The sequence below is a fragment of the Streptomyces cinereoruber genome (assembly GCF_009299385.1).
Classification (GTDB): domain Bacteria; phylum Actinomycetota; class Actinomycetes; order Streptomycetales; family Streptomycetaceae; genus Streptomyces; species Streptomyces bikiniensis.
Genome location: NZ_CP023693.1, coordinates 5,909,563 through 5,965,386 on the forward strand (window position 1 = coordinate 5,909,563; position 55,824 = coordinate 5,965,386).

General features: G+C 73.2%; 53 protein-coding genes and 1 pseudogene (2 of these 54 cut by a window edge). 28 read left to right on the top strand and 26 right to left on the bottom strand.

Annotated features, from left to right (window positions below):
• A protein-coding gene (locus CP977_RS26625; RefSeq protein ID WP_152370933.1) for a DUF4349 domain-containing protein crosses the window boundary here: on the bottom strand, positions 1-504 show its 5' end (the start). It extends 543 nt beyond the left edge of the window; 504 of the gene's 1,047 nt are visible here — the first part of the coding sequence; the start codon lies at positions 502-504; its stop codon lies off the left edge, out of view.
• Between the two features lie 138 nt (positions 505-642).
• On the opposite strand from CP977_RS26625, the gene hemG reads away from it, so the two are divergent.
• Both hemG and hemQ read left to right on the top strand, forming a co-directional pair.
• Positions 643-2,139, top strand: a complete 1,497-nt coding sequence (gene hemG, locus CP977_RS26630; protein WP_152370934.1) for a protoporphyrinogen oxidase — start codon at positions 643-645, stop codon at positions 2,137-2,139.
• Positions 2,140-2,156: 17 nt separating this feature from the next.
• Positions 2,157-2,870: a hydrogen peroxide-dependent heme synthase gene (gene hemQ, locus CP977_RS26635; protein WP_062751707.1), complete on the top strand. Its 714-nt coding sequence runs from the start codon at positions 2,157-2,159 to the stop codon at positions 2,868-2,870.
• 223 nt (positions 2,871-3,093) lie between these two features.
• Here hemQ and CP977_RS26640 read toward each other — a convergent pair whose 3' ends face one another.
• The 3 genes from CP977_RS26640 to CP977_RS26650 form a co-directional block, all read right to left on the bottom strand.
• Positions 3,094-4,164, bottom strand: coding sequence for a TIGR04222 domain-containing membrane protein (locus CP977_RS26640; protein WP_183953356.1), 1,071 nt, complete (start codon positions 4,162-4,164; stop codon positions 3,094-3,096).
• On the bottom strand, positions 4,161-5,597 hold the full coding sequence (locus CP977_RS26645; RefSeq protein WP_152370935.1) for an MbnB/TglH/ChrH family RiPP precursor modification enzyme: 1,437 nt from the start codon (positions 5,595-5,597) through the stop codon (positions 4,161-4,163). Before CP977_RS26645 ends, CP977_RS26640 begins: the two co-directional genes overlap by 4 nt.
• Positions 5,598-5,720: 123 nt before the next feature.
• On the bottom strand, positions 5,721-6,404 hold the full coding sequence (locus tag CP977_RS26650; protein WP_062751704.1) for a peptidyl-tRNA hydrolase: 684 nt from the start codon (positions 6,402-6,404) through the stop codon (positions 5,721-5,723).
• 144 nt (positions 6,405-6,548) lie between these two features.
• On the opposite strand from CP977_RS26650, the gene CP977_RS26655 reads away from it, so the two are divergent.
• From CP977_RS26655 to CP977_RS26665, 3 genes are read left to right on the top strand one after another with little or no spacing between them, the layout of a single operon-like run.
• On the top strand, positions 6,549-7,418 hold the full coding sequence (locus CP977_RS26655; protein ID WP_152371644.1) for an ABC transporter ATP-binding protein: 870 nt from the start codon (positions 6,549-6,551) through the stop codon (positions 7,416-7,418).
• Positions 7,415-8,065, top strand: a complete 651-nt coding sequence (locus CP977_RS26660) for an ABC transporter (RefSeq protein WP_152370936.1) — start codon at positions 7,415-7,417, stop codon at positions 8,063-8,065. Before CP977_RS26655 ends, CP977_RS26660 begins: the two co-directional genes overlap by 4 nt.
• Before the next feature lie 25 nt (positions 8,066-8,090).
• On the top strand, positions 8,091-8,306 hold the full coding sequence (locus CP977_RS26665; RefSeq protein ID WP_062751702.1) for a hypothetical protein: 216 nt from the start codon (positions 8,091-8,093) through the stop codon (positions 8,304-8,306).
• Positions 8,307-8,312: 6 nt separating this feature from the next.
• Here CP977_RS26665 and CP977_RS26670 read toward each other — a convergent pair whose 3' ends face one another.
• Together CP977_RS26670 and CP977_RS26675 are read right to left on the bottom strand one after the other, a co-directional pair.
• Positions 8,313-9,179, bottom strand: coding sequence for a polysaccharide deacetylase family protein (locus CP977_RS26670; protein WP_062751701.1), 867 nt, complete (start codon positions 9,177-9,179; stop codon positions 8,313-8,315).
• 58 nt (positions 9,180-9,237) lie between these two features.
• Positions 9,238-9,435 (bottom strand): hypothetical protein, encoded by a 198-nt coding sequence (locus tag CP977_RS26675; protein WP_152370937.1) that lies wholly within the window; start codon positions 9,433-9,435, stop codon positions 9,238-9,240.
• Between the two features lie 112 nt (positions 9,436-9,547).
• Here CP977_RS26675 and CP977_RS26680 point away from each other — a divergent pair, with 112 nt between their 5' ends.
• Positions 9,548-11,092, top strand: coding sequence for a helix-turn-helix domain-containing protein (locus CP977_RS26680; protein WP_152370938.1), 1,545 nt, complete (start codon positions 9,548-9,550; stop codon positions 11,090-11,092).
• Here the strand turns inward: CP977_RS26680 and CP977_RS26685 are convergent.
• The 4 genes from CP977_RS26685 to zapE form a co-directional block, all read right to left on the bottom strand.
• A complete protein-coding gene (locus tag CP977_RS26685) occupies positions 11,078-12,007 on the bottom strand; it encodes a polyphosphate kinase 2 family protein (RefSeq protein WP_109184262.1) in 930 nt (309 codons plus the stop codon). The genes CP977_RS26680 and CP977_RS26685 overlap by 15 nt on opposite strands.
• Positions 12,008-12,086: 79 nt before the next feature.
• On the bottom strand, positions 12,087-13,478 hold the full coding sequence (locus CP977_RS26690) for an alkaline phosphatase PhoX (protein ID WP_152370939.1): 1,392 nt from the start codon (positions 13,476-13,478) through the stop codon (positions 12,087-12,089).
• Positions 13,479-13,673: 195 nt separating this feature from the next.
• Positions 13,674-14,099 (bottom strand): OsmC family protein, encoded by a 426-nt coding sequence (locus CP977_RS26695; RefSeq protein ID WP_062751696.1) that lies wholly within the window; start codon positions 14,097-14,099, stop codon positions 13,674-13,676.
• A gap of 38 nt (positions 14,100-14,137) precedes the next feature.
• Positions 14,138-15,223: a cell division protein ZapE gene (zapE, locus tag CP977_RS26700; RefSeq protein WP_109184263.1), complete on the bottom strand. Its 1,086-nt coding sequence runs from the start codon at positions 15,221-15,223 to the stop codon at positions 14,138-14,140.
• A 36-nt stretch (positions 15,224-15,259) separates the two neighbouring features.
• Between zapE and CP977_RS26705 the strand changes: the two genes are divergently transcribed.
• From CP977_RS26705 to msrB, 4 genes are all read left to right on the top strand, one after another.
• Positions 15,260-16,090 (top strand): pyrimidine reductase family protein, encoded by an 831-nt coding sequence (locus CP977_RS26705; protein WP_152370940.1) that lies wholly within the window; start codon positions 15,260-15,262, stop codon positions 16,088-16,090.
• Positions 16,091-16,195: 105 nt separating this feature from the next.
• Positions 16,196-16,666, top strand: coding sequence for an indole-3-glycerol phosphate synthase (locus tag CP977_RS26710; RefSeq protein WP_079130980.1), 471 nt, complete (start codon positions 16,196-16,198; stop codon positions 16,664-16,666).
• A 154-nt stretch (positions 16,667-16,820) separates the two neighbouring features.
• Positions 16,821-18,212, top strand: a complete 1,392-nt coding sequence (murC, locus tag CP977_RS26715) for a UDP-N-acetylmuramate--L-alanine ligase (RefSeq protein WP_152370941.1) — start codon at positions 16,821-16,823, stop codon at positions 18,210-18,212.
• 38 nt (positions 18,213-18,250) lie between these two features.
• A complete protein-coding gene (msrB, locus tag CP977_RS26720; protein ID WP_062751691.1) occupies positions 18,251-18,658 on the top strand; it encodes a peptide-methionine (R)-S-oxide reductase MsrB in 408 nt (135 codons plus the stop codon).
• Between the two features lie 302 nt (positions 18,659-18,960).
• Here msrB and CP977_RS34935 read toward each other — a convergent pair whose 3' ends face one another.
• Positions 18,961-19,533, bottom strand: a complete 573-nt coding sequence (locus CP977_RS34935; RefSeq protein ID WP_229991689.1) for a hypothetical protein — start codon at positions 19,531-19,533, stop codon at positions 18,961-18,963.
• 227 nt (positions 19,534-19,760) lie between these two features.
• On the opposite strand from CP977_RS34935, the gene CP977_RS26730 reads away from it, so the two are divergent.
• Positions 19,761-21,425, top strand: coding sequence for a phospholipase A2 (locus tag CP977_RS26730; protein ID WP_062751690.1), 1,665 nt, complete (start codon positions 19,761-19,763; stop codon positions 21,423-21,425).
• A gap of 198 nt (positions 21,426-21,623) precedes the next feature.
• Positions 21,624-24,416, top strand: coding sequence for a S8 family serine peptidase (locus CP977_RS26735; protein WP_152370942.1), 2,793 nt, complete (start codon positions 21,624-21,626; stop codon positions 24,414-24,416).
• Here CP977_RS26735 and CP977_RS26740 read toward each other — a convergent pair.
• Positions 24,413-24,844, bottom strand: coding sequence for a winged helix-turn-helix transcriptional regulator (locus CP977_RS26740; protein ID WP_079130979.1), 432 nt, complete (start codon positions 24,842-24,844; stop codon positions 24,413-24,415). The two genes, CP977_RS26735 and CP977_RS26740, sit on opposite strands and share 4 nt — an antisense overlap.
• 124 nt (positions 24,845-24,968) lie before the next feature.
• Between CP977_RS26740 and CP977_RS26745 the strand changes: the two genes are divergently transcribed.
• Positions 24,969-25,886 (top strand): NAD(P)-dependent oxidoreductase, encoded by a 918-nt coding sequence (locus CP977_RS26745; RefSeq protein WP_152370943.1) that lies wholly within the window; start codon positions 24,969-24,971, stop codon positions 25,884-25,886.
• Between the two features lie 40 nt (positions 25,887-25,926).
• Positions 25,927-26,160 (top strand): hypothetical protein, encoded by a 234-nt coding sequence (locus tag CP977_RS26750; protein ID WP_079130977.1) that lies wholly within the window; start codon positions 25,927-25,929, stop codon positions 26,158-26,160.
• Positions 26,161-26,414: 254 nt separating this feature from the next.
• Here the strand turns inward: CP977_RS26750 and CP977_RS26760 are convergent, their stop codons facing one another.
• The 3 genes and pseudogenes from CP977_RS26760 to CP977_RS26770 form a co-directional block, all read right to left on the bottom strand.
• Positions 26,415-27,014, bottom strand: coding sequence for a DUF6058 family natural product biosynthesis protein (locus CP977_RS26760; RefSeq protein WP_062751688.1), 600 nt, complete (start codon positions 27,012-27,014; stop codon positions 26,415-26,417).
• 218 nt (positions 27,015-27,232) lie between these two features.
• Positions 27,233-27,415 (bottom strand): annotated as a pseudogene (locus tag CP977_RS26765) (IS5/IS1182 family transposase); the annotation flags it as partial.
• Positions 27,416-27,513: 98 nt separating this feature from the next.
• The gene (locus CP977_RS26770; RefSeq protein ID WP_229991690.1) at positions 27,514-27,750 is read right to left on the bottom strand and encodes a hypothetical protein; all 237 of its coding nucleotides are present in this window, start codon (positions 27,748-27,750) and stop codon (positions 27,514-27,516) included.
• Positions 27,751-28,059: 309 nt separating this feature from the next.
• Here CP977_RS26770 and CP977_RS26775 point away from each other — a divergent pair, with 309 nt between their 5' ends.
• Positions 28,060-28,659: a hypothetical protein gene (locus tag CP977_RS26775; protein WP_229991691.1), complete on the top strand. Its 600-nt coding sequence runs from the start codon at positions 28,060-28,062 to the stop codon at positions 28,657-28,659.
• Positions 28,660-28,675: 16 nt separating this feature from the next.
• Here CP977_RS26775 and CP977_RS26780 read toward each other — a convergent pair whose 3' ends face one another.
• From CP977_RS26780 to CP977_RS26790, 3 genes are read right to left on the bottom strand one after another with little or no spacing between them, the layout of a single operon-like run.
• Positions 28,676-29,461, bottom strand: coding sequence for an SDR family NAD(P)-dependent oxidoreductase (locus CP977_RS26780; RefSeq protein WP_152370944.1), 786 nt, complete (start codon positions 29,459-29,461; stop codon positions 28,676-28,678).
• An 11-nt stretch (positions 29,462-29,472) separates the two neighbouring features.
• Complete coding sequence (locus CP977_RS26785; protein WP_152370945.1) at positions 29,473-29,712, bottom strand: DUF397 domain-containing protein; 240 nt, start codon at positions 29,710-29,712, stop codon at positions 29,473-29,475.
• Between the two features lie 8 nt (positions 29,713-29,720).
• Positions 29,721-30,554: a helix-turn-helix domain-containing protein gene (locus CP977_RS26790; RefSeq protein WP_229991692.1), complete on the bottom strand. Its 834-nt coding sequence runs from the start codon at positions 30,552-30,554 to the stop codon at positions 29,721-29,723.
• Between the two features lie 151 nt (positions 30,555-30,705).
• Here CP977_RS26790 and CP977_RS26795 point away from each other — a divergent pair, with 151 nt between their 5' ends.
• Complete coding sequence (locus tag CP977_RS26795) at positions 30,706-31,173, top strand: ATP-binding protein (protein ID WP_062751684.1); 468 nt, start codon at positions 30,706-30,708, stop codon at positions 31,171-31,173.
• On the opposite strand, the gene fusA is transcribed toward CP977_RS26795, so the two are convergent.
• From fusA to CP977_RS26810, 3 genes are all read right to left on the bottom strand, one after another.
• Positions 31,133-33,148 (bottom strand): elongation factor G, encoded by a 2,016-nt coding sequence (gene fusA / locus CP977_RS26800; protein ID WP_152370946.1) that lies wholly within the window; start codon positions 33,146-33,148, stop codon positions 31,133-31,135. The two genes, CP977_RS26795 and fusA, sit on opposite strands and share 41 nt — an antisense overlap.
• Before the next feature lie 361 nt (positions 33,149-33,509).
• The gene (locus CP977_RS26805; protein ID WP_152370947.1) at positions 33,510-34,889 is read right to left on the bottom strand and encodes an outer membrane protein assembly factor BamB family protein; all 1,380 of its coding nucleotides are present in this window, start codon (positions 34,887-34,889) and stop codon (positions 33,510-33,512) included.
• A gap of 77 nt (positions 34,890-34,966) precedes the next feature.
• Positions 34,967-35,407: a VOC family protein gene (locus CP977_RS26810; protein ID WP_062751681.1), complete on the bottom strand. Its 441-nt coding sequence runs from the start codon at positions 35,405-35,407 to the stop codon at positions 34,967-34,969.
• A 314-nt stretch (positions 35,408-35,721) separates the two neighbouring features.
• On the opposite strand from CP977_RS26810, the gene CP977_RS26815 reads away from it, so the two are divergent.
• The 5 genes from CP977_RS26815 to CP977_RS26835 all read left to right on the top strand — a co-directional run bounded on the left by CP977_RS26815 (position 35,722) and on the right by CP977_RS26835 (position 40,582).
• Positions 35,722-36,951 (top strand): hypothetical protein, encoded by a 1,230-nt coding sequence (locus tag CP977_RS26815; protein ID WP_152370948.1) that lies wholly within the window; start codon positions 35,722-35,724, stop codon positions 36,949-36,951.
• Complete coding sequence (locus tag CP977_RS26820) at positions 36,935-37,705, top strand: alpha-ketoglutarate-dependent dioxygenase AlkB family protein (RefSeq protein WP_152370949.1); 771 nt, start codon at positions 36,935-36,937, stop codon at positions 37,703-37,705. The genes CP977_RS26815 and CP977_RS26820 overlap by 17 nt, the downstream gene beginning before the upstream one ends.
• 46 nt (positions 37,706-37,751) lie before the next feature.
• Complete coding sequence (locus CP977_RS26825; protein WP_062751678.1) at positions 37,752-38,276, top strand: tetratricopeptide repeat protein; 525 nt, start codon at positions 37,752-37,754, stop codon at positions 38,274-38,276.
• A 110-nt stretch (positions 38,277-38,386) separates the two neighbouring features.
• Positions 38,387-39,346 (top strand): DUF1444 domain-containing protein, encoded by a 960-nt coding sequence (locus CP977_RS26830; RefSeq protein WP_062751677.1) that lies wholly within the window; start codon positions 38,387-38,389, stop codon positions 39,344-39,346.
• 75 nt (positions 39,347-39,421) lie between these two features.
• Complete coding sequence (locus tag CP977_RS26835; protein ID WP_109184274.1) at positions 39,422-40,582, top strand: aminopeptidase P family protein; 1,161 nt, start codon at positions 39,422-39,424, stop codon at positions 40,580-40,582.
• Positions 40,583-40,597: 15 nt separating this feature from the next.
• Here the strand turns inward: CP977_RS26835 and treZ are convergent, their stop codons facing one another.
• Positions 40,598-42,349: a malto-oligosyltrehalose trehalohydrolase gene (treZ, locus tag CP977_RS26840; protein ID WP_152370950.1), complete on the bottom strand. Its 1,752-nt coding sequence runs from the start codon at positions 42,347-42,349 to the stop codon at positions 40,598-40,600.
• A 187-nt stretch (positions 42,350-42,536) separates the two neighbouring features.
• Between treZ and CP977_RS26845 the strand changes: the two genes are divergently transcribed.
• The 3 genes from CP977_RS26845 to CP977_RS26855 all read left to right on the top strand — a co-directional run bounded on the left by CP977_RS26845 (position 42,537) and on the right by CP977_RS26855 (position 45,045).
• Positions 42,537-43,085 (top strand): DUF1707 and FHA domain-containing protein, encoded by a 549-nt coding sequence (locus tag CP977_RS26845; protein WP_062751674.1) that lies wholly within the window; start codon positions 42,537-42,539, stop codon positions 43,083-43,085.
• A gap of 160 nt (positions 43,086-43,245) precedes the next feature.
• A complete protein-coding gene (locus CP977_RS26850; RefSeq protein ID WP_229991693.1) occupies positions 43,246-44,466 on the top strand; it encodes a cytochrome P450 in 1,221 nt (406 codons plus the stop codon).
• Positions 44,467-44,550: 84 nt separating this feature from the next.
• Entirely contained in the window at positions 44,551-45,045 is a 495-nt protein-coding gene (locus tag CP977_RS26855; RefSeq protein WP_152370951.1) for a hypothetical protein, read from the top strand.
• Between the two features lie 49 nt (positions 45,046-45,094).
• Here CP977_RS26855 and treY read toward each other — a convergent pair whose 3' ends face one another.
• Together treY and glgX are read right to left on the bottom strand one after the other, a co-directional pair.
• A complete protein-coding gene (gene treY / locus CP977_RS26860) occupies positions 45,095-47,467 on the bottom strand; it encodes a malto-oligosyltrehalose synthase (protein ID WP_062751672.1) in 2,373 nt (790 codons plus the stop codon).
• A gap of 152 nt (positions 47,468-47,619) precedes the next feature.
• Positions 47,620-49,743 carry a glycogen debranching protein GlgX gene (gene glgX, locus CP977_RS26865; protein ID WP_062751671.1) on the bottom strand — a complete coding sequence of 708 codons (2,124 nt, stop codon included), beginning with the start codon at positions 49,741-49,743 and terminating at the stop codon, positions 47,620-47,622.
• A 587-nt stretch (positions 49,744-50,330) separates the two neighbouring features.
• Here glgX and CP977_RS26870 point away from each other — a divergent pair.
• Together CP977_RS26870 and CP977_RS26875 are read left to right on the top strand one after the other, a co-directional pair.
• Positions 50,331-51,545 carry an SAV2148 family HEPN domain-containing protein gene (locus CP977_RS26870; RefSeq protein WP_062756788.1) on the top strand — a complete coding sequence of 405 codons (1,215 nt, stop codon included), beginning with the start codon at positions 50,331-50,333 and terminating at the stop codon, positions 51,543-51,545.
• Between the two features lie 93 nt (positions 51,546-51,638).
• A complete protein-coding gene (locus CP977_RS26875; protein WP_062751670.1) occupies positions 51,639-52,364 on the top strand; it encodes a 3'-5' exonuclease in 726 nt (241 codons plus the stop codon).
• Positions 52,365-52,396: 32 nt separating this feature from the next.
• Here CP977_RS26875 and CP977_RS26880 read toward each other — a convergent pair whose 3' ends face one another.
• Both CP977_RS26880 and CP977_RS26885 read right to left on the bottom strand, forming a co-directional pair.
• Positions 52,397-53,224 carry an alpha/beta fold hydrolase gene (locus CP977_RS26880; RefSeq protein ID WP_062751669.1) on the bottom strand — a complete coding sequence of 276 codons (828 nt, stop codon included), beginning with the start codon at positions 53,222-53,224 and terminating at the stop codon, positions 52,397-52,399.
• A gap of 144 nt (positions 53,225-53,368) precedes the next feature.
• Entirely contained in the window at positions 53,369-54,226 is an 858-nt protein-coding gene (locus tag CP977_RS26885; protein ID WP_152370952.1) for a phosphotransferase, read from the bottom strand.
• Between the two features lie 258 nt (positions 54,227-54,484).
• On the opposite strand from CP977_RS26885, the gene CP977_RS26890 reads away from it, so the two are divergent.
• The gene (locus CP977_RS26890; protein ID WP_062751667.1) at positions 54,485-55,039 is read left to right on the top strand and encodes a DUF1697 domain-containing protein; all 555 of its coding nucleotides are present in this window, start codon (positions 54,485-54,487) and stop codon (positions 55,037-55,039) included.
• Between the two features lie 145 nt (positions 55,040-55,184).
• Positions 55,185-55,824 carry the 5' portion of a ligand-gated ion channel gene (locus CP977_RS26895; protein ID WP_062751666.1) on the top strand. Its footprint extends 344 nt past the window's final position, so 640 of the gene's 984 nt are visible here — the first part of the coding sequence; its start codon is at positions 55,185-55,187; the stop codon falls past the right edge of the window.

Consider the following 55,824-nt stretch of genomic DNA (forward strand, 5'->3'; position numbering starts at 1 on the left):
GTCCTGGGCGTCGGCCTTGCGGTTCAACAGCTTTCCGGTGCCCGCCAGTTCGGCGAGGACGGAGTCGTACTTCCCCTGCGGCACCCGCAGCACGATCCGCGAGGCGAGGGACGTGTCGTCCATCCGCTCCGTCGACTCGTCCTCGACCCGTCCGCCCGCGTCCACCGCCACCGTACGGGCCGTGGCCAGGGCCTTCGCCGCGTCCGCGACCTCCACGGACAGCGAGGCGGTACGGATGACGTGCTGCTGGGCCGGCGCCTTCGCCGCGGCCTTCCCGGAACCGGAGCCGGAACCGGAACCGGCGTCCGACCCGGAGCCGGGCCCCGAGCCGGACGAGGCCCCCGAGGAGCCGTCCGCCGCGCCCCCGCCCGGCGCCCGGTCGGCGGGCCGCTCCGCCCGCGCCCCCGCCGCCCTGTCGCCCACGTCCGACCCGCCCGCGCCGCAGCCCGTCAGGACCAGCGACGCCGTCAGCAGGACGGCGGCCGTCGTACTCGTTCTCCGCACGGGAACCCCCCAAGGTGGTGACGATCGATGCCCCTTTGACGTACGACCCGGCGGCGCGGGTTGCCGTCCGGCGGTAGCGATGCGGTCACGGTCCGGCCTCGGAACGGAAGCGGACGGGCGGTTTGAGAGAGTGGCCCCATGAACGCGGACACCACGGCACCCCACGTCGTCGTCGCCGGGGGCGGGATCACCGGCCTCGCCGCCGCCCACCGGCTGGCCCTCGCCGGCCACCGGGTGACCCTCCTCGAAGCGGACGGCCGGCTCGGCGGCAAGCTCCTCGCCGGGGAGGTCGCGGGCGCCCCCGTGGACCTCGGCGCCGAGTCGCTGCTCGCCCGCCGCCCCGAGGCGGTCGCCCTCGCCCGCGCCGTCGGCCTCGGCGACCGGCTCCAGGCCCCCGCCACCACCACCGCGTCCGTCTGGTCCCGGGGCGACCTCGTCCCCATGCCGAAGGGGCACGTCATGGGCGTCCCCGGCGACGCCCGCGCGGTCGAGGGCCTGCTCTCCGAGGAGGGCGTGCGCCGGATCGCCGCCGACCCCGACCTGCCGCCCACCGTGATCGGGGACGACGTCGCCATCGGCGCGTACGTCGCCGCCCGGATGGGCCCCGAGGTCGTCGACCGCCTCGTGGAACCCCTCCTCGGCGGGGTGTACGCCGGGGACGCCCACCGCATCTCCATGCGGGCCGCCGTTCCCGCCCTCTTCGAGGCCGCCCGTGCGCACCCCACGCTCACCGACGCCGTCCGCGCCGTCCAGCGGGCCGGCGCCGCCGTCCCGGCCGACGCGGCGGGCGCCGCCACCGGCCTCGGCGGCTCGGTCTTCGCCGGTGTCGAGGGCGGCGTCGGCACCCTGCCCGGCGCGGTCGCCGGCGCGGTCCGCGCCGCCGGCGGCGAGATCGTCCCGAACACCCCCGTGACGGCGCTGCGCCGCACCGGGGCCACCGGCTGGCAGGTGGTGGCCGGCGACCGGGTCCTCACCGCCGACGCCGTCCTCCTGGCCACCCCCGCCGGGCCCGCCGCCGCGCTCCTCGCGGAGCACGCCCCCGCCGCCGCGAGCGGGCTCGGAGCGATCGAGTACGCCTCGATGGCCCTGGTCACCCTCGCGTTCCGCCGCGCGGACGTGTCCCTCCCGGCCGGCTCCGGCTTCCTCGTGCCCCCCGTCGACGGCCGCACGATCAAGGCCTCCACCTTCTCCTCGCAGAAGTGGCGGTGGGTCGCCGACGCCGCCCCCGACCTGTTCGTGCTGCGCACCTCCGTCGGCCGCCACGGCGAGGAGGAGCAGCTGCGCCGCGAGGACGCCGACCTCGTGGACGCCTCCCTCGAGGACCTCGCCGCCGCCGTCGGCCTCGCCGCCCGGCCCGTCGCCACCGTGGTCACCCGCTGGGCCGGCGGCCTGCCCCAGTACCCGGTCGGCCACCTCGCCCGCGTCGCCCGCGTCCGCGAGGCCGTCGCCGCCCTGCCCGGACTGCGGATCGCGGGCGCCGCGTACGACGGCGTCGGCATCCCCGCCTGCATCGCCTCGGCGCACCGCGCGGCCGACGAGATCGCGGGCGCGCTCACCGGCGGGACCCCCGGCCGCGCCGACGAGATCATCGCCACGTCGGAAACGGCGCCCCCCGGTGCGGGGCACTCCTCGTGAAGGGCGAGAATAGGCGTATGAGTGCGCCCGAAAAGATCCCGAACGCCGGTAAGAAGGCGAAGGACCTCAACGAGGTCATCCGCTACACCCTGTGGTCCGTCTTCAAGCTGCGCGACGTCCTGCCCGAGGACCGGAGCGGCTACGCCGACGAGGTCCAGGAGCTGTTCGACCGGCTCGCGGCCAAGGACATCACGATCCGGGGCACGTACGACCTCTCCGGTCTGCGCGCCGACGCCGACGTCATGATCTGGTGGCACGCCGAGACGAGCGACGAGCTCCAGGAGGCGTACAGCCTCTTCCGCCGCACCCGCCTGGGCCGCGCCCTGGAGCCGGTCTGGTCGAACATGGCGCTGCACCGCCCGGCCGAGTTCAACAAGTCGCACATCCCGGCCTTCCTGGCCGACGAGAACCCGCGCGACTACGTCTCGGTCTACCCCTTCGTCCGCTCGTACGACTGGTACCTGCTGCCGGACGAGGACCGCCGCCGGATGCTCGCCGACCACGGCAAGATGGCCCGCGGCTACCCGGACGTCCGTGCCAACACGGTCGCCTCCTTCTCGCTCGGCGACTACGAGTGGATCCTCGCCTTCGAGGCCGACGAGCTGCACCGCATCGTGGACCTCATGCGCCACCTGCGCGCCTCCGAGGCGCGGATGCACGTCCGCGAGGAGGTCCCGTTCTTCACCGGCCGCCGCAAGAGCGTCGCCGACCTGGTGGCGGGCCTGGCCTGACGGCCGTACGAAAACCTGGTGGCGGCCCGGCTCCCGGCCGGGCGCGCCATCCCCCGACCCGGAAGATCAGACGGCCGGCGGACCCCATCCGCCCGCCGCTCCAGCGACACCGGGTCCGGCTCCTGGTGCGGCGCGCGTCACGCGCGCCGCACCGGCGTCATTTCCGGGGCCTTTTCCCGGGACCGGTCCGTACGGCTTTACCGGGACCGGTCCGTACGGGCGGTCAGCTGCTGGAGCTGGAACACGAGCTCGAACTGGAGCTTGAGCACGAGCTGGAGCTCGAACTCGAACACGAGCTGGAACCCCCGCCACAGCTGCCGGCACCGCCGCCGGAGCCCCCGCCGCAACCGGAGCCACCTGCCGAGCAGGAACCGGAGGAGCACGAGCCCGACGAGCAGGCGCCCCGGCCGCCCCCGTCCCCTCCGCCGCACGAGCCGGAGTCCGCGCACCACACGGCGACCACGCCGAACCCGTCCGTCCCCGAGGAGGACGAGGAGGAGTGGTGGTGCGGGAACGGCCCCGGACGCCCGCCGCGCCGGGACCCCCGCGGCCCGTTGACCCGGGCCGCCGCGAGGAGCTGCTCCCGGAGTACGGGGTCGGGCAGCGCCCGCAGCCCGTGCAGGGCCACGAGGGTGCCGGCGTCCGCGAGGTGCCCCCGCTCGCGCCCGTACGAGGTGAGCGCGCCACGCCCGGCCGGGGTGATCCGCCCGGCGGAGACCGAACCGCAGACGCCGGCCGTGATCCCGAGGGCGAGCATCAGCGGCAGCACCTTGACGACGAACGGCACCGAGAACCCGTCGTTCGTCGCGAAGTCGACGATCGTGAGGAAGATCGAGACCGGGAACAGGAGGAACGCCGCGATGCCGGTCCCGGCGCACCACCAGACCGTCGTGCGCCGCGCGGCCGGGTCCACGAGCAGCCCGCGCTCCGCGAGGCCGTCGCCGATCTCCTGCACCGCCGGGTGCCGCATCACGGCGAGCCGCAGGTGGTGCAGGGCCCCGTGCGGGGCGGCGGCGTGCTCCTGGAGCACCGCGCGCTCCACCAGGTCGCGCGCGGTGGGGCGGACGACGGCCACGATGCCGGGCCCGCCGACCGCGATCCGGCCGTCCGCCTGGAGGGCGGCGAGGGCGCTGTCGGCGACCCGGGCGGGCCCGCCGTTGAGGAACGCGGCCTCGTACCGGTCGTGGACCGGGCCGCCGGAGCCGCCCCGTGACCGGACGACCCGGGTGACCAGCAGGACGATCGCGGCGGCGCCCGCGAGGTAGAGGAGGGCGAGCAGGAGGCCCATGGTCATCTCCGTACGAGTGCGTGGCGGGCGGCCCGGAGGAGCCGCGTGGCGGGGCCCGGCGGGCGGCTGCCGGAACGGTCCTGCCACCACCGGGTGAGCAGGCGGTGCGCGGCCGGGTCCTCCGGGCGCCCGGCGAGCAGCAGGTGCTCGGCGAAGTCGAGCGCGTCCCGGCGGTAGCCGCCGCTCATGGGACGGGACCGGGCGTACGCGAGGAACGCGGGCCGGAACTCCCGGCCCAGGATCCCGGGCAGCTCCGGCGCGACCTTGGCGACCACCCCGGCCCGCTTGGCGGCGAGCGCCCGGCTCTGCACCCCGATCCGCCGGCTGTCGAACCCCTCGGGCACGGGCGTCCCGGCCACCAGGGCCGAGAGCAGCGAGGCCTGCGCGAGCCCGAGCCGCTGCCGCGCGCCTTCGACGGAGGGGGTTCCGGACGGCTGCCGGGCGCCCCCGCCCCGTACGGGCACGGGTGCGACGGCCTCCGGTACCGCCGGGGGAGCGTCCGCGACGGCGCCGGGCATCGGCCCGCCGGAGACGCGGGCGCCGGCGCCGATGAGCAGCGGCCGACCGGCGGACTTCTCCGCCGCCGCGCTCCGGCCGACGGACGCCCCGGCCACCGACGCTCCCGCCACCGTCGCCCGGATCACGGCCAGTTCCTCCGCCAGCTCCTCCGCCGGGGGGAAGTCGTCGTCCCGCTCCAGGAGCACCCCGGGCGGCGAGACCCGGGACGCGAGGTCGGCGAGGACGTCGAGGACCGGGCGGGGCACCGGGTGGGCGTGGGTGTCGTGCCAGACGCCGTCCCGCTCGACACCGCCCGCCACGTGCACGTACGCGATGGCCTCGACGGGCAGTTCGGACAGGGCCCGGGCCGGGTCCTCGCCGCGGTTGACGTGGTTGGTGTGCAGGTTGGCGACGTCGATGAGGAGCCGCACCCCGGTGCGCTCCACCAGCTCCGCGAGGAACCGCCCCTCCGTCATCTCCTCGCCCGGCCAGGAGATCAGGGCGGCGATGTTCTCCAGGGCGAGCGGCACGGGCAGCGCGTCCTGCGCGATGCGCACGTTCTCGCAGAGCACGTCGAGGGCGTCGCGGGTGCGGGGCACGGGCAGCAGGTGGCCCGCCTCCAGCGCCGGGGACGCGGTGAGCGCCCCTCCGGCCCGTACGAACGCGATGTGCTCCGTGACCAGCGGCGCCCCCAGCGCCACCGCCTTCTCGCCGAGCGCCGCGAGCCGCGCCGGGTCCGGCCGGTCCGCGCCGCCGAGCCCGAGCGACACCCCGTGCGGCACGACCGTGACGCCGCGCCGCCGCAGCCGGGTCAGGGAGTCGGGCAGGTGGTCCGCGCAGATGTTCTCCGCGACGACCTCCACCCAGTCGAGCCCGGACAGCCCCTCCACCGCCTCCGCGATCTCGGGACGCCAGCCGATGCCGATGCCGAGTTCCGTCATGTCCCCCTCCTTCGGTCCTCAGTTCCCCAGTGATGGCCCGTCCGGGGACGCCCGAACCCCGGAACGCCGACGTTCAGAGCTTCATTTGAGGTTTCGGAGGGTCCGGGGCCCCCGGCCGCCGTCTCAGCCGGTGCGGGGGAACGCCGACACGACCGTGGCCGAGCCCGGGGCGATCTCCGTGAAGCCCGCGTCGCGGACGACCGGGAGGCCGCTCGTGGTGAGGGCGGGCCAGTCGGCGGCCGGGGCGGTGCGGACGGCGAGGGGGAAGCCCGCCTCGCGCCAGGCCGTGCGCTCGGCGTCCGGCATGGCCCACCAGAGCAGCTGCGCGCCGTGGCCCGCCTGGGCCATCGACTTGCCGGCCGACATGTCCAGGTCGGGGTTGAACCAGAGGACCGCCGCGCCCTCCGGGGCGGGACCGGGGGCGGCCGGGTCGTCGAGGTCGGTGCCCGAGACCTGGAGGCGGGCCAGGTCCTTGGGCCAGCCGTCGAGCGGGACCGGCGGGAAGACCCGCACCTCGGCCTCCGTGCCGGTGACCGTGATGCCGGGGAGCGCGCACGCCCGCCGCCACTCGGCGCCGCGCGCCCGGCGCACCACCTTGCGGATACGGGCGTCCTGCCAGTCGGCCACGGCCCGCGCCCACTCGCCCTCGCCGGTGGAACGCCCGTCGGTCAGGAGCTCCAGGACGGCCCGCGCCGCGGTCTCCAGGGCGTCGGTGCGGGCCGGGGGCGCGTCGCGCTCGATCCGTACCACCAGGGGGAGGACGAACTGCGGCCTCTCGTCGCGGGAATCGGTCTCGTCGCTGCTCACCGGGCAAGTCTGCCATCGCGGTCACGAGCACCGTCACCGGCGCCGTGACGAGCGGTTTTGTGGGGATCGCCGCTTCCACGCCAGGATGCCCCCATGAGGAGCGATCTTTCCGCCGGGGAACGGCCCGCCCCCGGGGACGGCCGGGTGAGGCTGGAGGGGGTCGGGCGCCGGCACGGCCCGCGGGGGCCGTGGGTGCTGCGCGGGATCGACCTCGACCTGCCCGCCGCCGCCCTCGTCCGGGTCACCGGCACCAACGGCACCGGCAAGTCCACCCTGCTCCGGCTGCTCGCCGGCATCGACGCGCCCACCGAGGGACGCGTCACCGGACGGCCCGCCCGCACCGCGTACGTCCCCGAGCGCTTCCCCGCCGCGCTGCCGTTCACGGCCCTCGGCTACCTGGTCCACCTCGGCCGCGTCCAGGGCCTCGGCCGGACGGCCGCCCGGGCCCGCGCGGGGGAGTGGCTGGAGCGCTTCGGGGCCGGCGGGCACGCCCGTACCGGGCTCGCGGAGCTCTCCAAGGGCACGAGCCAGAAGGTCGCCGTCGCGCAGGCGCTCCTCGCCGACCCGGCCCTCCTCGTCCTCGACGAGGCCTGGACCGGTCTCGACGCCGGGGCCCGCGCCGCACTCGACGTCGCCGTCCGCGAACGCGTCGCGGCGGGCGCGACGGTCGTCTTCGTCGACCACGACCCGCGCCGGCTGCGGGGCGAGACGGGCGCGGTGTACGAGGTGGGGGCGGGCCGGGTGCTGCCGGGGCGGGAACCGGCGGCGCGGGCCCCGGAGGCCCCCGTGCGGATCACCGTCTCCGGCGGGTCCGCGCTCCCCGGCCGGCTGCCGGGGGACCCGGCCGTCGCGCCCGGCCCCGACGGCACCACCGTCCTCACCGTGGACGCGGACCGCTCCGACGCCCTGCTCGGGGCGCTCCTCGCGGCCTCCTGGCACGTCCACCAGCTCCGTACGGCGAAGGCCGACGTTCCCGAAATCCCCGACGTCCCCGAAGGAGACGTGCGGACATGACCGCGCTGCTGCGCTACCAGTCGGGTCTCCTCTTCCGCTCGCAGCGGTGGCTCGCGCCGCTCCTGCTGTACGCGGTCTTCATCGGCGTCGGCGTCCAGGCGGCCGAACCCGTGCTCGACGCGCTCGGGTTCACCGCCGCCGCCCTGCTCCCGGTGACGGCCTGGACGGTGCGGATCTGCCTCACCCAGGAGCCGCCCGCCGCCCGGAACGTGGTCGCGGCCGCCGCCGGCCGGAACCGCGCCCACCTCGCGGCGTTCCTCGCCGGGACCGCCTGGCCGCTGCTGCCCGGCACGGTCGCCGTCCTCCTCGTGACGCTCGTGAGCGACCGGCGCGGGATCCCGGTCCCCGCCGCGGCCGTCACCGGGCTCCTCGCGGCGCTGGCCTGCGCCCTCACGGGCGCCGCCGTGGGCGCGCTGGCCTCCCGGCCCTTCCTCAAGGCCTCCGGCTGGTCCCTCTCGGCCCTGGTCCTCGGCTCCCTCCTCGCCTTCGTGGTCACCGGCTCCCCGGCGAAGCACGCCATGACGGCCCTGACCGCCGGGGCCCGCACGGCGACCGCCGACCCGCCCTGGCCCGCCTTCGCGGGCGCCCTGCTCCTCGCGGCAGCGGCGGCGACCCTCGCCTGCCGCGCCACGGCACGCCTGGAGTGAGCGCGCCGGGAGTAGGCTCGGACGTATGACCGAGTCCACGCCCGCGCACGCGTCCGCGCCCGTCTCCGCGTCGTACTGCGCCCCCGAGCCCGCCCCGAGGCCCGAGCCGGCCACCGAGGGTCCCTTCGCCGCCTGCGTGCTGTGCCAGGAGCCGACCGAGTACCCGGAGTCGGCCAAGGGCATCACGCTCTGCCCGGTGTGCGAGTGGCAGGAGGCCCAGCGCACGGCCTGCTCCGGCTGAGATCCCTCAGCCCCTCATCAGCTCCGAGACCTTCACGAAGCGGTAGCCGCGGGCCCGCAGCTCCGGGACGATCCGGCGGATCGCCCGCTCGGTGGCGGGCGCGGCGCTCCGCGTGCAGTGCAGGACCACCAGCGAACCGGGCCTCACGCCGTCGAGCACCTGCTCGGCGACCGCGTCCGCGTCCTTCGCGAAGGCGTCCCCGCCGACCACGTCCCACTGGACCGCCGTCACCCCGGCGGGGCCGAGGGAGCGCAGGGCCGCGTCGTCGTAGCAGCCGCCGGGGAAGCGGAAGTACGGGACGACGTTGACGGCCCCGGCGTCCCGGAAGGCGTCGAAGGCGCGCCGCACGTCCGCCGCCATGTCGGGCCCGGCGACGGTGGGCAGACCGTAGCAGGGGGACGCGAAGGCGTAGTGGCTGTACGAGTGGTTGGCGATCTCGAAGAGCGGGTCGCCGCCGATGGACCGGGCCTGGTCGGGGTACTCCTCCGCCCAGCGGCCCGTCATGAAGACGGTCGCGTCCACCTTCAGGCGGCGCAGGGTCGCGATCAGCTCCGGGTTGTCGAAGCGCTCGCCGCGTGCGGCCCGGGGCCCCTGGTCGGCCGTCATGTCGGCGTCGAAGGTGAGCGCCACGACCTTCTCGGCGCTCTGCGGGGAACTCGCGGCCCGGCGCGTGTAGACGGGCGTGAGCCCGTTGGGCCCGGGTGCCATGGTCGGCGCGGCGGCGGGCTCGGCGCCGGGCTTGGGGCGGGCGGCGGCGGTCGTGCTCGCCCGGGGCGAGGGGGTGTCACCGGTCGCCGGCGTGCTCGCGGCCTTCGGGACGGCCCCTTCGCCGCAGCCGACGAGGGCGGCGCCCAGAAGACCGAGCACCGCCACTTTTCGTACATAAATGTTCACAGTCGGAAGTTATCCGATCGGATGGTTTTCGGATGGTTCATCGCTCGCGACTCGACAGGAGGAGCACCCGGGTCCACACGCTCAGCTGACGCACCATCGCCTGGGCGTGCGCGGCCCGCTCGCGGCGGAAGGGGAGGACGAGCAGGGCGGGCAGGAAGGCGAGGGTCACGAGGAGGAGGGGGACGGTCGCGACGAGGACGATCAGGGCGCGCTGGGCCCGGCGGAGGGCAAGCATCGGATTCCTTCAGTAGGAGGTGGACGAGTCCTCACCGTCGGCCGGGTCGGGTACGTTGCGAAAGCCGCAACCGTTGCCGGTGCGGTGTCAACGGGTCCGGGGGAGGGGCACCATGACCGAAGTGGCGCGTACGCGGGGCGGATCGTCGGAGGTCGAGCGGGGCGGGATCGCCGAAGTTGCGGCGCTCGGCAACGAGTTGACGGGCCTGTTCAACAGGCTGGGCATCACGCAGAGCCAGTACGCGTACCGCGTCCACCTCGACAAGTCCGCCGTCTCCCGTTACCTGAGCGGCCGGAGACTGGCGCCCCAGGAGTTCGTCGACCGGCTGGTCCGGGAGGTCGAGGAGCACGTCGGCGCGCCCCTCCAGCCGGACGCCAGGGAGGCGATCCGGAGCCGGCGCCTGGAGGCGCTGCGGGCCTGCAACCCGGCGGAGTACGAGCTGGAGACGCTCCGGGGCGAGCTGGCCCGCTCGCGGCGGGACGCGGAGCGGGTGAACCGCAACATCGAGGCCCTGCACGTGCTCCTGGAGCACAAGCAGTCCGAGGTCCGCGCCGTCGCCGACGACCTCACCCGCCTCCGCCTGGACTGGGGCGCCGAGCGCACCGCCCTCGCCCGCTCCCAGGAGGAACTGCGGTCCGAGATCGCCCGGCTCCGCGAGGACCTGGCGGACGCGGAACGGCTGCGCCTCGAGGCCGAGCGGCGGGGGGAGGAGCTGCGGGGGACGGTGCTGCGCCTTGAGGAGGAGCTGTCGCGGCGGCGCCCGGCGGGCGGGACGGGAGAACTGCCCCTGGACGACTTCAAGCGGCAGATCGTCGCGATGACGGAGGCCGAGGACTTCCCGGAGGTGGCGCGGGAGCTGACCGAGGCGGCGGCGTCGCGTCCGCTGGAGGAGGTCGTGGAGCTGCTGCGGTGGCTGGCGGAGGACGAGGCGGGACCGGTGCCCGCGGAGACGTTCGCCGTGGACGCCGTGCGGCTGCGCCCCTTGGAGGACGTCCTCGCCCTCGTTCCGGAGATGACGCGCCGGCCGGGCCACTTCTCCATGACGGAGGCGTGGACGTCCGCGGTCGCCGCACGGGTGACCGTCCGCAACGCGGCCCTCGTCCACCAGCGGCTTCGTGCCTCAGGGTCCGGCTCCTTCCACGTGAGCGACTTGGTGCTGGCCAAAGCGTTGGAGCGGGTGCGGAGCGACACGGACGCGGTCGCCTTGGTGGCGGCCGCGTTGATCGAGGGTTCCTCCCTGGAGGAGCTGGATCAGGTGAGGACGGTGCTCGGCGGATGGCGCGAGTCCGATCCGTTCGGTCTCCGGGTCTCCGCCGGACTCGTGGAGCACGGCAGGCCCGACCTGGCGGACGCCGTCCTCACCACCTCCGCCGGCCGTCCGCTGGACGAACGGCACGAGGACCTGGAACTCGGCCGGAAGATCCGGGAGCTCGACAGCGCCCGGATCGACGTCCTGCTGGACCTCGCGGCAGGCCTGGAGAACGTGATGGCCACGACCGCCTTCGCCGCCCGGCTGTCCCACGCCGACGAGACCGCCCTCCTCGACCGACTCCTCACCGTCGTGGAGGCGCGGGGGAGGCTCGACCTCCTCGAACTCGGGATGTCCGTCAAACTGCGGCGCGCCGTCCTCGACTGGCGCCGCTCACGACGCCAGTAGCCGCTTCCGGCTCTCCTCCACGTCGAAGTCGCCCGGCGGGTACTTCGGGTCCAGCGCCTCCAGGTGTTCCAGGAGCAGCTTGCTGATCGCCCAGTTCCGGTACCACTTGCGGTCCGCCGGGACCACGTGCCACGGGGCCGTGTCCGTGCCGCAGCGCTCCAGGGCCAGTTCGTAGGCCTTCCGGTAGTCCGGCCACAGGGCCCGTTCCTCGATGTCGCCCGTGGAGAACTTCCAGTGCTTGTCGGGGTCGTCGAGCCGGGCGAGGAGCCGGGCGCGCTGCTCCTCGTACGAGAGGTGGAGGAAGACCTTGACGACCGTCACGCCGTCGTCCGCGAGGGCCTTCTCGAAGTGGTTGATCTGCCGGTAGCGGCGCTTGATCTCGGAGCCGGAGACCAGTTCGTGCACGCGGGGGACGAGGACGTCCTCGTAGTGCGAGCGGTCGAAGATGCCGATCTCGCCCGGCAGGGGGAGCGCCTTCTCGATCCGCCAGAGGAAGGGGTGCTCCCTCTCCTCCGGCGTCGGGGCCTTGAAGGCGCGCACCCGGCAGCCCGACGGGTTGAGGAAGCCGATCACGTGCTTGACCGTGCCGCCCTTGCCGCTGGTGTCCATGCCCTGGAGGACCAGGAGCAGTCTGCGCCGGTCCCCGGCGGTGCTCGACGCGTACAGGCGCTCCTGGAGGTCGGCGAGGCGCGGCCCCAGGGGAGCGGTCGCGGCCGTTCCGGCCGCCTTGTCGGCGGGGCCGGCCGGGATGCCGCGGGCGTCGTACGAGGCGAGGTCCACCGGCTCGCCCACGGGGACGCGCAGGACGTCCCGCAGGACCGGCTCCCGCTCCTCCCGCCCGCGCTTCTCCCCCCGCCCCTTCCGCTCCTCCCGCTCCTGCTTCCCCCGCTTGCCGCCCTCGTCCTTCTTCGGCATCTCGCGCTCCTTCCGCAGTCCCGCCCTCCTGCCCCCGATCCTCCACCGCAACCGGGCCGTCCGCGACCGCCGGGGCGGGTCAGCGGTGCCAGGGGCCCGTCACCGCGAACGTCGTCCCCGGCGTGTAGCAGTTGACGTACATCGTGCTCCGGTCCGGGGAGAAGGTGACCCCGGCGAACTCGCCCCACTCGGGCTCCTCGGGCGTGCCGATGTTCTGCCTCCCGCGCGCCACCGGGTAGACCTCGCCCCGCTCGCTCACTCCGAAGACGTGCTGCGCGCCGCCGCCGTCCTCGCTGACCATCAGGCCGCCGGTCGGCGCCAGGCAGATGTTGTCGGGGGACTCGCCCGGCAGCCTGATGTCGGTGCTCGGGCCGAAGACCACGACGAGGGTGAGCCGGCGCCGGTGCGGCTCGTACTTCCACACCTGGCCGAAGTGGGTGGCGGCCGAGCCGTCCCCGGTCCGCGCGAACGACGACACGAAGTAGACGGCCCGCCCGCCCCAGTAGCAGCCCTCCAGCTTCTGCGCGTGCGTGATGCCCTTCGGCCCGAAGTCCTGGAACCGGATCGGGGTCTCGGCCGCGAGCGGGTCCGGTACGGGGACCCACTCGACGCCCTCGAAGCGGGTGCCGGTCTCCCGGACCGCGGAGAGGTCGGGGACGCCCGGCACCCGCATCGCCTCCAGGGCGCCGCCCGCGCGCAGCGAGCCCGTGCCGCCGAGCGGCTTGCGGGGGAGGAAGCGGTAGAAGAGCCCGAAGGGGCGGTCGAAGGCGTCCTCCGTCTCGTACACGATGCCGCTGCGCGGATCGACGGCGACGGCCTCGTGCTGGAAGCGGCCCAGGGCGGTGAGCGGGACGGCGCCGGTGCGGCGCGGGTCGGCGCCGTCGACCTCGAAGACGAAGCCGTGGTCCTTGGCGTAGCCGTTCGTGCCGGCCTTGTCCTCGGTCTCCTCGCAGGTCAGCCAGGTGTTCCAGGGTGTGGGCCCGCCCGCGCAGTTGACGGCCGTGCCCGCGACGGCGACCCGCTCGCCGAGGACGTGGTTCCGCCCGTCGAGTTCGAGGACGGTGCAGCCGCCCTTGGCCGCCGGGTCGTACGTGAGGCCGGGGACGGTCGGGACGCCGAGCTTCCCGGTGGTCTTGTTCTCGTGGTTGCGGACCAGGTGCACCCGGCCCCGGTGGCCGGGGAAGGCGCCCATGCCGTCGTGGTTGCTCGGGACGGGTCCTTCGCCGGAGCGCAGGGGGTCGCCCTGCCGGGAGAGGACCTTGTAGCGGAAGCCGGCCGGCAGGTCGAGGAGGCCGCGGGGGTCGGGCACGAGGGGGCCGTAGCCTCCCCGGGGCGGGCGGTCGCCGGGGGCCCGGACGCCGGACGCGGCCGACGCGCTTCCGGCGAAGAGTTCGGAGAGGGCGCCGGTGAAGGCGATCCCGGCGACGGACGCGCCGGCACCGGACAGGATCTGTCGTCGTGTTGCGGACATGGGCAACGCTCCCCTGGGGGTACCCCCAGGCCGAAGGCCATGGGGGAGGACAGGACGTGACGCTCCGTCGCGTCACGTGTTGCCTGTGTGACGTGCGGCCCGCACGTGTGTATCACGCACTCCGGGGGCGCGTGAACCGTGCGGGCCGCAACTGTCCCGTGTGGCGCTGTTCCTGACCGGAAGTCAGGTGCGGAGTCAGCCCAGCTCGGCGGTGAGCGTGATGGTCGTGCCCGACAGCGCCTGGCTGACCGGGCAGTTCTTCTTCGCGTCCTCCGCCGCCGCCCGGAAGCCGTCCTCGTCCAGGCCGGGGACGTCGCCGCGCACGGTCAGGTGGATGCCGGTGATGCCCTCGCCGGGCTGGAAGGTGACGTCGGCCTTGGTCTCCAGACGGGCGGGCGGGGTGCCCGCGCCGGCGAGGCCGTGGGAGAGGGCCATCGAGAAGCAGGACGAGTGCGCGGCGGCGATCAGCTCCTCCGGGCTGGTCTTGCCGTTCGGCTCCTCCGACCGGGCGGGCCAGGAGACGTCGTACGAACCGAGGCCGGAGGAGTCGAGGGAGACGACGCCGGAACCCTGGAGGAGGTTGCCCTCCCAGACGGTGTGGGCGTGACGCACGGTGGCCATGGGGAATCCCTTTCGATCGATCGGGTACGGCCCCCAAGCTACTGCGCGACGAGCCCCTTCGCGTCGCGGGCGAGCGCGGTGAGCCGCGAGATCGCCCGGAAGTACTTCTTGCGGTATCCGCCGTTCAGCATCTCGTCGCTGAACAGGCGGTCGAAGGGCAGGCCGGAGGCGAGGACCGGTATCTCGCGGTCGTAGAGCCGGTCGGCCAGGACGACCAGCCGCAGCGCGGTCGACTGGTCGGGCACGGGCCGCACGTCGGTCAGGCAGACGGCGGTGAGGTCGTCGGTCAGGGCGCCGTACCGGCTGGGGTGGACCCTGGCCAGGTGTTCGAGCAGGTGCGGGAAGTCGTCCAGGGAGGCGCCCGGCGTGGCGTACGCGGTCTCCGTGACGGTCTGGTCGGAGTACGGCGCGGGGGCCTCGGGCAGGCCGCGGTGGCGGTAGTCCTCGCCGTCGATCCGCAGCGGCCGGAAGTGGGCGGAGAGGCCCTGGATCTCGCGCAGGAAGTCGGCGGCGGCGAAGCGGCCCTCGCCGAGCTTGCCGGGCAGCGTGTTGGAGGTGGCGGCGAGCGCCACGCCCGACTCGACCAGCTTGCCGAGGAGGCTGGAGACGAGGACGGTGTCGCCCGGGTCGTCCAGCTCGAACTCGTCGATGCACAGGAGCCGGTGCCCGCTCAGGGTCTTCACGGTCTGCTGGAAGCCGAGCGCGCCGACCAGGTTGGTCAGCTCCACGAAGGTGCCGAAGGCCTTGAGGGCGGGGTCGGCGGGGGTCGCGTGCCAGAGCGAGGCGAGCAGGTGGGTCTTGCCGACGCCGTAACCGCCGTCCAGGTAGACCCCGCGCGGCCCGGTGGGGGCGGCGGGCTTCCTCGCGAACCAGCGGCGCTTCCCGGCGCCGGAGGCGTGCGCCCCGCCCAGGCCCTCGGCGAAGCCGCTCAGGACCTCGACGGCCTGCGTCTGGCTGGGCTGGTTCGGGTCCGGGATGTACGTGTCGAAGCGTACGGAGTCGAAGCGCGGCGGCGGCACCATCTCCGCCACCAGGCGCTCGGCGGGGACGTGGGGCTCTCGGGAGCAGAGCGAGAGCGGGGCCGCGGAGGAGGGGGCGGCTTCGGTGAGGGCACGGGTCGACACAGTTCCCCACTGTAAGCGCCATGTCAGACTGCCTGGATGCGACGCCTGTTTCCTGTGACGGACATGACAGCCGGACCGGCCGCGCCGACCGCACCCGCCGGACCCGCCCGCGAGACCGGACCCGCCGGTGGGGCCGGGGCGGCCGGGGACGGCGACTGGTCCCTCGACGCGCTCGCCGACGCCTACGCCTATCCGGAGGGCGCCGGCCCCTGGCTGCGGGCCAACATGGTCTCCTCGCTCGACGGTGCCGGCCAGCACGAGGGGCGCTCCCAGCCGCTCTCCTCCGAGACCGACATGCGGATCTTCGGGACCCTGCGCGGGCTCGCCGACGTGATCGTGGTGGGCGCGGAGACCGTACGCCTGGAGGGGTACCGCCCCGCCCGGGTGCGGGAGGCCTTCGCGGAGCGCCGGGCCGCCGCCGGGCAGGGCCCGGCTCCCGTGATCGCCGTCGTCACCGGCTCCCTCGACCTGGACTTCTCGCTGCCGCTCTTCACCGCGCCGCTGGTGCCGACCCTGGTCCTGACCGGGAGCGCGGCGCCCGCCGGGCGGGTCCGGGCGGCCCGGGAGGCGGGGGCGGAGGTGCTGTTCGCGGGCGACGGGACCCGGGTGGACCCGGCCCGCGCGCTCGCGGCCCTGACGGAGCGGGGCCTGCGGCGCCAGCTGACCGAGGGCGGGCCCCGGCTGCTCGGCCAGTTCGTGGCGGCGGGGGTCCTGGACGAGCTGTGCCTGACGATCTCGCCGACCATGACGGCGGGCGACGCCCAGCGGATCGCCGGAGGCCCCCGGGTGGCCGTCCCGACACGCTTCCAGGTGGCTTCCGTGCTTGAGCGGGACGGCTTCCTCTTCACCCGCTACCTTCGGTCCTGAGAAAAGCGGAATTCGCAGTTCCGCTTACCGTCCGCTGGGCACACTTACTGTCGCAGACCCCGTGCGAACACGGGGAAGGATGGTTTCCGCAGAAGGGCTCCTGAGGTGTTCACAAGCGTTCTGATGATCGAGAAGCCCCTGACGTCCGTCGACGTGGAATTCGTCACCACGCTGCACGGCGACGAGGGCGTGTCCTTCATCGTCCTGATGCAGCCGCGCGGTGACCAGGCCGATGTACTGCTGCGTGCCATCGACGACGTCGCCATGGGCGAACTGAAGGAAGCGGCCCGGGAGGGCGAGGAGCCGGAGGGCAAGGAGGCCAGGCCTCCGGCCGAGCAGGCACTGGAGCACTCGCTCCGGGCCCTGAGGGACGCCGGCTGCGAGGCGGTCGGCCAGGTGGTCGAGAACCACCCGCTCGACAAGATGAAGGCGGTCGTGGAGGAGGCGGGCGCGGACGAGGTCATCGTCCTGACCGCACCGCACTACGTGGAGGAGTTCTTCCACCGGGACTGGGCCTCCCGGGCCCGCCACAAGGTCGGCGTCCCCGTCCTGAAGCTCTTCGCGCACAGCGAGTGACCGGGCGGTGACGGCGGCCGGGCCCGCGCTCCGTGCAGGGGGCGCGGGCCCGGCCGTGCCCCGCCGGGCGCGTACAGAGGAAGCCACTAGGCTGGGACTCGCACCCAACGAACACCCAAGAACGCCCAACGAAACACCTCGGGGAGAGATCCACATGGCACCCGCCATTCCCGCCGCCATGGAACGGCCGCACTTCATCGGCATCGGCGGTGCCGGAATGTCGGGCATCGCGAAGGTCCTCGCCCAGCGCGGCGCCAAGGTCGCCGGCAGCGACGCCAAGGACTCCGCGACCGCCGAGGCCCTGCGCGCCCTCGGCGTCACCGTGCACATCGGCCACGCGGCCGAACACCTGGCCGACGACGCCTCCGCCGTCGTCGTCTCCAGCGCCATCCGCGCCGACAACCCCGAGCTGGCCCGCGCCGCCGAGCTGGGCATCCCGGTCGTGCACCGCTCCGACGCGCTCGCCTCCCTCATGGACGGCCTGCGCGCGATCGCGGTCGCCGGCACGCACGGCAAGACGACGACCACCTCCATGCTGGCCGTCGCCCTCGGCCACCTCGGCCTGGACCCCTCGTACGCCATCGGCGGCGACCTGGCGGGCCCCGGCACCAACGCGCTGCACGGCGACGGCGAGGTCTTCGTCGCCGAGGCCGACGAGAGCGACCGCAGCTTCCAGAAGTACGACCCCGAGGTCGCGATCGTCCTCAACGTCGAGCTGGACCACCACGCGAACTACGCCTCCCTGGACGAGATCTACGAGTCCTTCGAGGCCTTCGCCGCCAAGATCCGCCCCGGCGGCACCCTGGTCGTCGGCGAGCACGCGGGCGCCCGCGAGCTGGCCCGCCGGGTCGCGGACCGCGAGGGCCTGGAGATCGTCACGGTCGGCGAGTCCGAGGACTCCGACGCCCGCATCCTGAAGATCGTCCCGAACGGGATGAAGAGCGAGGTGACCGTCGCCCTCGACGGCGCCGAGCACACCTTCACCGTCTCCGTCCCCGGCCGCCACTACGCCCACAACGCCGCCGCCGCGCTCGCCGCCGGCGCCCGCGTCGGCGTCGCCCCGGCGGACCTCGCCCAGGCCCTCACCGCCTACACGGGCGTCGGCCGCCGCCTCCAGCTCAAGGGCGAGGCGAAGGGCGTGCAGGTCATCGACTCGTACGCGCACCACCCCACCGAGATGACCGCCGACCTGGAGGCCATGCGGGGCGCCGCCGGTGACTCCCGGCTCCTCGTGGTCTTCCAGCCGCACCTGTTCTCCCGCACCCAGGAGCTGGGCAGGGAGATGGGCGACGCGCTGGCCCTCGCGGACGCCTCCGTCGTCCTGGACATCTACCCGGCCCGCGAGGACCCGATCCCGGGCGTCACCAGCGAGCTGATCGTCGAGGCGGCCCGGAAGGCCGGCGCCGACGTGACGCCCGTCCACAACAAGGGTGCCGTGCCCGAGATCGTCGAGGGAATGGCCGGCCCCGGCGATCTCGTTCTCACCATGGGGGCGGGCGACGTCACGGACCTCGGCCCGCGCATCCTGGACCACCTGTCGAAGTAGCGCGCGGCGGAAGCGGCGCGAGCAGAGGGAGCGAGCCCATGGCGTACGACGTCGAGAAGCCGGACGAGCAGTGGCGTGCGGAGCTGACCCCGGCGGAGTACCAGGTGCTGCGCCGGGCGGGCACCGAGCCCGCCTTCCGCGGCGAGTACACCGACACCACCACCCGGGGCGTCTACTCCTGCCGGGCGTGCGGCGCGGAGCTGTTCACCTCGAACGAGAAGTTCTCCTCGCACTGCGGCTGGCCGTCCTTCTACGACCCGAAGGACTCCGACGCGGTCGAGCTGATCGAGGACCGCTCCCACGGCATGGTCCGCACCGAGGTCCGCTGCTCCCGCTGCGGCTCCCACCTGGGCCACGTCTTCGAGGGCGAGGGCTACCCGACCCCGACGGACCAGCGGTACTGCATCAACTCGATCTCGCTGCGCCTGGAGCCGGCGGAGGACTGACGGCGAAGTCCCGGGAGCCGTCCCGGGACCAAGGGGCGGGGCAGGACGGTTTCGACCGTCCTGCCCCGCCCCTTCGTCGTTCCGGCCCCTGATGTGCATGCGTGTGGATTACATGTGCAAGCAGCACGAATGATCGCCTGGGCGGTGGGCCACAGCAGGCGAGCGTTATGTGAATCCTCTAAATTTGAAGCGCTCAATGGGTGTTTGGTCCGTTTTTGCCTATCGATAGGTCACTGGCGAGGGGTTCCGTCTGAGGGTCCGCGCGGGTGGAGTGGATGGCTTTCCGTAAATTTTTCAGGCGATTATTTCGCAACTGCGAACGGTCCTGTCCGGGGTGCGACGCACGCCGTGACCATGGTCCTCTCGCCGTCCACCGAGCCGTCGAGGCAGAGCCGGCCGCCCTTGTCGCGCAGGTCGAGGGCGAACGTCGTGGCCGCGCCCGACTGCCGGAGGCCGTGGATGCGTCCGTCGACGTAGCCGAGGTCGTTCAGCACCTTCCCGACCTTCTCCGGAGTGGGGTCCGCCAGCTCCCAGACCGCCCGGGTGATCCGCTCCTCGTGCAGGGCGCTCGCACACCAGTCGCGGGCGTTCAGCTCCACCTCGGGACCCGACGTGGGGGCGGGCGCGGCCGCGTCGCCCGGGTGCTTCTCCACGGGGCCCGGCGCGGGGCACGACCGCGCCACCCGGTCGAGCATCGCGGTGAACGCGACGTCGGACGAGGGGGTGGGCGAGGGGGTGGAGGACCCGGCCCGCACGCTTGCCGTACCGGCCTGTTCGGACCCGCAGGCCACAAGCGCCAGCGAGGCGAGCGCAGTTGCCGCGAGGCCGCGCCCCGAGCGGGTGAACAGGGCCTTCGGGGAAGGGATTTCCGTCATGCCGACAGTCTGTGACGGGTGCTCAGTAGGCACATGAGTACGCGTACTCAATCGGCTCCGTGCGCGCGGCGCCGGGCGCCGGGGGCACTTCACTGGTGCAAGCGGACGAGCCCGGCCGACCGCGCCGGAAGGACCTTGTGCAGGTGATCGACGACTGCCTAGTGTCCGCAGCGTTCACCAGTGATCACCGGTGATCGCCCATCAGGAACGACACGAGGGGGGAACTCGTGCGCAGAATTGCGCTTCCTGCCATCGCCGCGCTGTCCATGGCGCTGCTCCTGCCGCAGCAGTCCGTGGCGCTCGCACCCGCCGCACAGCCGCAGGCCGCCGCACAGCCGCAGGCCGTGGCGGAGGTCCCGGACCAGCCGCTGGCCGAGGGCACGCTGTCCACGATCGGCCCCGGTCAGTACTCGACCGCGGACAAGACCTTCCAGGTCGCCGAGCACGACGTGGACGTCGCCCTCATCGGGCGCCGGCACACCGTCGCCGCGCAGCCCGACGGCGGCCTCGCCAGGCCCGAGTCCGCGCCCGCCACCCGCCCCGAGATGGGCGTCTTCGGCCCCAGCTGGGAGGCCGAGTTCGTCGGCGGCCAGCTCAACCGGAAGCTGGAGCAGCAGGGCGACAAGATCGTCGTCACCGACCTCGGCGTCAACGAGAAGATCACGTACGCCCTCAGGTCGAGCATCGACTACCCGGACGGCGGCAGCCTCAAGAAGTACGCGACCGCCGACGGCTCCCAGGTCACGGCGACCTCCCGGTGGAACGACGCCACCGGCACCATGGTGACGTCCGTGGTCGAGGTGCTCGGCGTGGACCTCTCCACCGTCGCCGCGGGCGACGACACCTTCACCGACGCCGCCGGCAATCCGATCCCGGCCGCGGACCTCAAGCCCACCTACAAGTGGCAGCAGGCCGCCACCGGCACCGACAAGTGGCGCGTCACCAGCGTCGGCAACAACGTCTACGCCACCACGGTCCAGTACGACTCCAAGGGCCGCATCTCCAAGATCACGAACCCCGCCGCAGGCGAGAGGCCCGCGACGTCCACCTCGGTCGCCTACGCGGCCGCGACCACGGCCGCCGGCAGCTCCTTCGGCGACTACGCGGGCCGCGTCAAGCAGATCACCGTCACCGAGGGGGCCACCACGCAGACCCTCGCCCGGTACGCCTACGACTCCTCCGGCCTGCTGCGCACGGTCACCAACCCGAGCGAGGCCGCCGAGCCGCAGGCCACCTACGGCTACGACGCCACCAAGCGCCTCGCCGACGTCGACTCGCCGACCAACGGCAGCTGGAACCTGACCTTCACGGCCGACTCCGCGGCCCCGGCCGCCGTCCTCGACGGCGAGGCCGTCCCGACCCCCGGCGTGCCGGTCGAGGGCGACGCCCCGGACGACAACGCGGGCACCACCACCCCGCCGCCTGCCTCGGACTTCCCCGGCGGTGAGATCACCGACCCGACGTCCTACCCGGCGAAGTGCAGCTGGGTGCGGCACTGGCTGTACTACTGGAAGTCCGGCTGCACCTCCAAGGTGGCGCACTACGGCTGGCGCTCGCCCAAGTGGAAGACGACCCCCACCGGCTACCGGGTGCGCGGCATCAACCACGACCACTGCACCACGGCGCCCGACAAGCCGCTCGGCTACAACTTCATCCCCTCCTGCGACATGCACGACTACGGGTACGGCCTGATCGGCAACTCGTACAAGGGCTACAAGTACTACCTGTCGCGCAACAAGGGCCTGGCCGTGGACGCCGTCTTCTACAACACGCTCTACAGCAAGACCTGCCCCGCCTACTTCTTCAAGAGCACCTGCCGCTCCCTCGCCAACACGTACTTCGGAGCGGTGACGATCTTCGGCCGGGCGAAGAACGGCGCCAAGGCGACCTGATCCCGGGCACGGACTCCTGACGCCCTCCGGCACGGACCCCTGACGGACCGCGTCCTCCGCGGCCGGACACGGGCCGGGCGGCACAGCACCGCCGCCCGGCCCCTCCGCACCCGGCCCCTTCTCCGCCCCCCGTTCCCACGGCCCCGGCCGCACCCGCCCCTCCGGGCGGTCCGCCGGGCCCCGGCTTCCCGAGGCACCATGAAGAGAACGATCCGGGCCGTGGTCGTCGCCGTCGCGATGACCACGACCCTCGGCGCGGCACCGGCCCTGGCCGCCGCCCCGACGAACACCCCCGACACGCCGGCGGTCACGGCCGAGGCCGTCGACCCGCCGCTGTACGAGCGGACCGCCGAAGGCGACACCGTCCGCGTCAACGTCCTCACCAAGACCCGCGAGGACCTCCCCGAGGCCGCCGCCGCGGGCGAGACGAAGCAGAAGTTCGAGGCCCTGCCGGTGGTCACCCTCACGGTGGACCGGGCGGGCCTGGACCGGCTCGCCGCCCAGCCGGGCGTGGTGAGCGTCACCGAGGACAAGCCGGAGCCGCCGACCCTGGACCAGAGCGTCCCGCTCATCGGCGGCGACGCGGCCGCCAAGGCCGGCAAGACCGGCACGGGCAACGCCGTCGCCGTCCTGGACACCGGCGTCGCCACCCAGCACCCGTTCCTGAAGGGCCGGGTCAAGGCCGAGGCCTGCTTCTCCCCGATCGACCCCGACCTGGGCGCCACCAGCCTCTGCCCCGACGGCACCGCGCGGCAGGAGGGCCCCGGCTCCGCCGACGCCGACTCGGGCCCCTGCGCGACCCTGAACGCCTGCGACCACGGCACCCACGTGGCCGGCATCGCCGCGGGCAAGGGCACGGGCGCCGTCGGCGCTCCGAAGACCGGGGTCGCCCCCGGCGCCGACATCGTCGCCATCCAGGTCTTCTCCCAGTTCAACACCGCCGACGCCTGCGCCGGCGAGGCGCCGTGCGTCGCCAGCTTCCCCAGCGCCCAGCTCGCCGCCCTGGAGAAGGTGCTGCAGCTCAAGCAGGCCGGGACGCCGCTCGTCGCGGCGAACCTCAGCCTCGGCGGCGGCCACTACACCGCCGCCTGCGACAGCGACCCGCGCAAGGCGGCGATCGACAAGCTGCTCGGCGCGGGCGTCGCCACCGTGATCGCGGCCGGCAACAACGGCTACACCGACGCGGTCAGCGTCCCCGGCTGCATCTCCTCCGCCGTCACGGTCGGCTCCACCACCGACGACGACGAGCTGTCCGCCTTCAGCAACCGGGGCCGGCTGCTCGACCTGTTCGCCCCCGGCACGAGCATCGTCTCCTCGGTGCCCGGCGGCAACTACGCCTCGAAGAACGGCACTTCCATGGCCGCCCCGCACGTGGCGGGCGCCTTCGCCGTGCTCAGGCAGGCCTACCCGACCAAGAGCGTCGCGGACCTCACGGCCCTGCTGAAGAACAGCGGCCGGAGCATCGTCTACACGGGCGCCACCACCTCCCGCATCGACCTCGGCGCGGCGCTCGGCGGCGGCGGCAACCCGCCCCGGCCCAGCGGCATGACCGACTTCAACGGCGACGGCGTCGAGGACATCGCGATATCCGACACCCAGGCCACCGTCGGCACGGCGGCCAGGGCCGGCCTGGTCCGCGTCGTGTACGGCGGCGGCAAGGGCACCGTCGAGATCAGCCAGGACCTGGACTGGGTCGCGGGCGGCTCCGAGACGGACGACTACTTCGGCGAGACCCTCGCCACCATCGACTACAACAAGGACGGCTTCACCGACCTGGTCGTCGGCACCCCGAGCGAGGACATCGGCACCGCCGCCAACGCCGGCATGGTCGACATCCTGTACGGCGCCGCCGGCGGACTGGGCACGGGCGCCACCAAGGCCGCGCACTTCGAGCAGGGCATGGGCACCGGCGCGATCGCCGCCTCGGCCTCCGAGGCGGGCGACCGGATGGGCCAGTCGCTCGCGACCGCGGTCAACGACGCCGGCCGGCCGTACCTGCTGATCGGCCTGCCCGGCGAGGCCCTCGGCACGCTCACCCAGGCGGGCTCCGTCTTCTACGTGCACGGCGGCACGAGCCTGACGATCAACCAGGACAAGCCCGGCGTCCCCGGCGACCCCGAGAAGGACGACAACTTCGGCTTCTCCCTGGCCGCGGACTCCAACTACATCGCCATCGGTTCCCCCAACGAGGCCATCGGCACCAAGGCGAAGTCGGGCGGCGTCGTCATCTTCGACGCCAACGCGTACGAGACCGACGGCCGGCCGGCCACGCTGTCCTGGCTCGACCAGGACAACGAGGCCATCTCCGGCGGCACCGAGGCGGGCGACCAGTTCGGTTACGCGGTGGCCATCGCCCCGTTCCGCGCCACGGGCTCCCCCGCCCCCACCGAGTCGATCCTCGCGATCGGTTCGCCCGGTGAGAGCGTGGTCGTGGGCACCGAGGACCGGGCCAACGCGGGCCGTGTGGTGCAGATCCGGATCAAGGCCAACGGCTCCTGGAGCTATCTGCGCGAGCTCAAGCAGGGCACCGCGGACGACGAGGTGTCCGGCACCTCCGAGACCGGCGACCGCATGGGCGAGAAGCTGACGGCCGTCAACACCGCCCCGAACGCGGTGAGCACCGTGGCCTCCATGCGCCTCGCGGTCGGCACGCCCGGCGAGGCCCTCGGCACCGCGACCAGGGCCGGCGCGGTCCACACGTTCTCCATGGCCGGCTCGGCCGGGGCGAACGACCGCTGGATCGAGGCGGGCGACGGCGACGGGATCCCCGGGACGCCCGGGACCGACCATCAGCTCGGCAAGAGCATCCACTTCACCGCGACCAGGCTGTACGTGGGGATGCCGTTCGGGCCGAACGCCGCCGGCGCGCTGTACGCGCTGCCGATGTCCAACGTGACCCAGGGCGGTACGGTCGCTCCCGTGACCACGTACAAGCCGGGCTCGGGCGGCCTGCCCGCCAACGGCGTGGCCTTCGGGTACACCGCCCGCTAGGCGCTCCGGCGCGGCGGCGGGAAGAGGGAAACGGGCGGGTCCGACGCGTCGGGCCCGCCCGTGGCCCGTCCCGCCTCGACGGGGACCTTCCCGGCGCCGATCCGCCGCATCCGCTCGGTGCCCCACTCGCCCAGCGAGGTCAGGGCGGCGTTGAGCGAGACGCCGTGCTCCGTCAGGGTGTACTCCACCCTCGGCGGCACCTCGGGGTACACCTCGCGGTGCACGAGCCCGTCCTCCTCCATCTCCCGCAGGTGCTGGACGAGCATCTTCTCGCTGACGCCCGGCAGACCGCGCCGCAGCTCGGCGAACCGGCGGACCCCGTGCTCGTGCAGCTCCCACAGGATCAGCGGCTTCCACTTGCCGGAGACCACGTCCATCGCCGCGTCGATCCCGCAGAAGTAGGGACCGCGTCGTGCCGATGCCCCCATCAGCCCTCCCTCGCACCGTACTTACCCCGGGGTGAGTACCCCACTAATTAGTCCGTACTGGTCAACCCTACCGGCGGCGCGGAGGATCGAGGGCGAACGAGGAACACGAGAGGGAGCCCCGAAGATGACGACCGACGGCAACGCCAACGGCAACAACAGCGGCAACGACAGCGGCAACGACAGCGTCTCGGTGAGCGTGCTCGGCCTGGGAGCGATGGGCGGCGCGCTCGCGACCGCCCTGGTGAAGGCCGGACACGGGACGACGGTCTGGAACCGGTCGCCGGGGAAGGCGGACGGGCTCGTCGCCCTCGGCGCGCGGGCCGCCGCCACGGCCGGCGACGCGGTCCGGTCCGGAGACCTGGTGGTCGTCTGCCTCTTCGACCACGCGTCGGTCCACGAGGTGCTCGATCCGCTCGCCGGCGACCTGGCCGGGCGGACCCTGGTCAACGTGACCACGACCTCCCCCGAGCAGTCGCGCGAGCTGGCGGCCTGGGCCGAACGGGCCGGGATCACGTACCTGGACGGCGGGATCATGGCCGTACCGCAGATGATCGGCGGGCCCGGCTCCTCGGTCCTCTACAGCGGATCGGCCGACGCCTTCCACCGGTACGAGCCGCTGCTCGACCTGTGGGGGACCAGCGACTACTTCGGCGAGGACGCCGATCTCGCGTCCCTGTACGACCTCGCCCTGCTCGCGGGCATGTACGTCATGTTCGCCGGGTTCATGCAGGGCGCCGCCATGGTCGCGCCGGCCGGGGTGACGGCACGCGATTTCGCCTCCAGGGCCGCGCCCTGGCTGACCGCGATGACCGGGGCCTTCCAGGAGTACGCGGCGGTCATCGACGGTGGTGACTACACCGTGGAGGGGCAGCAGAGCCTGGAGTTCTCCGACCTCGGCGACATCCTGGCCGCCGGCTCCGCCCAGGGCGTCGGCACCGACGCGGTCGCCATGGTCCAGGGCCTGATCCGGCGCCAGATCGACGCGGGCCACGGGACGGAGGGCTTCGCCCGCATCTACGAGAGCATCAGGCGACCGGCCTAGGACTTGTCCGGCCGATCATGTTGCTGGTCAGGGTGCGAGCGTGTCGAAGACGAGCGTGAGCAACGCGACCAGCAGCATGCTCTGCCTGTGGGTCGAGCCATGGGGAACCGATCACTGGATGCGTCCGGGCGAGGAGTTCACGGTGGTGACCGAGACGGAGGCGGAGGAGTCGCCGTTCAATGTGGTCGTGCATGGTCAGGGCAGAGCAATGCCCAATACCCGTGGATCAGCCCTGACGGAAGGAGGCGTACCTTCCCGATGGATCGATCGATAGGTCATCGAGCAAGGCCGACGTCGCCGCGTCGGTCGGGAAGGCACGCCCATGCTTGCGGCAGTCAGCGAGGACAGCACCACGCCAAGCAGCGGTTCGCTACTGCAGCCCTGACGATGGTCTTCAAGCTTGTTGAGTCCACCCAGGCCCGGTGGCGGGCCGTGAACGCGCCCCACCTCGTCGCCCTCGTCCGCGCCGGAGCCCGCGCGGCATGAGCGATCGCAACCGATCCGCAGAACGCCACCCATGAATCCGGGTCACGGGCGCGGGAAGCGGGCGCGCGGGGCGTCGATGCAGGTGTCCCGGGACGTGGGTCCGCCGAACCGAAGACGGTCGTAGGCCGTGAACGCCGGTTCCAGCGTGTCGAGTTCGTCGACCAGTGCGTGCAGCCGCTCAGACCACCGTGCCGAACCGGCATCCGGCTCGTTCGCTGCGGCGCTGATCGCGGTCGTCAGGTAATCTTTGCGCTGAATGGCGGCCGGGGTCACCGAGTGCAGGCACACGTACTGTCCGCTGAGATACGCATTCCACTCCGCCTTCCCGGTGATCGGGTCGGCCCAGTGAGCGGTGAACCACGCTTCGAGCAGCTCTACGCCGCCGGCTTCGTCGGCGAGAGCGAACAGGTCGGCCGGCACCATCTCGGCACCGTCGGAGCGCAGATATCCCGGAAGCGGCAGATGCTGCCCCAGCATCAGCCGGCGGACCGCATCGGCATCGCGGCCATGAATTGCGCACAGTTCCTCCAGGGCAACGAACTGCGCGCTGACGTATGCGTCATCGGTATCGGTCATCGGATGGTCGCCGTTGACTTCGCGGAATCGCTCGGCGAGCTGCTGTTTCAGATCTGTCTCCGACATCGGGTCGCCTCCGGCGTTTACCAGCGCGGGCATCTCCCGCACAGGACTCGGCACGCTACCGGCCGGACGGTTCGGCACTCACCGAACCATCGATGGAACCACGACAGCGGGAGGGCACCTCGCCCTCGCTCCGCCCACCGATCCACAGCTCTTGACAATTACTCGTCAGGGGCATCGGAGGCCAACCGAGGGCGGCGCTTGAGCTGCGTCCCGGATCTTCAGGTCCTGAGCCAGACGGCCACGGCTGCAGCTGTCGCGGTGCCAAGGTAGACGTAATCCCGCTTGTCGTAGCGAGTAGCGACAGCTCGGAACTGCTTCAAACGGTTGATAGCCCGTTCGACGGTGTTTCGCTTCTTGTACCGCTCCTCATCGAAGCCCGGTGGCCGCCCACCGCGTGAACCGTTTCGAGGCGACCGTGCTTGTCGCCGCGATCGGAGAATGGCTGTGATGGATGGAGCTGCCGATGCCGCATGCTCGCATCGGCCGTACCTCGCGGCGATCACAGCCAGCCGGCCCAGCCGAAAGTCAAGAGGTAAGCGCGCTTGACCGCGGCCCACCCGCGGCGACCGGCACCGACAACTGCGATAAGGGCGACGGCGAACCAGAACGCAACTGCTCCGCCAACGATCAGAGCCCATACGGTGCCGCCAATGATGGCGAACAAGACCACGATGAAGACCGTTATGGCGAGCCCGGCATGGGCACCGCCGATGCTCACACGGAACATCTCGCGCACGACGCGACGGTCCTCTGCGAGAACTCTCTCGTAAGCGTTCAGCTCTCGCCCCGGACCGTCTTGTTCCTCCATGCCCCGCTCCACAAGCCCCCTCAACACCCTGGCCAAGCTGAATCCGGCAATCCCATGGACGCTCCAGCCGGCCACAACGTTGCCTCTCAGCGACTTTCGATGCAGGGCCTAGGCGGCGCCTTCCGGGCGCGGGTGCCCGTCCCCGCGCCCGCCCCCGGCCCCTGATAGCTTGAGCCGCTCGTGTTTTCGCGAGGGGCTCATGCGTACGGCATCGACCGCTGTGACGACCGCGCTGCTGTGCGCGGTGACGGGGCCGTCCTGGCCGGCTGCTCGGACGGCGCGGTCCCGCCGGAGCCCTCCGCCGCGGAGCTGCTCGACCGCGCGAACGACACGATGAAGGCGCTCACCTCCGTGACCGTCGACTGGACCTACACCGGGACCGCCGGTGCCGGTGGCGGCCAGTCCGGCCACATGACGACCGACCTCAAGGACACCTGCGCGACCCGGCTGACCTGGGTCGATGTCGGGACCTACGAGCAGATCCGGATCGGCGACACGGCCTACGCCCGCTCCGAGCGCGCCGGAAAGCGCTGGACCAGGACTCCCGTCGACAAGGAGACGGCCGAGCTGGGACCGACCTCCTGCACCCAGGAGTTCGCCTCCTTCGGCACCGCGACGAAGGGCGAACCGACCGAGGTCGGCGGCACCCCTGCGATCCCCCTGGTGGTGACCGACAAGGCGGACAAGGGCGGCACCTACACGTTCCACGTCGCCACCGAGGGCAAGCCGTACATCCTCAAGGTCGACTACAAGGGCCCCGAACACCGGACCACCACCACGTACAGCGCCTTCGACCGCCCGCTGGACGTGCGGCCCCCGGCCGCCGCCGGCGGCTGAGGCCGGGCCCGCGGCCTCAGTGGACGGAGAGACCGCCGTCCACGAAGAGGGAGTGCCCCGTGACGTACGCGGAGGCCGCGCTCGCCAGGAAGACGGCCGCGCCCGCGAAGTCCTCCGCGAGCCCGTTCCGGCCGACCATCGTCCGGGCGGCCAGCGCGGCGACCTGCTCCGGGTCGGAGGCCAGCCGCTCGTTCAGCGGGGTCAGGACGACCCCGGGCACGAGCGTGTTCGCCGTGACCCCGTACGCCGACCACGCCTCCGCCTGCGAACGGGCCAGCGACTCCAGGCCGCCCTTCGACACCCCGTACGCCCCGCTCTGCACGAACGCGCGGTGCGCCTGCTGGGACGTCACGTGGATGAGCCGCCCGAAACCGCGCTCGGCCATCCCGGGCCCGAACCGCTGGCCGAGCAGGAAGGGCGCCTCCAGGTTCACGGTCATCGTCACGTCCCAGACGTCCTCGCCCAGCTCGCCCAGCGGAGGCCGCAGGTTGACGCCGGCCGAGTTCACCAGGATGTCCGGCTCCCCGAACACGGCCGCCGCCTCCTCGGCCCCGGACCTGATCCCCTCCCGGGTGCTCAGGTCCGCGCTCACCCAGGCCGCCCGGCAGCCGTCGGCCGTCAGCTCGTCCACGGTCGCGACGAGCTCGGCCTCCTTGCGGGCGAGCACGACCACCTTCGCCCCGGCGCGGGCCAGGGCGCCGGCGATGGCCCGGCCGATACCGGAGCTGCCTCCCGTGACGAGGGCGGTGCGCCCGTCGAGAGAGAAGAGGCCGGAGAGGTAGTCGGCCGGGGTCGTGCTCATGGTGACGCCCTTCAGCTCAGCCGGGTCAGGAACGCGGTCCAGGCGGCGGGGGAGAGGGCGAGCTGCGGACCGGTGACGTTCTTGGAGTCGCGGACGTGGACGGTGGAGAGGCAGGAGGCGACCTCGACGCAGTCGCCGCTGTCGCCGCTGCTGTAGCTCGACTTGTGCCAGGAGAGGGCGACTTCCACGCAGTCGCCGTCGCCGCTGCTGCTGTAGCTGCTCTTGAACCAGGCCAGGTCTGTGGTACTCATGGTGCTCCTCACATCTCCCGCAACAGGCTCACGGACTCCTCGAAGGACAGAGCCTGTGCCCGCATCCTGGCATACCGCTTCTGAAGGATGCTGATCTCTTTCGAGTCTGCGATGAGGTGGGCGGCACGCTGTCCCTCGCAGTAGGCGTACCACTTGTTCTCCTGGGTCTCCAAGAGTTGCAGAGGTCCGCCGAGACCTGCGTGGTGCCCGCGTGACTGCGGCATGATCTGGAGGTCAATGTTGCGTCGCGCGCAGATGTCGAGGATGTGGTCGATCTGCTCCCGCATGACCTCCGGGCCACCCGTCTGGCGGCGCAGCACGTGCTCCTCGATGATGAAACTGTAGATCGTGTGGGGGCGGTCGGTGAGCAGCTTCATCCGCTCGACACGGGCCACGAGCTTCGACTCGATTTCGTCGTCGCCCAGCGCCGGGATCTGCTCGTCGAACAGCGTCTTTGCGTACGCGGGCGTCTGGAGCAGCCCCGGCACCAGCCGGTTCTCGTACGTGTAGAGCGTCACCGCCTTGAGTTCCAGCTTCGCCCACTGGCGGAACCACTTCGCGAGGCCCGGCTTGCGCGTCAGGTGCTTCGCCGCGCCCCGGATCACCCCGAACGCGTCGAGCACCACCTCCGACTGCTCCACGAAGTCGTCGGAAGGGAAGCGCCTGCCCTGCTCGATCGAGGCCACCGTCGGTACGGAGTACCCGACGCGCGGCGCGAAGGCCTCCTGCGTCAGCCTGGCCCGCTTGCGGAAGGCCTTGACCACCTCCCCGAAGGCCTTCAGGCTGTCCGTCGCCTCCGGTTCGCTCCCGCTCTGTCCTTCGTCCGGCACCGCGTCCGTCACTCCGGCCACCTCCCGCACCCGTGCGCTCGTCTGGAACGAACACATCGTCACGGATGGTGACCGGTACGGTCCAGAGTGTGAACCCGTACGCTGTCGCAGCGTACGGGTTTCTGAGCTGGCAACCCGCCCTGCGCGACGCCACATTGGCCCCATGACCTCCCCCGTGACCCGCGAAGAGCCCGTCACCGTACGTGTGTTCGCGCAGCGCTTCAGCTCGACCCCGCGCGGCGCCCGGCTCGCGCGCCGGCTCGCCGTGCTCCAGCTGGACCGCTGGGGCGTCCCGTACGACTCCGAGACCTCCGAGACCGCCGCGCTGCTCGTCGCGGAACTCGCCGCCAACGCCGTCACCCACGGCAGGGTGCCCGGGCGCGACTGCGAGCTGACGCTCTCGTACGTGCCCGGGCAGGTGCTCCGGATCGACGTGTCCGACACCCGGGGCGAGCGGCGGCCCGCCCCCGCCGAGCAGGAGTCGCTGGACGAGGGCGGGCGCGGCTTACTCCTGGTCGGGGCGCTGGCCTCGCGGTGGGCCGTGCTCGACCGCGTACCGGTCGGGAAGACCGTACGGGCCGAGCTGGACCTCAGCCCCGGGCCGGCTCGTACCCGGCCGGGCGGGTGGTGAAGGTGCCCCGGCCCTGGGTGCGGCCGCGCAGGCGGGACGCGTAGCCGAACAGCTCGGCCAGCGGCACCGTCGCCGTCACCACCGCCGTACCGCCCCGGGTGGTCTGGTCGGTCACCCGGCCCCGGCGGGCCGCGAGGTCGCCGAGGACGGCGCCGACGGACTCGGCGGGGACGGTGACGGTCACGTCGGCCACCGGCTCCAGGAGGGTCATGGCACTGGCCCGCAGCGCCTCGCGGAGGGCGAAGCGACCCGCCGTGCGGAACGCCATCTCCGAGGAGTCCTTCGGGTGCGTGGCGCCGTCCGTGAGCGTGACCCGGACGCCGGTCACCGGGTGGCCGCCGATCGGGCCCTCCACGAGGGCGTCCCGGCAGCCGGCCTCGACCGCGCGGACGTACTCCTGCGGGACGCGACCGCCCGTGACGGTGGAGGTGAACACGAACTCCTCGTCTCCTTCCGGTCCTTCCATCGGTTCGAGGTCGATGACGACGTGGGCGAACTGGCCCGCGCCGCCGTCCTGTTTGACGTGGCGGTACAGCAGGCCGGTGACGCCCTTCGCCACGGTCTCGCGGTACGCGACCTGGGGGCGCCCGACCGTCACCTCGAGGCCCCGGTCGCGGCGCAGCTTCTCCACCGCTACCTCCAGGTGCAGTTCGCCCAGGCCGGACAGGACGGTCTGGCCCGTCTCCGGGTCGGACCGCACGACGAGCGAGGGGTCCTCCTCGGACAGGCGGGCGAGGGCCGTCGCCAGGCGGCCGGTGTCCGTGGCGCGACGGGCCTCGACGGCGACCGAGACCACCGGATCGGCGGTCGTGGGCGGTTCGAGGACGACCGGCGCGGCCGGGTCGCACAGGGTCGCTCCGGCGCGGGCGGACTTCGGCCCGACGACGGCGACGATGTCGCCGGCGCGCGCCGACTCGACCTCCGTGGCCCGGTCCGCCTGCACGCGCAGGATGCGGGCGATCCGCTCGGTGCGTCCGCCGACGGTGTCCAGCACGGTGTCCCCCTTCCCGATCGTGCCCGCGTAGACGCGGACGTAGGTCATGCGGCCGGTGGCCGTGGCGTTCACCTTGAAGGCGAGCGCGGTGAACGGAGCCCCGGGGTCCGCCGGGACCTCGCCGCGCACGGGCGGCATGTCCGACGGGGCCGGGAGGTACGCGACGACGGCGTCGAGCAGGGGCTCGATGCCCCGGTTGCGGTAGGCCGAGCCGCAGAGCACGACCACGGCCTCCCCGGAGAGGGTGAGGTCGCGGAGCGCGCCCCGCAGGGTGGCCTCGGACAGCTCCTCGCGGGTGAGGAACTCCTCGAAGGCGCCGGGGTGCAGCTCCGCCACGGCCTCCTCCAGGCGGCGCCGACGCTGCCGGGCCTCGTCCAGGAGATCGTCCGGGACGGGAAGCCCGGCGTACGCGCCGTCGCCGTCGGCCCACACGTACGCCCGCATCCGGAGCAGGTCCACGACGCCGGTGAAGCCGTCCTCGCGTCCGATGGGAAGCTGGACGGGGAGGGGCACGGCCCCGAGCCGGTCGCGGATGGAGTCCACGGCGGAGTCGAGGTCCGCGCCCGCCCGGTCCAGCTTGTTGACGAAGGCGAGGCGCGGGACGCCGTGCCGGTCGGCCTGCCGCCACACCGTCTCGCTCTGCGGCTCGACGCCCGCGACGGCGTCGAAGACGGCCACCGCGCCGTCGAGGACGCGCAGCGAGCGCTCGACCTCGTCGGAGAAGTCCACGTGGCCGGGCGTGTCGATCAGGTTGATCCGGTGACCGGCCCAGTCGCAGCTGACGGCCGCCGCGAAGATCGTGATGCCCCGGTCCCGCTCCTGCGGGTCGAAGTCGGTGACGGTGGTGCCGTCGTGGACCTCGCCCCGCTTGTGGACGGCCCCCGTCAGGTACAGGACCCGCTCGGTGACGGTGGTCTTGCCGGCGTCGACGTGGGCCAGGATGCCGAGGTTGCGGACGGCGGTGATCTCAGGGGTGCGCACGGTCTCGTGCCTTTCGCTGCTGCGGTGGTGGAACGGGCAGCGCGATTCCCGGACGACGGACGCCTACGGGTTGCGGGAGGCGTACGGGGTCGTCACGGGCGGCGGTGGCGGGCGCGCAGCCGCCACCGCTCGGACCGGGAGGCGAGGATCACGTCGTACCGGGCACGGGAGGAGGACACGGCGACGGCGGCGTGGCTGCGCACGGTCTTCTCCCCTCGGACGAACGTCTGACGGCGGCACCGAACGGTGCGCCGGGAGGTGAGTGTAGGGACCCGAACGGGCCGTGCGACAACGGTTTTACGCGGGCCGGGATCGCGGGACCGGGAGGCCGGCCCCGCGCCCCACCGCCTCGCCGCCCCGCTCACCAGCGTTCGTACACGACGAACGGCCGGCCCGGTCCTTCGGTGTCGTAGCGGGAGACGATCAGCAGGCCGTCGCGGTCGAAGAAGCCACCCAGCCAGCCGTCCTCCTGGTCGACGTTGACGGAGAAGGTGCGGTCGTCCAGCTCCTCGCCGGTGGCGCCGTCCAGGACGTACAGCCTTTCGGTGAAGCTGCCCCGGTCCTGCTGCAGGACGGTGACCTTGCCGTCGTGGACGGCGAGCGCCACGGCGTCACCCCGGCCGGAGTCCGCCTGCCAGACGAGGCGGCCGGTCGCGAGGTCGACGGCGACGGCCCGGGAGCTGGTGGAGGACTTGCCGACCTCGGAGACCGCGTAGAGGCGTTCGCCGTCGACGGCGACCTTGGAGGGCTTGTCGGCGACGATCTTCCCGTGTTCGCCGGAGTTCTCGATCCGGGACGCGCGCCGGCCGTCCGCGCCGAAGGCGAAGAAGGTGCCGGTGCCGGACCCGACGTCGTACGGGGGACGCACGGACACCACCAGCGGGTCGACGGACACGAGCGCCGTCTGACCCTGGGAGGGGGCGACCGGGCGGCGCGCGTCCAGCGGCTCGTTGTGGAGCAGCGCGCCGGTCGCCGGGTCGAGGACGGCGGCCGTCAGCTCCGTCCGGTCCTCCTTTCCGCAGTGGAGGACCGCGACGACCCTGCGCTTCGCGGCCCCGACGTCGGACGGCCGGCAGGCCTCCGGAACGGTGGCCGTCCAGCGGCGTCCGCCGGTTCGCAGATCGACGGCGCGGATCGCCCTCCGGCCGTCGGCGACCACCTCGCCCTCCCCGTCCGTCCACGTGTCGAGGACGACGGCGAGTCCGCCGCCCGCGGCCACCGCGCCGCTCACGGGACCGCCGGCGGTGGCCTTGGCGGAGGCCTTGCGGGAGCCGCTCCACAGCTCCTTCCCGGTCTTCAGGTCGAGCGCGGTGACGTCGGCGCAGCCCTCGCCCTGGGCATCAGTGACGTTCTCCCCGTGCACCAGGAGCAGCACCGAGTCGTCGGGGTCGGACGTGGAGCAGATCTCGGACCGGCCCGGCGGCACGTACTCCCAGTGCTGCTTCCCGGTCCGCACGCCGTAGCCGGTGACCGCGTCGAAGCGGCTGCGCACCAGGACGTCGCCGACCACCCAGCTGCCGTTGCCGTGCTCGGCGGCCGCCGGATCGGTCGGCGTCTCCCAGACGGTGTCCATCGAGTCGCCGGGCATGTGCCCGACGATCATCAGGACGCCGGAGACGAGGCCGCCGACCAGCGCGAGCACGGCCACGATCACGACCGCCAGACAGCCGGTCCGCCGGCCCCGGCCGGGCCGGGCGCCCGCCCCCGGCACGCTTCCCGCCCGCACGTCCGTCGTCCCCATCCCCGGCCCCCTCGTCTTCCCCGGTCACCCAGGTTCCTGCGAAGCCCCCCGGCTCCGACGGCGGTCAGAGTAGACGATCAACGCGTTCCGGTGTTCGGTACGGAGTCGGGCACGTCCGCCGGCTGGAGCAGGTCCCAGCGGTTGCCGTACAGGTCCTCGAAGACGGCGACCGAGCCGTACGGCTCGTGGCGCGGCTCCTCCAGGAACTTCACGCCGGCCGCCGTCATCCGGGCGTGGTCGCGGGCGAAGTCCCCGGTGTGGAGGAAGAAGCCGACCCGGCCGCCGGTCTGGTTGCCGACCGAGGCCGCCTCGGCGTCGTTCTTGGCGCGGGCGAGCAGCAGCCCCGCGTTCCCGAGCCCGCCGACCCCGGCGGCGCCGCGCGGCCGGACGACGACCCAGCGGGTGCCGTCGCCCCGGTCGGTGTCCTCGACGAGGTCGAACCCGAGGGCGTCGGTGTAGAAGGCGATGGCCTCGTCGTAGTCACGGACGACGAGGGTGACGAGTGCGATGGACGGCATGGAGCAAACGTAATACGTATGAATCTACCCGCGTCAACCGGCACGCCCGCCGGAAGAACGCCCGACACGGACACGCAACAATCCGACCGCCCCGAGGACCGGGGGAGGGCCCCGGCGGAGGCGGGGGACCGCCGGGCCCCAGGCCTCACGCGGGGAAAGCCTTTGCCCGCCGTCAAGCCCCCGTGAGAGCATCGGGATCAACGGTCCGGCTCCTTTCGTTCGCGCTTCGGTGCGCGCAGGGAAGAGTGCGGGCCGTCGGCATGTCCACGGTTTCGGGTGGTCCATCGAGGTCTGCGAACGGCGGGTACCGTTTGATGAACACGACAGAGTCGGCAGAAGCGCGCATCGAGGACGCGGACAACGTCCTGGTCGCGCCTTCGGAGTCGTGGGGCGACGACGGGGTCGGGGACTTCTTCGGGGCCACGATCACACCGGAGGACCTCGCCTCGGGGGCGCCCGACCTCGCCGGGAAGACCGTCTACCTGTGCGGTGACGTGTCCGGGATCAGCAGGAGCCCTCTGCGCGCGGCAGAACGGGTGTTCGTCGTACGGGAGCTGTCGCACGGTTACGGCGAGGGCGATGGCACGGCCTGGACCGTCGTCGGTCTCGGTCGCGTCCCCCTCCGGGTCCACGGCGTCGGCGTGTACTACCGCCGCTTCTTCGCCCCCGACGCCGACCACTTCGAGAAGATCCGTACGGAGCACGCGTTCCAGTCCCTGACGGAATCCACCAAGCCCGGAACGGCCCACCGCAGCGGCATCTATCTGACGCCCGTCACGCGCGACGGCGACGCGCTGCACTTCCGCCTGCTCCGGTGCTCCACGAACTTCTCGGGACCGACCGAGAACTTCCGCCCGACCGACACGCACATCGTCGAGGAGCTGAACCGCGAGGCCGCCACCGTCTTCCGGGGCCAGGCGCCGCTCAATCACGTCCTCGCCCAGATCTACCACAACACCCACGCCACGCCCGAGCGCAAGCAGTCCAAGGCCAGGATCTCGGCCCACGCCGACAAGACCAAGGACATGCCCGTCAACGGCGTCATGGCCTTCTGCACCTTCTACGACGGGCTCGACAAGCTGGAGCCCCTGACCGAAGACGCCTTCGACCACGGCCTGAAGGGCGTCAGCGGACTGACCCGACTCCACTTCCGGCTCAAGGATCCGGTCGGAGAACACGAAGGGGCCGCGCTCCCCGCGCAGTTCGGCATCACGCTCCATCCCGGCTCCGTGTTCTTCATGCCGCTGTCCACCAACCGCCTGTACACGCACGAGATCCGGCCCGCGCCGCTGGACGCCGCATCCCTCCCCACCCGCCTGGGATACGTGGTGCGCTGTTCGAGCGCCGAAGCCGTGCACCAGGACGGCCACACGTTCCTCAAGAAGGCCGGAGGCCTGGTCGAGCTGGAGCCGCCCACGGAGGACGGCATGGACGAGCTGCGCAGGCTGTACGCCGAGGAGAACAGGACCTCGTCCCTCATCGACTACGGCGACGCGTTCCTCTTCAGCATGAACGCGGGGGACTACCTTGCCCCCCGTGCCTAGGATCGCGGACGAGATCCTCTCGTACGTCCTGCCGGCCGAGGGGAATCCCTTCGCGGAACTGTCCGCGTCCACACGCCTGGAAGACGTCGGAAAGGGGCGGCGGGGCGGCGTGATCGCCCGGGTGGACGAGACCGGCGGCGTGCCCCTCGTCCGCACCACCACCCGCTACGGCAGCCCGGCGCAGCGCTTCCGGGAGGTCCACGAGCGGCTGGCGCGGCGCGTTCAAGAACGGGGGGCTTTCCCGGTCGGCTTCGACAACGCCCTCGTCGAGAGCTACACGAACGCCTACAGGACCATGGGCGCCCATTCCGACCAGGCCCTCGACCTGGCCGACGATTCGTTCATCGCCGTCTTCTCCTGCTATCGGGACCCCGAAGCCGGCCCTTCGAGGAAACTGGTCTTCGAAACCAAGGAACCCGGTGGCGAGAAGTTCGAGATCCCCCTCGTCCACCACGGCGTCGTCGCGTTCTCCGTCGCCACGAACCGGCGGCTCAAGCACAGGATCGTGTGTGACGCGCCCGCCGGGGCGGACGACAACCCGTGGTGGGGCGTGACGTTCCGGACGTCGAAGACCGTCGTCCGGTTCCGCGACGGACACGCGTACCTCCCGCGGGGCGACCGTCTCGTGCTAGCCGACGACGAGCAGAGGAGCGAGTTCTACCGGCTCCGGCGCCGCGAGAACGACGAGACGGACTTCGGCTATCCCCCGCTGACGTACACCGTCAGCGAGAGCGACCTGATGCCGCCCGTCTGACCTCCGGGACCGCCCCCGGAGCGGTCGCGTCCCCTAGGGTGCCGTCATGACCGACGACCAGGACTGGGAGCGCCGGGTCGCCGCGCTCTGGGAGCGCATCGACGAGCACGAGCCCGCCGACTTCCGGGACCGCGTGGCCGGGCTCGCCGCCGAGCGGCCGGACGGGGACCCCGCCGCCCTCTTCGAGCAGGGCGCCGCCCACGACTCCACCGGCCTGCCCGAGCAGGCCGTCGCGTACTACCGGCGCGCCCTCGACCTCGGCCTCACCGGACTGCGCCGCCGCCGCGCCGTGATCCAGATGGCCAGCAGCCTGCGCAACCTCGGCCGGCCCGACCGCGCCGTCGAACTCCTCACCGCCGAACAGGCCCTCCCCGCCGACCGGCTCGACGCCGACGAGAAGGCCCTCTCCGGCGCCGTCGACGCCTTCCTCGCCCTCGCCCTGGCCGACACCGGCCGCGACCGCGAGGCCGCCTCCCTCGCCCTGGGCGCCCTCGCGCCCCTGCTGCCCCGCTACAACCGCTCCCTCGCCCACTACGCCCGCGCGCTCCTCACCGCCCCCGACGGCTCCTGAGCGACGGTACGGCGAACCCGACCGTACGGCGGACGAGTTGACCCGTCCGTAAGAGAGCCGACACCCGCACTCGCTACCCTGGGGCCGACGGCGACGGAAGGCGGGCGGGCGTGGGCTGGCTGCGGCGGGGACCCAGGCGGGACGGCGAGGACGCGCCGAGGGATCCCGAGTTCGCGTACTTCTCCAGGGACGAGGCCGCGCTCTTCCGCGGCCGGGTCCGGGAGACCTTCGCCGAACTCGGCCTGGAGGTCACCGTCTACGCCGACCACGTCATCGACGACCGGGGCCGCCGCTTCGGCCTCACCAACCTCGCCGCCGTCTGCCACCAGGACCGGCGCGGCCCCCGCGTCTGGCCCGGTCTGATCCGCCGCCACGTCGAACTGGTCGTCCGGGCCATGGACGGCCCCTCCGCGCTCGACACCCTGCCGCCCGAGCAGATCCGCTCCCAGCTCTACCCCCGGGTCGTCAACGGCGACGGCATCGACGCCGCTGCGTTCGGGTACGCCAGGACCGTCGCCCCCGGCCTGTACGAGATCCTCGCCCTCGACCTGCCCGAGAGCGTCATGATGCTCACCGACGACGCCCTCGCCCGGCTCGGGGGCCACGCGCAGCTGCGCGACCGGGCCCTGCGCAACCTGCGCGGCCTCCCCGTCGAGGGCCACGAGACCGTCCGCGACGCCGACGGCATGTGCTTCGAGGTCGTCCTCGGCGACTCCTTCTACACCGCGAGCCGCGTCCTCGACCTCGACGGGGTCGCCCGCCGCGTCACCGGCCTGCCGCTCGGCGAGCACGGCGCCCTGGTCGCCCTGCCCTTCCGGCACCAGCTCGCCTTCCACCCCATCCGGGACACCTCCATCATCCCGGCCCTCGGCGCGATGGCCTCCTTCGCCGCCACCGGCTACGAGGACACCCCGGGCGCCATCAGCCCGTACGTCTTCTGGTGGCGCGACGGCACCCTCACCCAGCTCAGTGAGCACGACGAGGAGCGCGGCGACCTGCGGATCGTCGTCGGCGACGACTTCCAGGAGCTCCTGGAACGGCTCATCGCCCAGGGTCCCGACCGCCGCTGACCGGTCGCGTCCCGGGCCCCCGGCGGGCAGGATGCTGTACGTCCGGGACGCAGCGGTCCGTGAAGGAGCCCCCTCATGTCGAGTACCCCCGACGGCGCCACACCCCCCGTATCCGACGAGCCCGTCCCCTTCACCGCCGACGACTACCGGGCCCGGATGGCCCGCGCCGCCGAGTCCGCCGCCGACGCCGGGCTCGCGGGCCTGCTCGTCGCCCCCGGCCCCGACCTGGTCTACCTCACCGGCTACCGGCCCACCGCGATCACCGAACGCCTCACCGTCCTCGTCCTCGCCGCCGGACAGGAACCGGTCCTCGTCGTCCCCACCCTGGAGGCCCCCGACGCCGAACGGTCCGCCGGGGCCGCCGCGCTCACCCTGCGCGACTGGACCGACGGCAAGGACCCGTACGCCGTCACCGCCCCCCTCCTCGACGCCGAAGGCCGCTTCGGCATCAGCGACAACGCCTGGGCCATGCACCTCCTCGGCCTCCAGCAGCTCCTGCCCGGCACCTCGTACGTCTCGCTCACCGAGGCCCTGCCGATGCTCCGGGGCGTCAAGGACGCCCACGAACTGGCCCGGATCGCGGCCGCCGGAGCCGCCGCCGACCGCGCGTACGGCGAGATCCTCAAGGTGCGCTTCGAGGGCCGAAAGGAGACCGACGTCGCCGCCGACCTCGCCGCCCTGCTGCTGCGCTTCGGGCACTCCCAGGTCGACTTCACCGTCGTCGGCTCCGGGCCCAACGGCGCCAACCCGCACCACGAGGCCGGCGACCGGACCATCGAGCGCGGCGACATGGTCGTCCTCGACTTCGGCGGCCTCAAGCACGGCTACGGCTCCGACACCACCCGCACCGTCCACGTCGGCGAGCCGACCGACGAGGAGCGGCGCGTCCACGACCTCGTACGGGAGGCCCAGCAGGCCGGTTTCGAGGCCGTACGGCCCGGGGTGGCCTGCCAGGACGTCGACCGGGCGGCCCGCAAGGTCATCACGGACGCCGGCTACGGCGAGTACTTCATCCACCGCACCGGCCACGGCATCGGCGTCACCACCCACGAACCGCCGTACATGATCGAGGGCGAGGAGCTGCCGGTCGTCCCCGGCATGTGCTTCTCCATCGAGCCCGGGATCTACCTGCCGGGCCGCTTCGGCGTCCGCATCGAGGACATCGTCACGGCCACGGAGGACGGCGGGGCGCGCCGCTTCAACAACACCCCGCACGAGATGGCGATCGTGGAATAGCCGGGGCGGCCGGGGTCAGCCGTCCGACAGGACCACCGCCGACTCCGCCGGCACCCGCAGGACCCCGTCCTCCGTCGGCGGATCGACCGGCTCCCAGGCGGCCAGGACCCGGTCCCGGCCGTTGGAGCCGAGCGGGATCACCGCCGGCTCCTTGCCCAGGTTCACCGCCACCCGCAGGTCCCCGCGCCGGAAGACCAGCCAGCGGTCCTCCTCGTCGTACGCGACCTTCACACCGCCCAGGTCCGGGTCCGTCAGGTCCGGCAGCGTGCGGCGCAGCGCGATCAGCTCCCGGTGCCAGGCGAGCAGCCGCCGGTGCGGGTCCTCCTCGCGCTCGGTCCGGTCCAGGACCGAGCGGTCCCGGGTGGCCCGGTCCTGCGGGTCGGGCACCTCGTTCTCGTCCCAGCCGTGTTCCGCGAACTCCCGCCGCCTGCCCCGCCGCACGGCCTCCGCCAGCTCCGGGTCGGTGTGGTCGGTGAAGTACTGCCAGGGGGTCGTCGCCCCCCACTCCTCGCCCATGAACAGCATCGGCACCGAGGGCCCGGTCAGGACCAGGGCCGCCGCGCAGGCCAGCAGGCCGGGGGAGACCGAGGCCGAGAGGCGGTCCCCGAGGGCCCGGTTGCCGATCTGGTCGTGCGTCTGCGCGTACCCCAGGAAGCGGTGGGCGGGGGTCCGCTCCCGGTCCACCGGCCGCCCGTGGTGGCGGCCCCGGAAGCTGGAGTACGTGCCGTCGTGGAAGAAGACGTGCGTCAGCGTCTTGGCGAGCGCCGCGATCGGGGCCCGCGCGAAGTCGGCGTAGTAGCCCTGGGCCTCGCCCGTCAGGGCGGTGTGCAGGGCGTGGTGGAAGTCGTCGTTCCACTGGGCGTGCAGCCCGACCCCGCCCAGCGCGCGCGGGGTCGTCGTGCGCGGGTCGCCCATGTCGGACTCGGCGATCAGGAAGTGCTGGCGGCCCTGCTCCCGCGCCAGCTCGTCCACGGCCGCCGACAGCTCCTCCAGGAACGTCAGCGCCCGCGTGTCCGCGAGCGCGTGCACCGCGTCCAGCCGCAGCCCGTCGATCCGGTAGTCCCGCAGCCAGGCCAGCGCGCTCCCCAGGAAGTACGCCCGCACCTCGTCCGAACCGGGCGCGTCCAGGTTCACCGCCGCGCCCCACGGGGTGTGGTGGGTGTCCGTGAAGTACGGGCCGAAGGCGGGCAGGTAGTTGCCGGACGGGCCCAGGTGGTTGTGGACCACGTCGAGGACCACGCCCATCCCGAGCCCGTGGGCCGCGTCCACGAACCGCTTCAGGGCCTCGGGGCCGCCGTACGGCTCGTGCACCGCCCACGGCGCCACCCCGTCGTACCCCCAGCCCCACGTCCCCGGGAACGGGCACAGCGGCATCAGCTCCACATGGGTGATGCCGAGGCCCGCCAGCTCCCCGAGGCGCCCGGCCGCCGCGTCGAGCGTGCCCTCGGAGGTGAAGGTGCCGACGTGCAGCTCGTACAGGACGGCGCCGCGCAGCCGCAGCTTCGGGGCCTCGTTCCGCCAGGCGTACGCGGAGTGGTCCACGACCGCGCTGCGGCCGTCGGGCCCGTCGGGCAGCCGGCGGGAGCGCGGGTCGGGCAGCACGGGGCCGTCGTCCACGGCGAAGCCGTACCGGTCGCCGTCCCCGGCGGGCACCACGCCCGTCCACCAGCCGTCCCGCTCGGCGTCCCGCTCCAGGGGGTGGCCGGTGCCGTTCAGCTCCAGCGTCACCCGGTCACGGGCGTTCGGCGCCCACACCTCGAAGAGCACGGGAATCCCCTCGTCGTCTGAAGTCTTCTGACTTTCTTGAAGTCGTCGGAGCCGGTCGGCCGTGCCGGTGGCCGCGGCCGGTCACCGCGTCCATCCTGGCAGCCGGGACCCCCGCGTGCCCGGCGCATCTCCTACGCGGCGGGGCCCTTCTGGACACTTCGGGCCCGTCGGACCGACAATCTCGGGTGTGACGACCCCTTTCGAGCTTCCGGCGAACTCCCCTCGGCTGACCGACGCCGAGCGGGACCGCGCGCTGGTGCTGCTCCGTGAGGGCGCCGCCCAGGGCCGCCTCTCGCACGACACCTTCCTCTACCGGATGGAGCGCGCGCTCCAGGCCCGCCGGCCCGACGAACTCGACCTGCTCGTCGCCGACCTGAGGACCGAGGGGACCTGGACCCGGCGCGTGGTGGGCGCGGTGGAGCGGATGTCCGCGTTCACCGCGAAGCTCGGGCGCGCCTGGCACGCGGAGCGGCTGCCGAAGCTGCTCCTGCCGAGCCCCGGCCCGCACCCGCTGCGGATAGGCCGCGACCCGGTCAACGGACTGCGGCTCAGCCACGAGACCGCCTCCCGGCTGCACGCCGAACTCTCGCTCCAGGGCGGGATGTGGGTACTGCGCGACCTCGGCTCCACGAACGGCACCACCGTCAACGGGCGCCGGGTCACCGGCGCGGTCGTGGTGCGCCCCGGGGACGTGGTCGGGTTCGGTCAGATGGCGTTCCGCCTCTCCCGCGACTGAGCCCCCGTTCTTCCCCGTTCTTTCACGGACGAGCCCTCCGAAGATTCACCCGTTCGGCGGTGCACGGGTGGGCGGCGGGGAGCCCCGGATGGTGGGCTGGACCGGACGCGCGCCACGTTCTCCGGCCCGCGGCACCCACCGCCGACCGACAGGGGGCGTGATGACCGCAGAACCGACCCGAGGCATACGCGACGACCGGCCGGAAGGCCCGTACATCCGCGACGACCGGAGCACCCCCGACCAGCGGCCGGAGGGCCGGAGCACTCCCGACGACCGGTCCGAAAGGTCCGGCGGGGCCTGGGCCCGGCTGCCCGCCATGAACCCGGTCACCCCCTCGGCCGCCACCCCCTCGGGGCCGGAGCCGGGCCGCGCCACCTCCCCCGTGCGGACGGGACGCGGCGCCGCGCCCCTCCCCGGCCGCGTGCGCACCGCACCCGTGCCGGTCGGCGAGCCCGGCGGCGCCGGCGGGCGGACCGTCGCGCCGAGCCCCCTCGACCCCGGCGCCTCGCAGGACCCGCACGGCATCCACCGCAGGCTCCGCGAGGAGTTCCCGCTGACCTACGACCCGCTGCTGCGGGCCTGGGTCCTCAGCCGGTACGCGGACGTGGCCACGGCCCTCACCGACGGGCGCTTCACCCACGGCCACCGCCCCGGCGACCCGCCGTGCGCACGCGCCCACGTCGACGTCGACACGGCCGCGCTGCGGTCCGTCACCGAACGCACCGCGTACGTCCTCGCCCGCCGGATCGCCGAACGGCCGCAGGCCGACCTGGTCGCCGACTTCTGCCACTGGCTGCCCGCCGGCACCGTCGCCGCCGCCGTCGGCGTCCCCTACCGGGACATGATGCGGCTCGTCCGGGGCCGGGCGGCCGGGGCCCTCGCGGGGGAGTGCGGCACCCAGATCGCCGTACGCGAGAAGGCGCTCGCCTCCTTCCTCGGCAACGTCCTCTCCGACCCCGACCAGGTCGCCGCCCTCCGCGACGCGCCCGCCGCGCTCGTGGCCCGCGCCTGGACCGAGTCGCTGCGCCGCGACCCGCCCGTGCAGATCGCGGTCCGCCGCACCGCCTCCGAGGTCCCGGTGAGCGGCGGCACCATCCCGGCGGGCTCGTCCGTCGCGCTGCTCGTCGGTTCGGCCGGCCGGGACCCGGAGCGCTTCCGGGATCCCGACCGCTTCGACCCGCTCCGCGACGACCCGGGCCAGCTCACCTACGGCCCCGGCTTCTGCCCGGCCGTCCTCCTGGCCGGCATCGAGGCCGAGTACGCCCTGCGGGCCCTCTTCGCGGAGATGCCCCGGCTGCGCCTCGCCGACGGCTTCCGGCCCACCGCCGCGGGGCTCATCACCCGCGCCCCGCGCACCCTGATCGTCCGCCCCGGAGGCTGAGGCGCGACCCCGTCGCCACTGCTAGGGTGTCGTGCGCTCGTCAAGCGAGCCGTATTTAATACCACTTTCAACGGGGTTTGAAACATGAATAAGCGTCATATCCGCGCGCTCGCCGTCTTCGGCATCGCCGTCGTCGCCCTGACCGGTGCCCGCGGCTCGGGCGGTGGCGGCTGCGACAACCACAGCAGCTCCAGCTCCAGCAGCTCCAGCAGCTCCAGCGGCGGCAGCAGCAACCACGACAACGACGACAACGGCACCTCCGGCGGTTCCGTGTCCGGCGGTTCCGGCAGCGCGAACCAGGCCCTGCGCGACATCACCATCGACAAGTGCGCCTACGACGCGGCGACCAAGAACCTCACCGCGCGGATCACCATCAAGAACGACGGCGTGCTCGACTACGACTACGACGTCACGCTGAAGTTCAAGGGCGCCTCCGCGGTCTCCGCCACCGCGACCACCACCGACATCGCGGTCGCGGCGGGCGCATCCAAGAGCGTCGACGTGGCCACCGCGTACCCCGGCACCGGCGACGGCTCCGAGTACACCAAGTGCGAGGTCACGCGGGCCAGCCGCTCCTGACCCGCGGAAGGGGGGCGGGGACGCGATCCGCGCCCCCGCCCCCCTTCCGTCATCCCGCCTCGTCCGCGATCCGCGAGAGCAGCGCCACCGGCCGCTCCTCGAAGAGCTCCGCCAGCTTCAGCTCCGTCGCCGGGCCGCCGGTGAACTCCCGCACCCCGCCCAGGGCGTCGGCCCAGCGGCCCTCCGGCAGCACCAGCTCCGTGTCCTGCCAGCCGCCCGCCTCCACGAGCCGCAGCGGGAGCCGGGTCACCGCCGTCACCACCTCGCCCCCGCGCGCGAAGGCCAGGCAGTGGCCGGCGGCCGGCCCCTCGGCCGCCAGCGGCACGTACGCCCCGCCCGGCCCGAAGGCCTCCGGACGCTCGCGCCGCAGCCGCAGCGCCGCCCGGACCAGGGCCGTCCGGTCGTCGTCCGGACCGGCCGCGAACGGCGCCCGGTTGTCCGGGTCCACCAGCGCCCGGTACTCCCGCTCCGTGTTCTGGTACAGCTCCGGCACCCCCGGCATCGTCAGCTGCGCGAGCAGCGCGCCCAGCGCGTGGGCCCGGATGTGCGGCTCCAGGGCGAAGGCCGCCTCCGAGGCCGCCCGGAGCGGGATCCGGCCGGGCCCGGCCGCCGTGAACTCGGCCACCGCCCGCTCGTACTCCTCGTCCGGCTCGGTCCAGCTGGTCCGCAGCCCGGCCTCCCGCACGGACTTGAGGAGCGCGGGCACCAGCCGGTCCGCGTCCGGCGTGCCGAGCCCGAAGGCCGTCTGCCAGGCCGTCCACGCCAGGTGCTGGTCGGGCGCGGGCACCCCCGCCACCTCCCCGAGCAGCTCCGCCCACACCTCCGGGCACTGGGCGAGGACCGCGATCGCGGCCCGCACGTCCGCGCTCCGCTTGGTGTCGTGCGTCGACAGGACCGTGCCCGTGGCCGGCCAGTCCCGGGCGATCCGCAGGCAGTACGCGTGGAATTCCTCCACCGGCACCGCCGGGCGCCCCGCGTCGCCGCCCACCTCGTTGGCCGAGAGCAGCGGCGTGTACCGGTAGAAGGCCGTGTCCTCCACGGACTTGGCCCGCAGCGCCGAGGAGGTCTGCGCGAACCGGGTCCGGAACGCCCGGTGTCCGGGCCCGTCGCCCCGCAGCCCGAGCGCCAGGTCCCGTACGAGGTCGACCGCCGACGCCTCCTCCTCCACCGCGAACGCGGCCTTCGCGCCGCGCGCCGCCTCCGGGGTGATCACCTCCTCGCCGCCGGTCCGGTAGGTCCGGTAGACCGGCACCCGGACGAGCAGTTCCCGGATCGCGGTGCGCAGTGCCCAGGGCGCGTGGTCCCGCAGGGCCGGATCGGCGGCGCAGATCCGTTCCGCGATCCGGGTCAGCGCGGCCGTCTCGGCGGCCAGGTCGTGCCCGGCCACCTCGTACGCGGCGCGCCGCTCGGTCGCCTCCCAGCGGCCGCCCCGGTCGGCGGCCTTGCCGACGAACCCCCGGTACAGCTCGGCGAGCGTGTCGGCGCCCACGGGGTCGGTGAAGACCCCGTCGAGCCGCCGCAGCGCGTCGTACCCCGTGGTGCCCGCCACCGGCCAGGCCCCGGGCAGCTCCTCCGTACCGGTGAGGATCTTCTCCACCACCGTCCAGCAGCGCCCGCCGGTCGCCCCCGCCAGGTCCTCCAGATAGCCCTGCGGGTCCGCGAGGCCGTCCGGGTGGTCGATGCGCAGCCCCTCGACCACGCCGTCCGCGACCAGCTCCAGGATCTTCGCGTGGGTGGCCTCGAAGACCCCGGGCTCCTCCACGCGCACCCCGATGAGGTCGGAGACGGTGAAGAAGCGCCGGTAGTTCAGCTCGGTGCGGGCAAGGCGCCACCAGCCGAGCCGGTACCACTGGGCGTCCAGCAGCTCGTCCAGCGGCAGCCCCTCCGTGCCGGGGCGCAGCGGGAACTCCTGCCCGTCCAGGCGCAGCACCCCGCCGGAGACCCGGAACCGGTCCCGTACCTCCGGGAGCCGCGCGGGCAGCACCGGGAGCAGCAGCCGGCCGTCCCCGGCCGCCCAGTCCACGTCGAACCAGCGGGCGTACGGCGAGTCCGGGCCGTCGCGGAGGACGGCGCGCAGCGCGTGGTTGTGGACGGGGGAGGCCGCCATGTGGTTGGGCACCAGGTCCACGACCAGGCCGAGCCCGTGCGCCCGGGCGGTCGCGGCCAGGGCCCGCAGCCCCTCCTCGCCGCCCAGCTCGGCCCGTACGGACCGGTGGTCGGTGACGTCGTAGCCGTGGGTCGAGCCGGGCACCGCCTCCAGGACGGGGGAGAGGTGCAGATGGGAGACCCCGAGACCGGCCAGGTGCGGCACGGCGCGCTCGGCGGCCGCGAACGGGAAGTCCGGCTGGAGCTGGAGCCGGTAGGTGGCGGTCGGCAGGGCGGTGAGGCGCGAGAGCGGGGGAGGGGCCGGAAAGGAGGTCATGCGAACGTACGTACCCGGCTGGAGGGCTTCTCTGTCATCGCCTGCGCGTCCGCCCGTGCCCACCGCCCCGGATTCCCCCGAAAGGATGACGCCGAACGGCCCCGCCGGGTGACCGGCGGGGCCGTGGTCCTTACGCGGTACTCAAACGGTGCTCAGGCCGGCCGGCGCAGCACCGTCAGGCTGAGCGGCGCGAGCGTCACCCGCTCGCCGCCCGCCAGCTCCGGCCCCTCGTGCGGTGGCATGCCCTGCGGGTCGGAGGTGTCCACGACCGTGCGCCAGTAGTGGCCGTGGCTGTCCGGCACCGAGAACTCCAGCTCCTTCGACGAGGCGTTGAACATCAGCAGGAAGGAGTCGTCGGCGATCCGCTCGCCCTGCGTGCCCGGCTCCGAGATCGCGTTCCCGTTGAGGAAGACGGTCAGCGCCTGGGCGTGCGCCGCCTGCCAGTCCCGGGAGGTCATCTCCTCGCCCTCGGGCGTGAACCAGGCGATGTCGGTCAGCTCGTCGTGGGTGCCCTCGACCGGCCGCCCGTGGAAGAACCGGCGCCGCCGGAAGACGGGGTGCTCGCGGCGAAGCCGCACCATCGCCCGCGTGAAGCGGAGCAGGGTCGCCTCCGCCTCGCTGTTCTCCTTGGGCCACCGGACCCAGGACACCTCGTTGTCCTGGCAGTACGCGTTGTTGTTGCCGTCCTGCGTCCGCCCGAACTCGTCGCCGTGGCTGAGCATCGGCACGCCCTGCGACAGCATCAGGGTGGCGAGGAAGTTGCGCATCTGGCGGGCGCGCAGCTCCTTGATCCCGACGTCCTCGGTCTCGCCCTCCGCCCCGCAGTTCCACGAGCGGTTGTGGCTCTCGCCGTCCCGGTTCTCCTCGCCGTTCGCCTCGTTGTGCTTCTCGTTGTACGAGACGAGGTCGCGCAGGGTGAAGCCGTCGTGGCAGGTCACGAAGTTGACCGAGGCGAGCGGCCGCCGGCCGTCGTCCTGGTACAGGTCGGAGGAGCCGGTCAGCCGGGAGGCGAACTCCGCGAGGGTGCGCGGCTCGCCCCGCCACAGGTCCCTCACGCAGTCCCGGTACTTGCCGTTCCACTCGGTCCACAGCGGCGGGAAGTTCCCCACCTGGTAGCCGCCCTCGCCCACGTCCCACGGCTCGGCGATCAGCTTCACCTGGCTCACCACCGGGTCCTGCTGCACCAGGTCGAAGAAGGACGAGAGGCGGTCCACCTCGTGGAACTGGCGGGCCAGGGTGGCCGCCAGGTCGAAGCGGAAGCCGTCCACGTGCATCTCGGTCACCCAGTACCGCAGGCTGTCCATGATCATCTGGAGCACGTGCGGGGACCGCATGAGCAGCGAGTTCCCGGTGCCGGTGGTGTCGAAGTAGTGCGCGGGCGCGTCGTCCACGAGCCGGTAGTACGAGGGGTTGTCCAGGCCCTTGAAGGAGAGCGTCGGGCCCAGGTGGTTGCCCTCGGCGGTGTGGTTGTAGACCACGTCGAGGATGACCTCGATGCCCGCCTGGTGCAGCGCCCGGACCGCCGACTTGAACTCCAGGACCTGCTGGCCCCGGTCGCCCCAGGACGCGTAGGCGTTGTGCGGGGCGAAGAAGCCGATCGTGTTGTAGCCCCAGTAGTTCGAGAGCCCCGCGTCCGCGAGCCGGTGGTCGTTCACGAACTGGTGGACGGGCATCAGTTCGAGCGCCGTCACCCCCAGCTCCTTCAGGTGCCCGATCACCGACGGGTGCGCCAGGCCCGCGTACGTCCCCCGCAGCTCCTCGGGGAGGTCCGGGTGCAGCATCGTCAGGCCCTTCACATGGGCCTCGTAGATCACCGTGTGGTGGTACTCGGTGCGCGGACGCCGGTCGTCGCCCCAGTCGAAGTACGGGTTGACCACGACCGAGGCCATCGTGTGCGGGCCCGAGTCCAGGTCGTTGCGCGCGTCCGGCTTCCCGAACGGGTAGCCGTACACCGCCTCGCTCCACTCGATCCGCCCCGACATCGCGCGCGCGTACGGGTCGAGCAGCAGCTTCGCCGGGTTGCAGCGCAGCCCCCGCTCCGGGGCGTACGGGCCGTGCACCCGGAACCCGTACCGCTGTCCGGGCATCACGCCCGGCAGATAGGCGTGCCGCACGAACGCGTCGGTCTCGCGCAGCTCCACCGCCGTCTCCGAGCCGTCGTCGTGGAGCAGACACAGCTCGATCCTGTGGGCGGCCTCCGAGAAGACCGCGAAGTTGGTTCCCGCACCGTCATAGGTGGCGCCCAAGGGGTACGCCTGTCCCGGCCAGACCTGCATGGATACGACTATTCCTCTTCTGTCCGGGTTTTTCTGGATGGTCTTCGGCCAGATCCTGCCCGAAAGAGCGGCCGGCTCCTAGGACTTCGCCGTGTCCTACCGGGTGACCGACGACCGGAGGGGGACAGGATGGGAAATGTGTACGAAATGACATCCCGCCACCCGGGGGAACGGACAACCCGGGAGACTCCGGACGGACCGCTTCCGGGGTCAACATCGGGTTCCGCCGCGTCGCCCCGGCCGGAGGGCGGCGACCGGCGCCGTTCCACCCCCGGGGCCTTGTCGGCACCCGGGGGCGCAACCGCTATGAATCAGCTCACTCCACCCGATCTCGCCCCACGGAACAAGCGCTTCCGGCTTGGCAGTTGAGGAAGGAGCCCGCCGATCCTGCTGCACCGCCTCCCGCTCCCGGAGTACCCTTCCTTGATCGTTGTCGGAGTGGTCGAAACGAGCGTCCAGGAGCAGAAGGCGGTGCGCGGGTGAGCCCGGGAGGTCTGGAGCTGCCCCCAGGGGACGCGGACCGGGACGGCGGTCCGGCCGGCCCCGCCGAGGCGCCGCCCGGAGCGGCCGCACCCCCGGGGGCCGGCGTGCCACCGGGCGCGGGCGCGCCCCCGGGCGCCGGTGCGCCGCCCGGCACGGTCGCCGTGACCAGGCCGGTCGAGATAGGGGCCGAGCTCGACTGGGACGCCGAGGCCTGGAGCGAGGTCCGCACCCGGGCCCAGCGCGCCGGCCGCGCCTACATCTGGCTGAATCTCGTCGAACAGCGCCTGCGGGCCGTCGTCGCCGCCGTCCTGCGGCCCGTGTACGAACCGGTCCACGGCGAGGAGTGGGTGGTCGCCGCCGCCGGACCGGCCGGACAGGAGTGGGTGCAGCGCGCCGTCGCCGTGCGCGAGGTCTCCCGCCGCAAGGGCTACCTCCTCGACCCGGCCGACGACAACGTGCTCAGCTTCCTCACCCTCCCGCAGCTCCGCGAGCTGATGGTGCAGCACTGGCCCTGCTTCGAGCCCTACTTCGACGACCGGCGCGAGGTCGAGCTCGCCCTGGACGAGCTGGAGGTCACGCGCAACGTGGTCTCCCGCAACCGGGCCCTCTCGCTGACCGTCCTCGCCCAGTCCGAACGCGCCTCCGCCCGCATCCTGGAGATCCTCGGCAGCGGGGCCGGGGTCCCGTCCGCCGACCGGCTGCCCGTGGACGCCGTCGAGGACCTCGTCGGCGACCGGTACGCGGACGTGGTGCAGGTCCACCCCGACCGGGTCCGGCTCCAGCGGCAGCTGCCCGCCGAGGACCTCTTCGGCGGCGCCCGCCGCCTCGACGCCACCGGCATAGGCCTGAACCTGCTCGTGCAGAACTTCTCCGGGCGCCGCATGGTGCGCCTCGCCGAGTCCGGCTGCCGGACCCGGCTCCTCTTCCTCAACCCCGCGAGCAGCGCGGTCAAGCGCCGCGAGCGGGAGCTCGGCCTGAAGAAGGGCGAACTGAGCCGTTCGGTCGAGATGAACATCCTGCACATGCGCCGGGTCCGCTCCAAGCTCCGCGACCCCGGCGCCTTCCAGATCCACGTCTTCGACGAGACCCCCCGCTTCACCGCCTACCTGGTGGACGGCGACGGCCCCGACGGGGTCGGCGTCGTCCAGTCCTACCTGCGCCGCGCCCGGGGCATGGAGGCACCCGTCCTCGTGCTGCGCGGCGGCGGCCGGAACGTGGTCCGCCACGGCCAGCACGCCCGCGACGGGGACCACGGCCTGTTCGAGACGTACCGGGAGGAGTTCGAATCGGTCTGGCTCGACTCCCGGCCCGTCTCCTGACCCCCGGGGGGAAGAAGGGGGACCCGAGGCGGTTGTCAGTGCCGCGTGCGAGGGTGGTCAGTACCACGGGGGAGATCACGTAAGGAGGACCCGATGGCTTGGCACGGCGAGACGCTGGTCGGCTTCGACCTGGAGACGACCGGCACCGACCCGCTGGAGGCCCGCATCGTGACGGCCTCGGTCGTGGAGGTGGACGGCGGGGGGAGCGTCGCCCGGCGGCGGGACTGGCTCGCCGACCCGGGAGTCGGCATCCCCGACCAGGCCGCCGCGATCCACGGCATCACCACCGAGCGCGCGACGGCCGAGGGCCGGCCGGTGCGCGAGGTGGCCGACGAGATCGCGAAGGCCCTCACGGGGTACTGGGAGGACGGCGTCCCGGTCGTCGCCTACAACGCCTCGTTCGACCTCACGCTCCTCGCCGCCGAGCTGCGCCGCCACGGGCTGCCCTCGATGGAGGAGCGGCTCGGCGGCACCGGGATAGGCCCGGTCGTCGACCCGTACACCATCGACCGCGCCGTCGACCGCTACCGGCGCGGCAAGCGGACCCTGGAGGCGGTCTGCGGGGAGTACGGCGTCGTCCTCGAATCCGCCCACGAGGCCGCGGCCGACGCGCTCGCCGCCGTCCGGGTCGCCGTCGCGATAGCCGAGCGGCACCGGCGGGTCGCCGACCTCGACCCGGCCGAGCTGCACGCGCGCCAGATCGACTGGTACCGCGCCTGGGCCGAGGACTTCCAGGCCTTCCTGCGCCGCAAGGGCGACGCGGAGGCGGTGGTCGACACGGCGTGGCCCCTGCGCGACGCGGTGGTGCCGGCGCGCTAGGGCCTGTCCGGCGGATCGGGGTCGGACAGGCCCTAGTTCTCCTTGAGGAAGGAGAGCAGCAGCTCGTTCACCTTCTCCGGCCGGTCGAGCTGGAGCCAGTGGCCCGCGTCCTCGACCCGCTCGTAGCGCCAGTCCCCGGCGACGTGCTCGCCCGTGCGGGACATCGAGCGCTCGGTGAGGAAGCGGTCGCCCGCCGACCAGACGCCCATCACCGGAACGGCCTCCGGGAGCGGCGGCGCCGACCTGTCCGCGCCGAACAGGACCTCGGGCGGCAGCCCGGCCCGGTAGATGTTCAGCGCGGCCGTCAGGGCGCCCGGCGCGCGCAACGGCTCGATCACGGACTCCGCGTCCGGGTGCTCGGCCAGCATCTCGCGCAGCTGCGCGAAGTCGTTCCGCGCGAGCCAGTCCTCGGCGACCCCCGCGAGCTGGAACAGCAGCATGTACCAGGAGCGCTGCCGCTGCTCCCAGCCCGCCTCCAGGTTCGCCGTCAGGTGTCCCACCGACAGCAGGGTCAGGCTCCGCACCCGGTCCGTCACCGCGTGGGCGAGGCCCTGGGCCACGCCCGAGCCCCAGTCGTGGCCGACCAGGTGGAAGCGGTCCACGTCGAGCCGGGCGAGGAGTTCGAGCAGGTCGCCGACGTGCTTCGCCGGGTGGTACGCCTCCGGGCCGCCCTCCGGCCGGTCCGACGCGCCGAAGCCCCGCAGGGTGGGGGTCACGCACCGGAAGCCCGCCGAGGTCAGGGCCGGGACCTGGTGGCGCCACAGGTGATGGCTGTCGGGGAAGCCGTGCACCAGCAGGACGACCGGCCCCTCGCCGCTCACCTCGACGTCCAGCGTGACGTCCGACAGCTCCACCCGCATGGCAACTCCCTGGTCAAGGCGCCCGGTTCGACGGGATCATGATGACAGAACGGGCGGGGCGTCAGGACGGGCGGGGCGTCAGGACGGGTGCGCCGTCGGGGGCCGGGCGCCGGGGCGGGCCGGGTGCCGAGGCGGGCCGAGGCGTCAGAACGGGTACCAGCGCACCTCGGGGTCGCCGTCCCGCAGCGAGGCCACCCGTCGTTCGAACTCGGCCAGCGCCTTCGGGTTCGACGGCGCGTGCTGCGCGACCCACGCGCAGCTCGCGGTCTCCCGCGCCCCGCGCAGCACCGCGCACCCCTCCCACTCCCGCACGTCCCAGCCGTACGCCTCCGTGAAGGCGTCGTACGCGGCCGGGTCGAGGCCGTACCGGTCCCGGGAGAGGGCCAGGACGACGAGGTCGTGCTCGCGCAGGTCCGAGGAGAAGGTCTCCAGGTCGACCAGGACCGGTCCGTCCGGGCCGACGTGGACGTTCCGGGGCAGGGCGTCCCCGTGGATCGGGCCCGGCGCCAGACGCGGGGTCAGGGCGGCGGCCGCCGGGGCGAAGGAGTCGCGCCGCTCGCGCAGGAAGGCCGCGTCCGCCGGGTCGATCGCGTCCCCCGCGAGCCGCAGCCACCGCTCGACCCCGCCGAGCAGTTCGCGGCGGGGGAGCGCGAAGCCCTCCGGCTCCGGCAGGGCGTGGACCCGCCGGAGCAGCGGGGCGAGGTCCCGGGGCTCGGGCGCCCGGACCGCCGGCGGCAGCCGGTGCCAGAGGGTGACGGGGTGTCCGGCCACCAGCCGGGGCTTCTCCTCCGCCGCCCGCACGGCCGGGACGCCGGCCTCCGCGAGCCAGGCGGCGAGCGCCAGCTCGCGCTCCGCCCGCCCGAGCAGCTCGGCGTCCCGGCCGACCTTCGCCACCAGGTCGCCCACGGCGAAGACCGCGTTCTCCCCGAGCGCGAGGAGTTCGGCCTCCCCGGCCGGCAGCCCCGCCCCGTCCAGGACCTCCCGTGCCCGCGCCTCGTCCATCGACCTCTCCCTCACCTGACCTGTGCGTTCGCGTCGAAGTCTCGCATCCGCCAGGGCACCCGTCCGCTATCGGCGCAAATGAACGGTTCGCGGACGGCCCGTCATTACGAAACCTTGTTGAAAAAGTCACAGTAGGGTGAAGGCCCTTCTCCCGCTCCCCTCCATCGACCAGTGTTCGAACCGGCCACCGTGCCGCCCCCCACGAGGCGCGGTGGCCTTTCCGCGCCCGGACCGGTCCCGGGGCCCTAGGTTGGGGCCATGACGCAGAGATACGCGGCGCTGCTCCGGGGCATCAACGTGAGCGGGCACCGGAAGGTCCCCATGGCGGAGCTCCGCGCCCTCCTCGAAGGCCTCGGGCACCGGGACGTCCGCACCCACCTCCAGAGCGGGAACGCCGTCTTCACCACGGACACGGGCGTCTCGGAGGACGAACTCACGGCCGCGCTCGAAGAGGCGATCGAGGACCGGTTCGGGTTCCGCGTGGACTGCCTCGTCCGGGGCGGCGCCTACCTCGCCGCCGTCGCGGAGGCCTGCCCGTTCCCCACCGCCGGGATCGAGGGCAAGCAGCTCCACGCCTTCTACTTCTCGGGCCCTCCCGACGTGGAACGCTTCGCCGCGATCGACCAGGAGGCCCACCGCCCGGAGGCCTTCGCCCTCGGCGACCGGGTCCTCTACCTGTACGTCCCCGACGGCCTCGGCAGGTCCCGGCTCGGGGACGTCGTCTCCCGGCCCTCCCTCTCCAAAGGCCTGGTGGTCACCGCCCGCAACTGGAACACGGTCCTCAAACTGGTGGAGATGACCCGGGAGGACTGACGGCCGGCGGGCGGCGCACCGGGGCGTGTCGCCCGGAAAGCGCTTCGGCGGGCTCCGGTAGCTTGCGATCATGGGAAAGCCCGACCGTCCGTGCCCCTGCCGCCGACCCGGCAGAGGATTCCGAGAGGGCACGCCGGGAGGCCGGGTGCGGCGGAGGCTGGTCTCCCTGTCGCTGTGCGCGCTGTCCTTCCTGGCGGTCATGGGGACGGCGGCCCCCGCGGCCGGGGCCGCCGTCCCCCGTTGCCGCGTCGGGGCCTACGTCACGGACCTCTACGGTCTGGAGGTCTCGCCCAGGACCATCAACGCGGACTTCTGGCTGTGGAGCGTGTGCCCGACCGCCGACCTCGACGCCACCCGGCGCCTGGAGTTCGTGAACGCGACGAGCGTCACCCGGGGCGACAGGTCCGTGGAGAAGGTCGGCGACGCGTACTGGTCCCAGGTGAAGGTCTCCGGAACCTTCCGGCAGGAATTCGACCTGAGCGAGTACCCGTTCGACCGGCAGGACGTGACCATCCGGATCGAGGACGCCGAATACGACGCCTCCCAGTTCACCTATGCGGCCGACACCGGCGAATCCGGATACGACCACGCCATCAGCCTCGGCGGATTCAAGATCAGGCACTTCGGCGTCGAGGTGGTCACGCACACCTACCGGACGTCGTTCGGGGACCCCCGGATCAGCCACGGAGAGGACAGCCGGTACAGCCGGTTCGTCATCGGCCTCGAACTGGAGCGGGACGACCTGGCCGGGTTCATCAGACAGGCCTGGCCCGCCTACGTGGCCT

Excerpts from the sequence above, each read along its gene's own strand:
- hemG (WP_152370934.1), top strand. The coding sequence starts at position 643 with ATGAACGCGGACACCACGGCACCCCACGTCGTCGTCGCCGGGGGCGGG.
- hemQ (WP_062751707.1), top strand. The coding sequence starts at position 2,157 with ATGAGTGCGCCCGAAAAGATCCCGAACGCCGGTAAGAAGGCGAAGGAC.
- CP977_RS26640 (WP_183953356.1), bottom strand. The coding sequence starts at position 4,164 with ATGACCATGGGCCTCCTGCTCGCCCTCCTCTACCTCGCGGGCGCCGCC.
- CP977_RS26645 (WP_152370935.1), bottom strand. The coding sequence starts at position 5,597 with ATGACGGAACTCGGCATCGGCATCGGCTGGCGTCCCGAGATCGCGGAG.
- CP977_RS26660 (WP_152370936.1), top strand. The coding sequence starts at position 7,415 with ATGACCGCGCTGCTGCGCTACCAGTCGGGTCTCCTCTTCCGCTCGCAG.
- CP977_RS26665 (WP_062751702.1), top strand. The coding sequence starts at position 8,091 with ATGACCGAGTCCACGCCCGCGCACGCGTCCGCGCCCGTCTCCGCGTCG.
- CP977_RS26675 (WP_152370937.1), bottom strand. The coding sequence starts at position 9,435 with ATGCTTGCCCTCCGCCGGGCCCAGCGCGCCCTGATCGTCCTCGTCGCG.
- CP977_RS26680 (WP_152370938.1), top strand. The coding sequence starts at position 9,548 with ATGACCGAAGTGGCGCGTACGCGGGGCGGATCGTCGGAGGTCGAGCGG.
- CP977_RS26685 (WP_109184262.1), bottom strand. The coding sequence starts at position 12,007 with ATGCCGAAGAAGGACGAGGGCGGCAAGCGGGGGAAGCAGGAGCGGGAG.
- CP977_RS26690 (WP_152370939.1), bottom strand. The coding sequence starts at position 13,478 with ATGTCCGCAACACGACGACAGATCCTGTCCGGTGCCGGCGCGTCCGTC.
- CP977_RS26695 (WP_062751696.1), bottom strand. The coding sequence starts at position 14,099 with ATGGCCACCGTGCGTCACGCCCACACCGTCTGGGAGGGCAACCTCCTC.
- CP977_RS26705 (WP_152370940.1), top strand. The coding sequence starts at position 15,260 with ATGCGACGCCTGTTTCCTGTGACGGACATGACAGCCGGACCGGCCGCG.
- murC (WP_152370941.1), top strand. The coding sequence starts at position 16,821 with ATGGCACCCGCCATTCCCGCCGCCATGGAACGGCCGCACTTCATCGGC.
- msrB (WP_062751691.1), top strand. The coding sequence starts at position 18,251 with ATGGCGTACGACGTCGAGAAGCCGGACGAGCAGTGGCGTGCGGAGCTG.
- CP977_RS34935 (WP_229991689.1), bottom strand. The coding sequence starts at position 19,533 with ATGACGGAAATCCCTTCCCCGAAGGCCCTGTTCACCCGCTCGGGGCGC.
- CP977_RS26735 (WP_152370942.1), top strand. The coding sequence starts at position 21,624 with ATGAAGAGAACGATCCGGGCCGTGGTCGTCGCCGTCGCGATGACCACG.
- CP977_RS26740 (WP_079130979.1), bottom strand. The coding sequence starts at position 24,844 with ATGGGGGCATCGGCACGACGCGGTCCCTACTTCTGCGGGATCGACGCG.
- CP977_RS26745 (WP_152370943.1), top strand. The coding sequence starts at position 24,969 with ATGACGACCGACGGCAACGCCAACGGCAACAACAGCGGCAACGACAGC.
- CP977_RS26760 (WP_062751688.1), bottom strand. The coding sequence starts at position 27,014 with ATGTCGGAGACAGATCTGAAACAGCAGCTCGCCGAGCGATTCCGCGAA.
- CP977_RS26780 (WP_152370944.1), bottom strand. The coding sequence starts at position 29,461 with ATGAGCACGACCCCGGCCGACTACCTCTCCGGCCTCTTCTCTCTCGAC.
- CP977_RS26785 (WP_152370945.1), bottom strand. The coding sequence starts at position 29,712 with ATGAGTACCACAGACCTGGCCTGGTTCAAGAGCAGCTACAGCAGCAGC.
- CP977_RS26795 (WP_062751684.1), top strand. The coding sequence starts at position 30,706 with ATGACCTCCCCCGTGACCCGCGAAGAGCCCGTCACCGTACGTGTGTTC.
- CP977_RS26805 (WP_152370947.1), bottom strand. The coding sequence starts at position 34,889 with ATGGGGACGACGGACGTGCGGGCGGGAAGCGTGCCGGGGGCGGGCGCC.
- CP977_RS26810 (WP_062751681.1), bottom strand. The coding sequence starts at position 35,407 with ATGCCGTCCATCGCACTCGTCACCCTCGTCGTCCGTGACTACGACGAG.
- CP977_RS26815 (WP_152370948.1), top strand. The coding sequence starts at position 35,722 with ATGAACACGACAGAGTCGGCAGAAGCGCGCATCGAGGACGCGGACAAC.
- CP977_RS26825 (WP_062751678.1), top strand. The coding sequence starts at position 37,752 with ATGACCGACGACCAGGACTGGGAGCGCCGGGTCGCCGCGCTCTGGGAG.
- CP977_RS26835 (WP_109184274.1), top strand. The coding sequence starts at position 39,422 with ATGTCGAGTACCCCCGACGGCGCCACACCCCCCGTATCCGACGAGCCC.
- CP977_RS26850 (WP_229991693.1), top strand. The coding sequence starts at position 43,246 with ATGACCGCAGAACCGACCCGAGGCATACGCGACGACCGGCCGGAAGGC.
- CP977_RS26855 (WP_152370951.1), top strand. The coding sequence starts at position 44,551 with ATGAATAAGCGTCATATCCGCGCGCTCGCCGTCTTCGGCATCGCCGTC.
- treY (WP_062751672.1), bottom strand. The coding sequence starts at position 47,467 with ATGACCTCCTTTCCGGCCCCTCCCCCGCTCTCGCGCCTCACCGCCCTG.
- glgX (WP_062751671.1), bottom strand. The coding sequence starts at position 49,743 with ATGCAGGTCTGGCCGGGACAGGCGTACCCCTTGGGCGCCACCTATGAC.
- CP977_RS26875 (WP_062751670.1), top strand. The coding sequence starts at position 51,639 with ATGGCTTGGCACGGCGAGACGCTGGTCGGCTTCGACCTGGAGACGACC.
- CP977_RS26880 (WP_062751669.1), bottom strand. The coding sequence starts at position 53,224 with ATGCGGGTGGAGCTGTCGGACGTCACGCTGGACGTCGAGGTGAGCGGC.
- CP977_RS26885 (WP_152370952.1), bottom strand. The coding sequence starts at position 54,226 with ATGGACGAGGCGCGGGCACGGGAGGTCCTGGACGGGGCGGGGCTGCCG.
- CP977_RS26890 (WP_062751667.1), top strand. The coding sequence starts at position 54,485 with ATGACGCAGAGATACGCGGCGCTGCTCCGGGGCATCAACGTGAGCGGG.